Genomic DNA, 57,054 nt, shown 5'->3' with positions numbered 1-57,054 from the left:
GCGGCAGCGCGGGGCAGAAGACATCGGCCACCTCGGGGCGGTCGAGCAGCCACTGCGCCACGGCCAGCGCGCTGGTCTGGTGCTGGGCCAGGCGTGCACCGAGCGAACGGATGCCGCGCTGCACCAGGTAGGCGTCGTCGGGGCTGACGGTCATGCCGAAGGCATCGGCCATGGTGGCCAGCGGCTGCCACGCGGCCTCGGTGGTGCACACTGTCCCCATCATCACGTCGGAATGGCCGCCCAGGTACTTGGTGGCCGCCATCAGCGAGATGTCGGCGCCGAGCGTCAGGGGGCGGTACAGCAGGCCCGAGCCCCAGGTATTGTCCGCCGCCACCAGCGCACCATGCGCGTGGGCGCGGGCCGCCAGCGCGGGCAGGTCGCACATCTCATAGACCAGCGAACCGGGCGCCTCGACATAGACCAGCCGCGTCTCCGGGCGCAGCTTCGCGTCCAGGTCGGCGCCGTTGGCGGCATAGAAGTCGGCCGCAATGCCGTGCTGGCGCAGGAAGCCGTTGGCCAGGTTGCGCACCGGCTCGTAGACGCAATCGGGCAGCAGCACGTGCTGGCCGGGGCGCACGTAGGCCAGGATCGTCATCGCCGCGGCGGCCAGGCCCGACGGAAACAGTCGCGTGCGATAGCCACCTTCCAGCGTGGTCACCATGTCTTCGAGCGCGAAGTTGGTGGGGTTGCCGCGCGCGCCGTATGTGAACAGCCGCTCGGTGTCGCGCCGGGCGCGCATCTCGCGCTGCTGCGCGACTGACTCGAACAGCACGGTGCTGGCGCGCACCACGGGCGGATTGACCGGCTGTCCGCCGGGCACGGCCGCGGTGCGTCCGGCATGGGCAAGGCGGGTGGGGATCGCTTTCGTCATTGGCTGGCCTGTGGGTTGGCGCATGTTGTGTGAGGGGGTCGCAAGGCGCGTGCCTGCACCGGTCGATCAGTCCACGTGCGCGCCGGACAGCTTGACGATCTGCGACCAGCGGGCAATGTCCTGCTTCATCTGCGCGGCAAATGCCTCGGAGCTGTTGGCCACCACGTCGCTGCCGCCTTCGTTGATGGTCTTCACCACCTCGGGCATCTGCAGCACCTGCACGATGGCGCGGTTCAGCAGCGCAACGCGTTCCGGCGACGTGCCAGCCGGTACGAAGAAGCCGTACCAGTCCTCGAAGCGTGCATTGCGATAGCCCAGCTCTTCAAGAGTCGGCACCTTGGTGAATACCCCGAGACGGCGCGGGCTGGTGACGGCCAGCGCACGCATGCGGCCGGTCTGGATGAAACTGGACACCGACGACGTGGACGTGATCAGCACGTCCACCTGCCCGCCAAGCAGGTCGTTGATGGCCGGACCCGCGCCCTTGTAGGGCACATGCTGGAGCGAAACCTGGCTGTCCTTGTCAAGCACCACGCCCACCAGGTGCGACAGCGTGCCGTTGCCGGGCGTGGCGAACGTGATCCGGTTCGGCTGCGCCTTGGCCTGCGCGGCCAGTTCCTCGAAGGTCTTCCACGGGGCGTTGGCCGATACCACGATGGCCAGCGGCGCCGCGTTGATCTGCGTGACCGGGATGAACTGCTTGACCGGATCGAAGCCAGGCGCGCGGTACAGCGTTGGGTTGACGGCCATGATCGACACCTGCGAGGTCAGCACCGTATAGCCGTCGGGCTTGGCCTCGGCCACGTAGCGCGTGCCGATGTTGCCGCCCGCGCCGCCCCGGTTGTCGGTCACGGCGCTCTGGCCCAGTACCTGCGACAGCCGCGTGGCCACCACGCGGGTCACGGCATCGTTGCCGCCGCCGGCCGGGAACGGCGAGACGATCCGCAGCGGCTGCGACGGAAATCCGTTGACGGGTGCCATGGGCTGCTGCGCCGTGGCGGCGGCGGACAGCGTGACGGTGCATACGGCAACCAGGTACTGCGCAAGACGTGACGACAGGCGGGATGACATCGGACGGGACATGGGGGCGACCTCGTTCTTCTATGGCAGGTGGAAAGTGAATGGCGCGGGTGGCAATCAGCCGGCAGGCGGGAAGCGGAACGTGGCCAGTTCCTGCGCGTCGAGCTGGGCGATCAGGCCCGTTTCCCAGGCCAGGTACTGGCGCGCGGCGGCCTTGTTGCCGTCGTGGCGGTCATGGACGAAAAACAGGTAGTCGATGCAGCGCGCGTCGGGCAGCGTGTCGGCGCCCTGGCGCACCGCATGGCCGGCATCGCGCCAGGCGGCAAAGCCGCCCTGCAGCCGGCGCAGATCGCGGAAGCCCAGCGCGCGCAGATCGGCCACGGCCAGCTCGGCGGGATCGTCGCCATCGGCATCGCCGATCAGCACCAGCGTGGTGTCGTGCGGCACGCCGCGCAGGTCCTGCGCCAGGCGGGACCGGATGGACCAGCGCGCCCCGGCGACATGCCCGGCGCGGTAGGCCATGCTGCCGCGCAGGTCCAGCGCCAGCATCGACTGGTCGGCCAGGCCCGCTGCCAGCTGCGCGGCGGATGTGCCCGGCAGTGCGGTCACTTCATGGGTCGGACCCTGGGCGGCGCGTACGCCGGCGGCCTGGCCGGCCTGCAGGCCGCCTTCGAGCACCACGGCGTCATGGCCCATCTGGCGCAGCCAGCTGGCCACCACCGGGGCGCGCACACCTTCGGCATCGAACAGCACCAGCCGGGCGCGGCGGATGCCGACGTACTGGTCGGTGGCCTGGATCAACTGGCCGCCGGGCGTGTGCTGTGCGCCGGGCAGCGTCTGGGCGGCGAATTCCTCGGCGGTGCGCACGTCGCACAGGAATGTGGTGCGCGTCGTGTCAGCCAGCCATGCCTGGGCCTGGGCGGCGTCGATGTGGGGGACGTCGAAGCGTTGCGTCAGCGCCTGGGCGGCGCGGCGGGCCGCGTCGATGTCCTGCGGCAGGCCATTGTCCGGATAACGCGCGGTGCCGCCGTGTTCGAGCGGGAAATCATTCAGGTACCAGCCCTGCGTGCCGTTTTCGAGCGCGTAGACAGGATTGGCGACGCCAAAGTTGATCAAGGACTGGGCGCCGATGATGCTGCGCGTGCGGCCCGCGCAGTTGATGACGATCGGGGTGGTGCTGTCGGGCACCAGGTCGCGCAGGCGATAGGCCAGCTCGCCGTTGGGGCAGCAGATCGCGCCCGGAATGTTCATCTTGCGGAATTCGCTGGCCGGGCGTCCGTCGAGCACGACCGGCGCCTGGGGGCCTGCCTGCATCGCGGCCAGTTCCTGTGCGGTCACGCGCGGCGTGTGGTAGTGGTGCTCGGCCAGTTCGCCGAAGGTCTTGGACGGAACATTGACGCCCGCAAACAGCGTATAGCCGGCGGCGCGCCAGGCCGGCATGCCGCCGTCGAGCACGAAAAGGTTCGTATAATCGAGCGATGCCAGCGCCGCCGCGGCAGCCTGCGCCACGCCATCGCCGTCATCGGCCAGCACGATGCGGGCATCGGTACGCGGGGCCAGCCGGCCGACATCGAGTTCCAGCCGGCTGTAGGGCATCGGCACGGCATAGAACGGATGGCCCTCGCCATACTGGCCGTGCTCGCGGACGTCGAACAGCGCGATTTCGTCGGCATCGTGCAGCCAGCCCTTCAGGGTGACGGCATCGACGGCGGTGTAGGTGGGCTGTGTCATGAATGTTGGGCAAAAAGGGGGCCGTCCTCGCCGCAGGAGCGAGGAGTCGGCTTCGATTCAGGAGTTGTCGGGGCGCGCTCGGCGGCCCCGGTCAGGTGTGGCTTAGCGGCGGGTCTGGACGCCCATGTTCATGATCTGGCAGCGTCCGGTCTCGAGGTCGAACGTCAGCCGGTCGGTCAGCGTTTCGAGCGCGCGCCCGTACATGTGCAGGTGACGGATGACGGCATCGCCACGGATTTCCACCGAATGGATGTCGTCGGGCAGCAGGGCGATGCCGTGGCGCGGGCCCACTTCCACGGTGTGCGAATGTTCCAGCGTGCCCACGCCGGCCTGGCTGCCGTCGTCGGTGCGCACGTAGACGTCGTTGACCTCTATGCCGCTCACGCCGGCCACGCAGGCCCAGGTGGTGTGGTTGTGCGGTGGAATACGCTTGCCGGGCCGCATGACGTTCAGGTACAGCGCGTAGGTCTGGTCCGGGTCTTCGGCAATCAGGTAGCGGGCCTGACGCTCGTTGGCCTCGGGCGGCGGATAGTCGGCTTCATTCCACAGTTCGGTGCGGGCGGCCAGGTCTTCCACCAGGGGCAGCACTTCAGCCAGGCTGGCGCGGGTCACGCCGCCCTTGTCTACAATGTTTCTAATGGATTCGATGGTGTCGCCAACGGCGGACTGGCGCTGTGCTGCGAGGGACATGGTGCGATCAATCCTTGCAATCTCTGTTTTTCGGGGGTAGAACGGTGCTTCGTGTTTCACTGTAATGAACACCCGTTCTGAAAACCACTTAATGCGCGACGAAAATCCATTAGCGCCGCTAATGAATGCGAAACCTTGACCTCGACCTGCTGCGCACGCTGGTAGCCATTGCCGATCACGATACGTTCGGGGCTGCCGCCGAGGCCGTGCAGCGTACCCAGTCGGCGGTGACCCAGCAGATGCAGCGGCTGGAAGAGCAACTCGATCTGCCGCTGTTCGAGCGGCAGGGCCGCAGCAAGCAGTTCACGCGGCATGGCAAGAAGCTGCTCGAGTATGCGCGGCAGCTCCTCAGCACCAACGACGAGGCGCTGCGGGTGTTGCGCGAGGGGGACCTTACGGGTTCGCTGCGCATTGGTGCGCCGCACGATGTGGCCGACACCATCCTGCCGGTGCTGCTGTCGCATATTGCGCGGTCGTCGCCGGCCTTGCGGCTGGAGATCCATGTCGGCCGCAGCCCCTTTCTGATGGAGTCGCTGCGGCGCGGTGAAATCGACCTGACCGTTTCCACGCGCGAGGACAGCGCGCTCGAAGGTATCGTGCTGCGTACCACGCCCACCATCTGGGTCTGTGCGGCCGATTTTGTCTATGAGCGTGGCACGGCGGTGCCGCTGATCCTCGCCGACGAGCCAAGCCTGTTCCGCAAGCTGTCGCTGGAATCGCTGACGCAGGCCGGCGTGCCGTGGCGCATCGCCTATCTGGCCCCGAGCCTGATCGGCATCAAGGCGGCGTTGCGCGCCGGCCTGGGTATCACGGCGCGCAGCATCGACCTGCTGCAGGCCGACATGCGCATCCTTGGCGAAAGCGATGGCCTGCCACGGCTGCCCGATGTCACGTACTACCTGTGGGCGCGTCCCAATGCGGTCAATCCTGTGGCGCGACATGTCTTCTCGATGCTCAAAACGGCCTTGCAGCGCGGCCTGGCCAGCGCCTGATGCTGGCCGCTGCCGCGAATTCCCAAAGGGCAAAGACGAGATCGTAGGGCGCGCGCAACACTGCGCCAACGAAGAAGATCGTGTATGGATATGCGAGGGCACCTTTCCGTCGGCTTTCAGGGCGGCATTGACGCCCGTCAGGGTAAGCCACAGGCCATGGGAGCCTAATCCGAGAGCCCGTTCCAATGCATCGTTGATGCCGGAGCGGTTCAAAGAAATTCGGAGTCCTCCCATGAAGCTCAGACAATTCCTACCAACACTGCTGTGGATCACGGCATCGATTGCCGCCGGCGTGGCGTCCGCCACGTCGCAGCCGGCCGAACCCGTACAGCCCATCGAACCCGCGAAGATCAAGGACCCGGCCCGCGTGGCCCTGGGCGCAAAGCTCTGGTTCGATCCGCGCCTGTCGCGCTCGGGCTTCATCTCGTGCAATTCGTGCCACAACCTCAGCATGGGGGGCTCGGACAACCTGAAGACGTCGATTGGCGACAAATGGAACAAGGGGCTGCTCAATTCGCCCACCGTCCTCAATTCGAGCCTGAACTTCGTACAGTTCTGGGACGGCCGCGCCAAGGACCTGCAGGAGCAGGCGCACGGGCCGATTGCCAATCCGATCGAGATGGCTTTTACGCATGACCTGGCCGTCGACACCGTGAAGTCCATTCCCGAATACCGGGCCGAGTTTCGCAAGGTGTTCCCATCCGGCAAGCTGACGATGAACGAGATCACGCTGGCCATCGCCGCGTTCGAAGAGACGCTGGTCACGCCGAATGCCCGCTTCGACAAATGGCTGAAAGGCAACAAGACGGCCATCGACGCGCAGGAACTGCGCGGCTACCAGCTGTTCAAGTCGTCCGGCTGCGTGGCCTGCCACAACGGTCCGAACCTTGGCGGCGGGTCGTTCCAGAAGATGGGCCTGATCGAGCCGTACAAGACGAAAAACCCGTCCGAAGGCCGGGCCGGCGTGACGGGGAAGGACGCCGACCGCTTCAGCTTCAAGGTGCCCACGCTGCGCAACGTGGCATTGACCTATCCGTACTTCCACGACGGCGAGGCGGCGACGCTGACCGAGGCGGTGGACGTGATGGGGCGTCTGCAACTCGGCCGCAAGTTCACGGCCGAGGAAAACGCCGATATTGTGGCCTTCCTGCATACGCTAACGGGCGATCAGCCGCGCCTGACGCTGCCCATCCTGCCGCCTTCGAACGACAAGACGCCGAAGCCGCGTCCGTTCGAATAACGGGTCAGTCGCTGCCGCCGTGCCGTGCCGTGTGCGGGGCAGCGACGAAAGCCAACTGAAAGCCCATGGAAAGCTGCCGGAAAGAAATGCGATCCATGGACAACCTGCCCGGCATTCCGTTCGGCGGAATAGCTGGAATTCACTGTTGCGAGAAACGCGTATTGCGGCGCGTCAAATATCCCCTATCTTTGCACCACTGTCGTTCAGATTTTGACCAGGAGGTGCTGAGATGAACAACACGACCCTCGACGCAGGACTTCAGTCCTTCCGCACGCAGGCCAATGACGATGCCGTCACGGCCATCCATCATCAGGACATTGTTGCCGCGTTCACCGCCCAGCCGGCGGCTTCGCCGGTTGCCGTGCTGCACATGCTCTATCCGCGTACGGACGCCCGCACGCATCGCAGTCTCGATCATCTGGTCGGCGCGCTGCACAACCACGGGCTGCACGAGGTGGCCACGCTGGTGGAACGCGAGGCGCACTATCTGGTCTTCAAGGACCCCGTGCAGGCGTGGCGTGCACTGCATGAAATCCGTCACGATTCGCTGGCCATCGGCGTCCATCTCTACTATCGCGGCGCGACCGGCGACGCGGCAGAGCGGGCACTCGACAGCGACGCGCACCGCCTGCACTAAGACTGCGACGGCCATGCCCGCATCCGGCGATGCGGGCTTTTTTGCGTGCAACGAGGCATCCCTGGCCATCGCAGCCACGGGAGCGGGCATGGTTGCGATACAGTAGGGGCCGTTCATTCGTCCTCCAAAGAGCGTCCCCATGTCCGATTTCGTAGTCGACCGTGTGCTGCTGACCAATGACGATGGCATCGAGGCGCCCGGCCTTGCCGTGCTGGAGCAGGTGGCGGCCACGCTGGCCCGTGAGGTGTGGATCGTCGCCCCGGATCACGACCAGAGCGGCACGTCGCACTCGATCAGCCTGCACGCGCCGCTGCGCGTGACCGGACATGGGCCGCGCCGCTTCGGCGTCAGCGGCACGCCGGGTGACTGCGTGGTGATGGCGGCGCGCCATCTCATGCGCGACGCGCCGCCCGATCTGGTGCTGTCCGGCATCAACCGGGGCGGCAACCTCGGGCTGGAAACCGTGTTCTCCGGCACGGTGGGCGCCGCCATGACTGGCATGCTGCTCGGCATCCGTTCCATCGCGCTGAGCCAGGTGTTCACCGATCGCGATGCGGTGAAATGGCAGACGTCGCGCGCGCTGGCGCCGGATGTGATCCGCCGCCTGCTGGCGACAGGCTGGTCGGACGGGGCGTGCCTGAACGTGAATTTTCCCGATGTGGAAGCGGAGCAGGCCGGCCCGCTGGTGGTGTCGCGCCAGGGCATGGGGCTCGTCAAGGCCATCGACGTGCGCGCGCATGTGGACCCGCGCGGCATTCCGTACCACTGGCTCCAGTTCTCGCGTGGCCCCCGGCCCGATGTGGACGATGCCGAAGCGATGGTGGTGGGGCGGGGCGCGGTGTCGGTCACGCCGCTGCGCTTCGAGCGCACCGACGACGAAGCGGCCGCGCAACTGGCCACGCAACTGGCCGCCGCCCTCGGTTAGCACCTGGCGTCAGCGTCGCACCAGCAGCGCCACGGGCAGCGTGGCGAATACGTCCCTGGCGCGCAGCCATCCCGCGTGCGATGTCACGGCATGACCGGTCAGGATGTCGGTCCAGCCGTCGCCGTTACTGATGCCGCTACCGACGCCGCTACCGCTCGCGCCGCCGCCATCACCCGTATGCAGGCCCGTATCGTGCCAGCAATGCGGTGGGATACGCGGCAGGGCCGGGTCCACATGGCGCGCGGCGAGCCGGGTCACGGCCACCACGGCTTCCACGTTGCCGCACTGTCGTGCGAACGCCAGCACGGACCCGGCCAGATCGCCGCTCACGGACACCGCACGGTAGCAGCCCCGGTCGAACAGCGCCGGGTTATCGCGTCGAAAAGCCAGCACGCTGCGGATCAGTTGCTGCTTGATGCGGCCGTCGCGCCAGTGCGCAAGCCAGTGCGACCAGCCCGCGCGGCATTCCAGTTGCGCTTGCAGCCGCGCGTAATCGGGTGCGCGCCGGTTGTCGGGATCGACCAGGCTGAAGTCCCAGGTTTCATTGCCCTGGTAGCGGTCCGGCACCCCGGGCGCGGTCAGCTGCAATAGCGTCTGCGCCAGGCTGTTCAGCGCCGCAGCCGTGCCGATGCGCGCCGCGAAGGCGCCGATGCTCTCCAGCACACTGTCCGGCCCGCCGATGGCCATGGCGGGCAGAAACGCCTCGCATGCGTTCTCGTACTCGCTGTCGGGATGGGTCCAGCTGCCGTGACGCTTGGCCTCGCGAATCGCCTTGCGTTGCCAGGCCAGGATGCGGTCGACGAAGGCGCGCTGGCTTTCCTCGGACGCCAGCGCGCGGGGATCGGCCGGCCACGCGCCCACCAGCGTCTGGTACAGCATCAGGCGGTCGATACCGTCGGGGCCCCGGGGCGATGCCGCCAGCAGCGGCGCCAGATGCGTCTCCCAGCCGGCCACGGCTTCGGCCCATGCCTCGGGCAACTCGCTCAGCACCGCCAGCCGCATCCGCGCATCCTCGCCGCGCTTATGGTCATGGGTGGATACGGCCAGCATGGCGTGCGGCCATGTTTCGGCGCGCACCTGCATCCGCTGGTGAAAGCGTTCGGCTGCAATGGCCAGCGTGCCCGGATCGCTGCCCACCTCGTTGCGGGACAACAGCCGCCCATAGCGGTAGAACGCGGTGTCCTCGGTGGATTTGGCAGCCAGCGCCGGCATCAGTTGCTGGAGTTTGGTGCGAAGCTGCCCGGCGGCGGTGTCGAGCGGGGCGTCGGCGCGCAAGGCGGCCACGATGAAGTCCAGGGCGGCCGATTCGTCCGGCGCCAGGTGGCGGCGCGCGGCTTCGGCGGCTGCCGACACCATGTCGTCGTCGAACGAGCGGTCCCGGTCATCGTCGCCGGGCACGTAGTAGCTGCGGTACACCGGGATGGCCGTCATGAACGCCGACAGCGCATGCTGCAGCGCGTGCGGCGACAGGTCGCGCGTGGCGACGTCGCTGCGTGCCCGCGCAAGCAGCCGCGCGCAGAGCGACGCGACCTCCGTGACCAGGTGGCGGGCCAGTACGCGATGCCGTCCGGCATGGACCTGTTCGGCAAACGAGCGGTCGTCGCCGCTGATCTGCAGCCAGAGCATGTTCAGCGGGGCCACGCCGTGCAGGTCGTGGAGCACCGCGCCCACCTCGTCCATGAAGTCGTAGCCGGTGGTGCCATCCACCTGCCAGTCGCGCGGCAACGGTTCGCGCTCGCCCAGGATCTTCTCGACGACCAGCCAGGGATGCGCGCGCGCCAGCGCGGCAGGCCGGCCGGGCCGCAGGGCGTCCAGGCGCGCGCGTACGCGGCGGCAGTAGCCGGCCGGGTCGGCCAGGCCATCCACATGATCGATGCGCAGCCCGTCGATCCAGCCCTCGCGGTACAGCCGGAACGGCAGCGCGTGCGTGGCCTCGAACACGTCCTCGCACTCCTGGCGCACGCCTACCAGTTCCGTGATCTCGAAGAAGCGGCGCCAGTTCAGCATGGCGGCCCCGGTGCGCCACCACGCCAGCCGGTAGGGCTGGCGCTCCAGCAGCGCGTGCAGTGTGTGCGCGTCGGTGGGCAAGGTTGACCCATCCGGCATCGACAGCGGCAGATCGTGGTCACCGTAGCGCAGCGTCGGCTGGCCATCGCTGCCGCGTTCCACGATCAGCGCGCCCGACTCCAGCGCCTGCCAGTACGGGTCGCCCAGAACCGGCAGCAGCACCTTGCCACGCAGCGCTGGGTCGGGCGATTGCCAGTCGATATCGAAGTAGTGGGCAAACGGGCTGCGTTCGCCCTGCGCCAGCACATCGCGCCACCATGCGTTGTGCGTGGCGTCGGCGGCCATGTGGTTGGGCACGATGTCCAGCACGATGCCCAGGCCGGCATCGCGCGCCTGGCCGGCCAGCGCCACAAAGCCGTCTTCGCCACCGAGCGCCGTGCTGATGCGCGTGCAGTCGGTGACGTCGTAGCCGTGCGTGGACCCCGGCCGCGCTTCGGTGATCGGGGACAGATACAGGTGGCTGATGCCGAGCCCGGCGTAGTAGGGGACCAGCGTAGCGGCATCGGCAAAGGTGAAGCCGGCATGCAGTTGCAGCCGCGCCGTGGCGCGGGGCACGCCGGCATGATCGAGGTCGGCGTGATGCACGTCGGCGGGTGTGGTCATGGCGGTGTCAGGCGGGATGCAGGCAGGTGACGCAGCAGCGTTCGGTCAGGATGCCGGCGTTGAGCGATGCAATGGCGCCTGCCTGGCTGGCATGCAGCATCCGGCCGCCGGCGCAGTCGGCTTCCACGGGCTCGGCGCCAAGGTTGAGCCAGATCGACAGCTGGCTGCCGTCGCCCAGGCGCCAGCGCGCCACCAGCGCGCGGTCGGCCAGTGGCGTGACGCCAATCGGCTGGCAATGGCGCAACCTCGGCACGATCTCGTTGCGGCGGATCGACAGCAGTTCGCCGTAGTAGTGGTTCCACGCGCGGCAATCGCCGTCGGTATCGTCGCAGACCGGACGCGAGGCATCGAACGTCTCCGGCGCGTTCGGGTCGGGGATGCGCGCGGCATGGGCGTCGTCGCGGAAGGCAGACGACGCGGCGAATTCCCGCCGCCTGCCGTCGCGCACCGCCTGGGCCAGTTCCGGCGGATGATCGGTGAAGTAGAGGAAGGGCGTGCGCGCGCCATGCTCCTCGCCCATGAACACCAGCGGAATCTGCGGGCAGAGCAGTTGCAGCGCCACCGCCGCGCGCAGGGCGTCGGGGTCCGCCAGCGTGGTCAGGCGTTCGCCGAACGCACGATTGCCGGTCTGGTCGTGGTTCTGCAGGAACATCACGAAGGCGGTGGGAGGCAGCCCGGCGCTGGGCTGCCCGCGCCGGACCTCGCGGCCCTGCAGCGGGCCATTCTCGTCGCCGCTGCGGTGCGGCGACACTTCGCCCTGCCACGCGAAACCTTCGCCCAGCACCCGTGCCAGGTGATGCAGCGCGGGCGTGCCGATGTCTTTTGCGGCCGTGGCGCCGGGCAGTGCCGACTGATACTCGCGGTAGTACCCGTCATGCTCGCCCGTCAGCAGCACGTGCAGCGCGTGATGGGCGTCGTCGTTCCACTGCGCGTCGTAACCGGCCTGTATCAGCGCCACGTCGTTGTGATCGTTCTCCAGCACCAGATGCACGTGCCGGTCCGGCAGGCATGCGCGCAGTTCCTGCGCCAGCTGGGGTAGCCAGCCCTCATCCTCGATGGCATGCACGGCGTCGAGCCGCAGCCCGTCGAAGCGGAACGATTCCAGCCAGTAGCGCGCGTTCTCGCCAAAGAAGCGGCGGACCTCCGCGCGACGGAAGTCGATGGCCGGCCCCCACGGGGTTTGCCGGTCCGTGCGGAAAAAGGGGCTGGCGTACTGGTGCAGGTAGTTGCCCTCGGGCCCGAAGTGGTTGTACACCACGTCGAGCAGTACCATCATGCCGAGCCCATGGGCGGCGTCGATCAGCGCGCGCAGTTCGTCGGGCGAACCATAGCTGTGCTCGGGAGCAAACGGCAGCACGCCGTCGTAGCCCCAGTTGCGGGCGCCGGGAAACTCCGACAGCGGCATCAGTTCGATGGCGGTGAAGCCCAGCGCCGCCAGGCGGTGCAATTCGGACATCACGCCGGTGTAGCCGCCGCACAGGCCCACGTGAAGCTCGTAGATCACCGCTTCATGCCACGGCCGCCCGCGCCATTCCGTATGCTGCCAGGCGTAGGCCGCGCCGGCCTCCGGCAGGCACAGCACGCTGGCGCCATGCACGTCATCGGCCTGCAGGCGCGAAGCCGGGTCGGGCACGATGGTGCCATCGTCGAGCCGGAACCAGTAACGCACGCCGTGGCAGCAGGGCACCACCGCCTCGAACCAGCCGCGTTTGCCTTCCGTCATCACCACGGGGGCCATGCCAGCGACTTCGAGCCGTATCGCATGGCCCTGCGCGGCGGCGTCTGGCGCCCACAGCCGGAAGCGCACGCGGCCGTCTGCCAGGCGCACCGGGCCGAACCAGTAGCCCTCGGCGGCTTCGTCGCCGCAGGGCAGCAGCCTGGCATCGGCGCCCAGGGTTTGCCAGTTCCGGCGGACCGGCGCGCCGTCACGGGGCGGCGGGGATGGCGTAGCAGTCATCATCTGAGGCTACCTTCGTGCAGGCACATCGCACGTCCAGTTAGGTGGTGGCACGCCGGACGCGGCTCAGGCGGGCGTCGCGGCCGCCCCGGCGTCGGACGGCGAAAGCGCCGGTGCGTCAGAAACTGCCACCGGACGGCGGCCACCGCGCGCCGGCTGTACCGTCGGCGCCGCTGCCACGGCTTCCACGTCCACGACCACCGGCACGTGAGCCAGCGCCGGTGCCAGCGCGCCATACATGGCGAGGTACTGGCGCGCGGGGCCTTCCCAGCCGAAGTCGGTTTGCATGCCGGTACGCTGCAGGGTGCGCCAGTGGCGCTGGCGACCATACCATCCTAGTCCACGGGTCATGGCTGCGCACATCGCCTCAACGGATTCGCCGTCGAAAACAATGCCGTTCGCGCGGGCGGCCGGTGCGGTGCCGTCGCCCACGTCGCGCACGGTGTCGGCCAGGCCACCCACGCGCGACACGATCGGCACGGTGCCATAGCGCATGGCATAGACCGGCGTCAGGCCGAAGGGCTCGAAGCGGCTGCCGTGCAACAGCATGTCGGCGCCCGCGTGCAGCAGGTGCGCATCTTCCTCGCGATAGCCGATGGCCACGCCCACGCGCTGCGGATGGCGCTGGGCCAGTGCGCAAAATGCGGCTTCGAGCCTGGGATCGCCGCAGCCCAGGATCACGAACTGCGCGTCGGTGTGTGTGGCCAGTGCCAGGGCGATCGCGTCGAGCGCCACATCGGCCATCTTCTGGTGCGTCAGGCGGCTGCCCATGGCGATCAACGGGCGGTCGGCATCCACCGGCAGCCCGTGGCGCAACTGCAGGGCGGCCTTGCAGGCGCGCTTGCCCGCCAGGTTGCGCGCGTCGTAGCACTGCGGCAGCAGGCGGTCGGTACGGGGTGACCAGGTGTCGGTATCGACACCGTTCGGAATGGCGCCCAGCACGGCCGCGCGATGCGCCAGCAGGCCGTCCAGCCCATGGCCGAAGTGGGGCGTCAGGATTTCGCGCGCATAGGTATGACTGACCGTGGTGATGCGGTCGGCATAGCGGATGCCGGCTTTCAGGAAGTTGATCTTGCCCCAGAACTCGATGCCATCGGGTGTCAGCGATTCCGGCGGCAGGCCCAGCGGCCCCGCCGCGGCCATGGGAAACACGCCCTGGAAGGCCAGGTTGTGAATCGTGCAGACGGTGGGCGTGTGCAGGCCGCGCGCACGCATCAGCAGCGGCGTCAGCGCCGCGTGCCAGTCGTGCGCATGGACCAGGCTCGGCACCGGCAGCGGCGTCTCGCCCGCCGCGATGGCCGTGGCGGCATGCGCCAGCGCGGCAAATCGCTGGGCGTTGTCGCAGAAGTCGCGGCCGGTGGCGTCAACGTACAGCGATCCCGGCCGGTCGTAGAGCGACTGGCAGTCGAGGAACACCACGCGCACGCCGCTATCCGGCATCTGGCCCTGCAGCAGGCGCGCAGGGCTGTGTCCCGGCGGCAGGGCCATCGGCAGGTGGATCGCGCCAAGGCTGCGCACGTCGCGCGCCGCCGCAATGGCGCGCGGGTAACCGGGCATCAGGATCGTGACATCGGTGCCGCGCTGCAGCAGCGCACGGGCAAGTCCGCCTACCACGTCGGCCAGCCCGCCAGTCTTGGCCAGGGGCTGGGCTTCTGCCGCCACAAACAGGGTGTTCGCGTTCAAGGAAAGACTCCCGCTGGTTTGCCGTTCTGCTGGGATGGGTGGATGCTCCGTGCGGCGCCGCACACAGGGGCCGCAGGACGCAGGGGAACAGCAATGCGAACTTTGTGCCAGCCCCGGCGCAGGCTGGCGTGCCGCGTGACGCCTGAGGCGGCTGGACTGGCGGGACGGGCGCGGCGCAATGCCGATGTATAAGGTGCCGCCACTTTTGTAGAAAGTGCAGCAAGCGGGCCAGACGTCCACCAATCTGCAATCGGTGGATCGGCCCGAGTGGAATGGGGCGGCAGCGCTACCGCGTAGGCTGCCCCCTGTGACGCCGCGCGACTATTGGCAGCGTTCGCTGAAGCCGGCGATGGCATCGCCGGCGCGGCGCTGCCCCTGCACCTGGCCGCTTGACCGCCGCAGCAGGCACACGGGCACCGGATCGACATGCCAGACCCGCTCGCAATACTCGCGGATGGCCCTGTCCGACGAGAACCGGCCGGAGCGCGCCGTGGACAGTACCGACATGCGCTGCCAGCGCGCCGGGTCCGCATAGGCGGCGGAAACATCGCGCTGGCACTGCAGGTACGACGCGAAGTCGGCCATCAGCATGTACGGGTCGTGCTGCAGCAGCCCGTCGAACAGCGGGCGGAACACGGCCGCGTCGCCCTTGGAAAAGAACCCGTGCTGAATCAGGTCCACCACGGCACGCAGTTCGGGGCTCGATTCGTAATACGTGGACGGATGGTAGCCGGCCGCCCGCAGCGCATAGACTTCGGACGCGTTGAGCCCGAACGGGAAGAAGTTGTCCGCGCCAATGGCGTCGCGCAGTTCGATATTGGCCCCGTCCATGGTGCCGATGGTGATGGCCCCGTTCATGGCGAACTTCATGTTGCCGGTGCCCGACGCCTCCTTGCCGGCCAGCGAGATCTGTTCGGACAGGTCCGCCGCGGGGTAGATCTTCTGGCCGTAGGTCACGTTGAAGTTTGGCAGGAAAACCACCTTGAGCCGGTCGCGCACCTGCGGGTCGCGGTTGACCACCTCCGCCACCGACGTGACAAAGCGGATCATCAGCTTGGCATAGTGATAGCCCGGCGCGGCCTTGCCCGCAAACAGGAAGGTGCGCGGCGGGATCTCGGCATGGGGATCGGACTTGATCTGGTGATACAGCGCGATGATGTGCAGCACGGCCAGGTGCTGGCGCTTGTATTCGTGGATGCGCTTGACCATCACATCGAACATCGACGCCGGGTCTACCGTCACGCCCGTGGTGTCGCGGATCAGCTGCGCCAGGTCGCGCTTGTTGTCGCGGCGCACGGCCTGCCACTGGGCCCGGAAGCCGGCGTCGCCGGCGTACGGCTCCAGCGCCTGCAACTGGTCCAGATCCTTGATCCAGCCGTCGCCGATGGCATCGCTGACCAGCCGGGTCAGCCGCGGGTTGGACAGCGCCAACCAGCGCCGGGGTGTGACGCCGTTGGTGATGCTCGTGAATTTCTCCGGCCACATCGCGTAAAAGTCCTGCAGCACGTCCTCGCGCATCAGGCGCGAGTGCAGGTCGGCCACGCCGTTGATGGCGTGGCTGCCCACGCAGGCCAGCCCGGCCATGCGCACGTAGCGGCCGCCCTGCTCGTTCACCAGAGACAGCCGCGCAAGCCGCGATTCGTCGCCATAGAAGCGGATGCGCACTTCGTCCAGGAAGCGCGCGTTGATCTCGTAGATGATTTCCAGGTGGCGCGGCAGCACGCGCCGGAACAGTTCCAGCGGCCACTGTTCCAGTGCCTCGGGCAGCAACGTGTGGTTGGTGTAGGCAAATGCGTTGCGGGTGATGTACCAGGCATCGTCCCAGGTCAGGCCGTGATCGTCCACCAGCAGGCGCATCAGCTCGGCGATGCCCACGGCGGGGTGGGTGTCGTTGAGCTGCACGGCGAACTTCTCGTGGAAGCGGGACACCGGAATGCCGTGCGAGGCCAGCAGGCGCAGCATGTCCTGCAGCGAGCACGCCACGAAGAAGTACTGCTGCTCCAGCCGCAGTTCCTTGCCCTGCTGGGTTTCGTCGTTCGGGTACAGCACCTTGGTCAGGTTTTCCGACGTCACCTTCTTGCTGACGGCGCCCAGGTAGTCGCCCCGATTGAAAGTATGGAAGTCGAACGACTCGGTGGCTTCGGCGCGCCACAGGCGCAGGGTGTTCACGGTGTTGACCCGGTAGCCCAGGATGGGCGAATCGAATGGCACGCCCACCACGGTCTTTTCGGGCACCCAGCGCACGCGGTAGCGGCCCCGGTCGTCGGTGTAGTGCTCGGTGTGACCGCCCAGCCGCACCTGCACCGCCCATTCGGATCGCTGGATCTCCCACGGATTGCCGTGGCGTAGCCAGGTGTCGGTGGTTTCCACCTGTTGTCCGTCGATGATGTTCTGGTGGAAGATGCCGTATTCGTAGCGGATGCCGTAGCCAAGCGCGGGAATTTCCAGCGTGGCCAACGAATCCATGAAGCAGGCGGCCAGCCGGCCGAGGCCGCCGTTGCCCAGCCCCGGTTCTTCCTCGTGCGACAGGATGTCGTCCAGATCGAGGTCCAGCGTGGTCATGGCCGCGCGCACCTCGTCGACGATGCCCAGGTTGACGAGGTTGTTGCCCAGATGCGGGCCCATCAGGAATTCGGCCGACAGGTAGGCCACCGTGCGCGACGGCTGCGTCTGGTAAGTCTCGGCGGTGCTGATCCAGCGTTGCACGAGCCGGTCGCGCACGGTGTGCGCCAGCGCCTGGTAGAGATCGTTGCCGCTGGCATGGCCGGGCAGCTTGCCCTGGGTATAGAACACATGGTCCAGAAAGGCGCGCCGGATGGTGGCGCTGGACATCGCGGTGCGCGTGTCGTCCGGGTTCTCTTGCGCAGTCGTGCTCTGGGTGCCGCGGGTTGCATCGGCGGGGGCCGGCCGCAGCCGGGATGCATCGGTCATCACTTGACTCCTGAACAGATCAACGTGGATCGAGACTTGGTGCTGGTTTCAGGCTACAAAAGAAATGAGGGGGCACCGGGGAATCATTAGTGCCGGTGCTGGTATGGAAACTGCAGCGCAATGAGCCTTCCCATCCTGCGAACCACTGCGAGACGCGCCATGGCTACCCACATCCCGCATGACCCCGTGCGTCGGCCGGACCGCCGGCCCGACCAGAGCCCCGATCACAACAAGGAAAAAGGGGATCAGCCCGCGCGCAACCTGCCGGACAAGCATCCGCCGCCGCCGTCGGTGAGCAGGTCGGCGCGCGAACACGGCTAGCGTTTTTGGCATCCGCTTGTAGTTTTTACAAGCAACGCAGACATGCCGGCCCGCCGGGCCGGCGCGCTGGATGCGGTGACTGCCTCCAAGAAGGGCAGCGGCAACAAGAGAAGAGGGAGCGTACCCATGACCCTGCCGGGTTGCGCATTGCTCAATGCGCTCGATGCGGTCGACGACACCGCGATCTTCGCGCTGGCGGCGGACGGTCGTGTCAGTGCGTGGACCGAGGCCGCGCGGCGCGTGCTGCTGTACACCGCCGACGAGGCAGCCGGTGCGCCGCTGTCGCGTTTTCATCCCGCCACGCAGGACGATCCGGACGACGGGGCCAGCGCCGACCAGCTGCTGGCGACAGCCCGGACGACCGGACGCGCCGAATCCAAGGGCTGGCGCCTGCGCCGCGACGGCAGCGTGTTCTATGCCAGCACGGTGATCGTGGCCCTGCCGGGGCCCGACGGAGGACGCAATGGCGGACCCGAGGCCTTTGGCGTGGTCTACCGCGACATCACGGTCCAGTACGCGGCCGAGGAGCACGCGCGTGCGGTCGAGGCGCGCTGGCACCAACTGCTCGATACGATGGACGACTGTGCCATCTGCGAGCTTGACCCCGAAGGGCAGATCCGAAGCTGGAACGCCGGCGCCCAGGCGCTGTTCGGGTACACCGCGCAGGAGGCCGTGGGGCAGCCGCTGTCGCTGGTGCACCCCCGGGCCGACATGGCGCCGGACACGGTTTCCGATGTGCCATCCGGCCCCCGGCCGGCCGCCAGCACCCCGGGCTTGCTCGATGTCGTGCGGGGCAGCGGCGCATGGTCTGGCGATCAGCGCCTGCAGCGGCATGACGGCACGCTGGTGCAGTGCCATGTCCGCCAGGTATTGCTGCGCGATGCCGCGCAGGGCGTGTCGGGCGTACTGTGGATCGCGCGCGATGTGACCGACGCGGCCCGCCTGGCCGATCTCGATAACGCGGGACGCCGTGTACAGGCGTTCCTTGCCATCCTGGCCCACGAACTGCGCAACCCACTGGCCCCGATCCGCAACGCGGTCGATGTGATCCGGCTGACGCCGGTGGCCGACTCCCGCATCCGCCATTGCGCGGAAATCATCGGCCGGCAACTGCAGTTGCTGACGCGGCTGGTCAGCGACCTGATGGATGTGGGACGCGTGACGTCGGGCAAGCTCAAGGTGCAGCCAGTGCCCCTGCTGTACAACGAGGTGGTTTCCACCGCCATCGAGGCGATGCGCCCCGCGCTGGAGGGTGCCAGCCAGAAGTTCGACGTGTTGCTGCCCGCCGATCCGGTCTTCGTGAACGGCGATGCGGCGCGGCTGGAGCAGGTGCTGTCGAACCTGCTCAGCAACGCCACCAAGTACACGGCGCGCGGCGGCACGGTGACGGTGCGGGTGCGCGCGGACGGCGGCAACGTGGTGACCACGATCAGCGATACCGGGCGCGGCATCGCGCCGGAGGCGCTGGACCGCATCTTCAACCTGTTCGCCCAGGAAGGCGACGAGACCGCGCGCTCCGGGCTGGGTATCGGCCTGGCCCTGGCACGGGCCGTGATCGAGGCGCATGGCGGCGCCATCCAGGCCAGCAGCGCGGGCGAGGGCCATGGCAGCACGTTCACCGTCATGCTGCCCGAGGTGCAGATGGACGGTGCCAGCGTGCCGCGTCCGGGAACGGCTCAGTGTGCGGGCCAGCGCATCCTGATCGTCGATGACAGCGCCGATTCCGCCGACAGCATGGCCGAACTGCTGACCGTGCTCGGCCATCACGCCCAGCCGGTCTACACGGGCATGCGCGCGGTGGAAGCGGCGCGCAGCTTCGCGCCCGACGTGGTGCTGCTGGATCTGGAGATGCCCGACATGAGCGGCTACGAGGTGCTGGATGCGCTGCGCCAGAGCGGTTTGGGGCCGCGCGTGTTTGCCTTGACCGGGCGCAGTTCGCCCGACGACCGGCGCCGCACCGAAGCGGCCGGCTTCGACGCGCACCTGGTCAAGCCGCTGACCGTGGAGGCGCTCTGTCGGGCGCTGACGGACCCGCACGCGCCCTGACGCGTCACGCATCGCTGTCTCCGCTGTCTTCGCCCCCGCTGCCTGCTGGCGCGTCGCCGTCGCGCAGTGCCGCCACCCGCCGCTCCACCGCGGGGCGCGTGAATAGGTCGCGCGGATCGGCGTCCAGTCGCCGTTGCCAGTTTGGATGGCCGGAGACCGTCCCCGGCAGGTTCGGCTGTTCACGCAGCGCCAGCAGGTCTTCCACCGGCACCAGCCGCAGCGGGGTAGCAGTGCGATGCAGCCAGCGCAGCACGGTTTCCACGGGCGCGGTGTCGGCGGGCGGCTCGGCCCCGTGTGCCACGCCTGCGTCGCGCATGGCTTGCCACAGGGCGCTGCGCTCGGCAGCGCGCAGCGCCATCAGGCCGGCTTCGGTCTCGTCGGCGGCCAGCTGGTCCAGCCGGGCGCGCCAGGCAATGTCGCGGCCCGCCCACCAGCCCGCGATGGTCGGCAGGTCGTGCGTGGTTGTGGTGGCGACTGCCAGCACGGGCCAGCGATCGGGCGGCAGGAATGCGGGGCAGGCCGGCCAGGCTGCGGCAGGGGGTTCGCCGGGTGGCGAGTGGGGCGTTTCAGGCCGGGCATCAGCGGCGCCCTCGTCGTCTGCCGCATCGGCCTCGTCCGCCTCGTCCGCCTCTCGGACGAACCACAGCACGTCGATGCCCAGCACGCCACGCGCGGCCAGTGCGGTATCAAGCGTCTCCGGCACCGTGCCAAGGTTCTCGCCGATGATGATCGCGCGGTGCCGCCAGGACTCGATGGCCACCAGGCGCAGCAGGTCGTCGAGCGGATAGGTCAGATACGCGCCAGCGCTGGCGGGCGCCCCTTCGGGCACCAGCCACATGCGCGCCAGACCCAGCACATGGTCGATGCGCAGGCCGCCCGCGTGGGCCAGATTGGCCCGCAGCATCTCGATGAAGGCGGCATAGCCGTTGCGGCGCAGGCCGCGCGGCGAGAATACGGCCACGCCCCAGTCCTGCCCCAGCGGGTTGTACAGGTCCGGCGGGGCGCCGGCGTGGAAGCCGTTGAGGATCTCGGCCTGCCGCGTCCACGCGTGGCTGCCGCCGGGGTCGGTGCCGACGGCAAGGTCTGCAATCACGCCAATCGCCATGCCGGCCGCGCGCGCACGCTGCTGCGCGTCGTTCAGGCCATCGGCGGCCAGCCATTGCAGGAAGGCGTGATAGCCGATGGCGTCGGCGGCGCTTGTCGCGATGGCAGCGGCTGCCGCGCCATCGGGGTGGCGTAGCGACGCCGGCCAGCGTCGCCAGTCGGCGGCGTCGCGGGCGGCGTCACCGTCGGCTGCGGCGGCCAGCCGCTCGGCCTGGATGGTTTCGAACGTCGCGTGCGCCAGCAATGCCTTGCCGCCGCGCGCGCGAAAAGCGGCTAATGCCTGCTTCTGCACAGCGGAAAGCAAGGTGTCGTGATGCTGCCAGAGCCAGTGCAGCAAGCGCAGCCGCACCTGGGCAACGGCCGGCCAGTCGATCTCGGTGCGCCGCTCGGCTTCGGCCAGTGCCGCGCCGATGCCGAGGGTTGCCACCGCGTGGTCCACGGCGGCCTGGCCAAAGATGCGCGCGGGGTCGGCGTAGAGCGGATTGAAAAAGATGCGGCTGGACGGCGAGTACGGGCTGAAACGCTCGGGCAGTGCCGGAAATCCCGCATGCAACGGATTGATGGCGATGGCGTCGGCACCGGCGCCTGCCGCCGCTTCCGCAGTCAGCGACAGCGTGGTCAGGTCGCCAATGCCGCCATCGGCGCCACGCCGTAGCCCGTACAGCTGGACCGACAGCCCCCAGGGTTTGCTTGCCAGCACCGGGCGCGGCGACGCCGCGAGCGCATCGGCCACGCTGAAGCAGCGCGGCGGCGCCACCGCCAGCGTGGTCGACACATCGCCCAGCAGTAGGTGGTGGTAGCCCCATTGCGAGACCGGCGCGATTTGCAGCGTGCCGTCGCCGGTGCGCCGGGCGATGCCCTCGATCGTCGTGCCGTCCTCGCATTCCAGGCGATAAGGCCGCTCCGGCGACGGGTGTGCCCATGGCACGACCACGGGCCTGCCCTGGTCCGCGGTGATCAGCGGCGGCAGCGCGTGCGCCGCGTCGTCGGCAGCCAGCCGGGCGCGCGATGCCTCGCACTCGCCGGCCGTGCCGCAGGGCAGGTCCAGCGCGGTCAGCACCGTGCGCAGGGCTTCCGGCGACAGCGTCTGCGGCTGGTTCCACGCGTCGCGCCAACGCACCTGCAGCCCCGCGCGTTCAGCCAGCCGTTGCAGCGCGTCGTCGTGACTCATCGCGAGGGATCCTCGTCCTTGGGCACCGCGGCGGACAGCAGCGCCAGGCCGCGCGCCGGCACCTTGTACGCGGGACGGCCTTCGTCGTCGAGCGCCACGGGTTCGTCTTCCAGGTCCGGCGCTGTGCTGTCGAACAGCAGATGCCAGTCCTCGCCCGGCGCCGGCATGCGAAAGACCACGTCCTCGTGGCTGGCATTCAGGCACAGCACGATGACCTCCACCTCTTCCTCTGGGCAGTGCGTGGCGCGGCGCAGCGCCAGCGTACGGTCTTCGGGATTGGCCCATTGCTCGCTGGTCAGTTCGTTGCCGTCCGGTCCGAACCAGGCAATATCGGCCAGGCCCGGCGCTGGCTGCGAGCGGCCATGGACGAAGCGGTTCTCGGTCAGTACCGGCAACCGGCGGCGCAGCGCCAGCAGGCGGCTGACCAGCTGGCGCATCGGCGCATTCGAAGGATGGGCGGCATCGTCCCAGTTCAGCCACGACAGCTCGTTGTCCTGGCAGTAGGCGTTGTTGTTGCCCTGCTGGCTGCGTCCCCATTCGTCGCCGGCCGTGATCATCGGCGTGCCTTGCGACAGGAGCAGCGTGGCCATGATGGCGCGTGCCACCCGGGCGCGCGTTTCCAGCACGGCCTCGTCGTCGGTGGGGCCTTCGATGCTGCCGTCCGGGCTCCAGTTGGCGCTGGCGTTGTCGTCGTTGCCGTCGCGGTTGTCCTCGTGGTTGGCCTCGTTGTGCTTGTGCGCATAGCTGACCACGTCGGCCAGCGTGAAGCCGTCGTGCGCGGTGATGAAGTTGACGCTGGCCCACGGCTTGCGGTGGCGGCGGTCGAACAGGTCGGCCGAGCCGGTCAGCCGCGCCGCCAGTTCGCCGCGCTGGCCCGCGTCGCCGCGCCAGAAGCGGCGCACGTTGTCGCGGAACTTGTCGTTCCATTCGGCAAAGCCGGGTGGGTGGTTGCCCACCTGGTAGCCGCCGGGGCCCAGGTCCCAGGGTTCGGAGATCAGCTTCACGCGCGACAGCACCGGGTCTTGCAGGATGGCATCGAAGAAGCCCGACCCCGGGTCGAAGCCGTTGCTTTCGCGGCCCAGCGTGCTGCCCAGGTCGAAGCGGAAGCCGTCCACGTGGAACACTTCCGTCCAGTAGCGCAGCGAGTCCATGACCATCTGCAGCACGCGCGGATGCGACAGGTTCAGCGTGTTGCCGCAGCCGGTGTCGTTGATGTAATGGCGCTCGTCGCCGGGAATCAGCCGGTAGTAGCTGGCATTGTCCAGCCCGCGCCACGACATCGTGGGCCCCAGTTCGTTGCCCTCGCATGTGTGGTTGTAGACCACGTCCAGAATCACTTCGATGCCGGCCGCGTGCAGGCGCCGGATCGCGATCTTCACTTCATGGTGCTGGCGCCCGGACAGGTAGAGCGGCTCGGGAGCAAAGAATGCCAGCGTGTTGTAGCCCCAGTAGTTGCGCAGGCCGCGCTCGATCAGGAAGCGATCCTGCAGGAACGCGTGGACGGGCAGCAGTTCGATCGCCGTGACGCCCAGCTTGAGCAGGTGCTCGATGAAGCGCGGATCGGCCAGCGCGGCAAAGGTGCCGCGGTATTGCGGCAGCACGTCCTCGCGCAGCATCGACACGCCGCGCACATGCACCTCGTAGATCGAGGTCGTGGCCCACGGCTGTTGGGGCGGCCGGTCATCGCCCCAGTTGAAGCTCTCGTCGATGACGACGGCCTTGGGCATCGTCGGCGCGCTGTCGCGGCGGTCGGGCGTGAGGTCGGCGCGCGGGCTGTTGAGGCGGTAGCCAAACAGCGCATCGGACCATCGCACCGGCCCGCTCAGCGCACGGGCGTAGGGGTCAAGCAGCAGCTTGTGCGGGTTGAAGCGGTGGCCGCGCGTGGGTTCGTAGGGCCCGAAGGCGCGGAAGCCGTATTGCAGGCCCGGCTGCGCGTGCGGCAGGTAGCCATGCCAGATTTCGTCGGTACATTCGGGCAGCGCCAGGCGCTGCACTTCCTTGCGCCCGTTTGCCGAGAACAGGCACAGGTCGATGCGGCTGGCGTTCGCGGAGAACACCGCGAAATTGACGCCGAGTCCGTCCCAGTGGGCGCCAAGCGGATACGGCTTGCCGGGCAGCAGGCGATCAACGGTAAGGCTCGCCATGCGTAAAGCTCCTCGTTGTTCTGGTTCTGGTTTTGGTTGTCGGTTGTCGTCATGGCCCGCCGCGCGGGCAGCGTGCGCTCCGGTGTCACCCGGCATGCTCCGGCGCATACCGCAGGATCAGCGTGGCCAGTGGCGGCAGGGTCAGCGAGAACGACGCGGGCTGGCCGTGCGATGGTGTTGCGTCGGCCTGCACGCGCCCGCCATTGCCCAGGTTGCTGCCGCCGTAGATTTCGGCGTCGGTGTTCAGGCATTCCTCCCATGTCCCGGCGAACGGCACACCCAGGCGGTAGCCGTGGCGGGGCACCGGCGTCATGTTGACGACGGCCAGCACCACGTCCTGGCTGTCGGGCGCGGCGCGCCGCAGATACGCGAACACGCTGTTCTGGTGGTCGTCGCCCACGATCCACTGGAAGCCTTCAGGCCGATGGTCCATCGCGTGCAGCGCCGGCAGGTCGCGGTACAGGCGGTTCAGGTCGCGCACCAGCGAATGCACGCCGCGATGCGCGGGCTGGTCGAGCAGCGCCCAGTCCAGCTCTTCGTCATGGTTCCATTCGCGCCACTGCGCGAACTCGCCGCCCATGAACAGCAGCTTCTTGCCGGGGTGCGTCCACATGAAGCCGTAGTACGCGCGCAGGTTGGCAAAGCGCTGCCAGTCGTCCCCGGGCGCCTTGCCGATCATCGATCCCTTGCCATGCACCACCTCGTCGTGGGACAGCGGCAGCACGAACGCCTCCGACCACGCGTAGACCATGCCGAACGTCATGTCGCCGTGGTGCCAGGGGCGATGGATGGGCTCGTGGCCAAGGTAGCGCAGCGTGTCGTGCATCCAGCCCATGTTCCACTTGAAATTGAAGCCCAGTCCGCCCGATTCCACACTGGCCGTGACACCGGGCCAGGCGGTGGATTCCTCGGCGATGGTCAGCGCGCCGGGGCAGCGTTCGTGCACCACGGTGTTCATCTCGCGCAGGAAGGCCACCGATTCCAGGTTCTCGCGGCCGCCAAAACGGTTTGGTACCCACTGGCCCGACTTGCGGCTGTAGTCGCGATAGAGCATCGACGCCACCGCGTCCACGCGCAGCGCGTCGGCATGGAAATGTTCGAGCCAGTGGACGGCATTGGCCAGCAGGAAGCCGCGCACTTCGTTGCGGCCCAGGTTGTAGATCAGCGTGTTCCAGTCCTGGTGATAGCCTTCGCGGGGGTCCTGGTGTTCATACAGTGCCGTGCCGTCGAACATCGCCAGCCCGTGCGGGTCGGTCGGAAAGTGCGCCGGCACCCAGTCCAGGATCACGCCGATGCCGGCCTGGTGGCAGCGGTCGATGAACGACGCGAACTGTTCGGGCGATCCCAGCCGCGCCGTGGGCGCGAACAGCGACAGCGGCTGGTAGCCCCACGAGCCCCCGAACGGGTGCTCCGTGATGGGTAGCAGCTCGATATGCGTGAAGCCGAGGTCGCGCACATACGGGACCAGCCGCTCGGCCAGGATTTCCCAGCCCCGGCCGCTGTCGTTGGCGGCGCGCTGCCAGGACATCACGTGCAGTTCGTAGACCGACATCGGCGCGGCGTGGGGGTCGGTGCGGGCGCGCTGCTCCATCCACGCCGCATCGTTCCAGCGGAACGGCGGCGCGGCATGCCCGGCGCACGCCACCACCGACGCGGTGGCCGGCGGCAGTTCGGTGGCTTGCGCCACCGGATCGGCCTTGTCGGGCAGCACTTCGCCATGCGGGCCGGTCATGTCGTACTTGTACCGGCTGCCCGGCCCGACGCCCATGCCCTGCGGGACGAACAGTTCCCAGATGCCCGCGCCGTGGCGCAGGCGCATGGGATGCCGCGCCGCGTTCCAGCCATTGAAGTCGCCAATCACGGACACGCGCCGCGCATTCGGCGCCCACACGGCAAACCGCACCCCCGGCTCACCGTCGATCGTCAGGCATTGCGCGCCCAGGCACTTGCCAAGTTCCAGGTGACGGCCCTCGTTGAACAGGTGCAGGTCGAGTTCACCCAGCAGCAGCCCGAAGGCATACGGGTCCGCGCCGAACTGCTCGCTGCCGTCCGGCCAGCGGATGCGCAACCGGTAGTCGGGGGCGGCCGGTTGCCGACCTTCGAAGCCGGGCAGGCGACCGGCAAACACGCCGTCGGCGTGCAGCCGGACCATGTCGGCCAGGAATTCGCCATCGGCGCGGGTCAGCTGGACGGCTGCCGCGCCGGGCACGATGGTGCGCACCACCACGCCGTGTTCGTCGCGGTGGGGGCCCAGTACGCCGAACGGATCGGCCAGGCGCGCCTCGCGCAACGCATCGATGACCGGCCCGGGCAGCGTCGGCGCCGGCAATTCCAGCGCGGCGGCATCATTCCTGGTCATGGTCGTCTCCCAGCAGCTTGCGGACCAGGCGTGCCAGGCCACTGGTCGGCAGGTCGATCCAGGCCACGCGGTTGGCCGCCTCGTAACCCACTTCATAGGCAGCGCGCTCCAGCAGGAACAGGTGCAGCAGCGGTTGCAGCTGGCCGGCGGCGGCCCAGGGCTGGGGCGCTGCAGACATGGCCTGCTGGTAGCAGTTCAGGAACGCGTCGCCGGCGGTGTGGCGGAAGCGGTCCAGCAGCGCGGCACGGCGATCGGCCTGTGCCGGCGGCAGCGCGGCGTGCGTGCGCTCCTGGCGGTCGGTGCCGACCGTGGCGGCGGCGTAGTCGATGGACCGCAGCAGCCCGGCCACGTCGCGCAGCGGCGATGTCTTGCGCCGGCGGAACGCCAGCGGCTGGCGCGGCTCGCCTTCGAAGTCCACCAGGTAGGTGTCGTTCTGGGCGATCAGCACCTGGCCCAGGTGGAAGTCGCCGTGAATGCGGGTCTGCAGGCTGTCGGGCGCGGCGGCGGCCAGGCGCGACACCAGATGCGGCAGCTTGCCGCGCGCGGACAGCAGGGTGTCGATGTCCCCGGCGAACGCGCCTGTGGCATTGGCGCGGCGCGCTTCCAACAGGCTTAGTGCCTCTTCCAGCGAGCGCAGCGCTTCCTCTGCCCATTCGGTAGCCTGCGCCTCGGTGGCGGGTACCGGCGCGAATGCGTCTTCATCGGTCGGCTGCGCCAGTACCGCATGCAGTTCGGCCAGGCGCCTGCCCAGCGTGCCGACCATGGTGGCGTAGCCGGCCATGGCTTCGCCGAACTCGTCCTCGTTGCCGGTTTCGGCCGCCGGCAGGGCATCGTCGATCGACCGGCCCAGATAGTCCAGCGTCCAGTCCCAACCATCGCCCTGGTTGAGGATGTAGCCCTGCAGCAGCATCAGCGTGTGCGGCGTGCCATCGGCGCCGGTGCGCACGACTTCGCCCAGCAGCGGTGCCGAATGGGTGTAGCCGTGGCTGGTCAGGTAGCGCGTCATCTCGGCTTCGGGGTGGATGCCCCCGGCCACGCGCCGCACCAGCTTCAGTACGCCCGTGTTGCCGAACGCCAGTGAACTGTTCGATTGTTCGGCCGACATCCACTGCACTGGCTCGTCTTCGAGCGGGGCCTCGGACAGACCCGGTTCGGCCAGATAGCGGATGGTGCCGTGCGGGGTTTCGGCGCTGACGTTGTCCCGCAGCGACTGCACCACGGCGCGGGCGTAGGATTCCACCACGAAGCCGTCGGTGGCCACGCCCACGCGGGCGCCGCGCCGGATGCGGGCCATCGACAGGCCCGTCATCAGTTGCGACATGCCATCGGTATTTTCGCGGTCCCACAGCAGGGCCACCGGCAACTGATAGCACTCGGTGCGGCCCGGCAGCGATACCTCGACCTCGCAGTGCCAGACCTCCTCGCTGTTGCCCACGCGGGCCACGGGCCACGCATAGGCCACGTTCACGCGCTCGATGCGTTCGCCCTTGGATGCGAACCAGCGGCGCCGCGCCAGGTAGTTCGGCAGGACCTCGGTGGTCAGCACGCGGCGCGCCGCGTCGGTCAGTTCGGAACGTCCGCCAAGATTTTGCAGCACCAGCGTGACCTGATCCATCATCTGCTCCGGTGCGTTGACGTGCCACGCCGGCGGCTGCGCGTCCTCGCTCAGCACGAACCAGTAGAAGCCATACGGCGGCAGCGTCAGCAGGTAAGTCAGCTGGCCGATGGCGGGGAAGGGCGTGGCGCCGAGCATTTCGACGGGCACGCGGCCATTGAACTGCGACAGGTCGAGTTCCACGGCCTGCGGCGCGCGCGACAGGTTGGCCACGCACAGGATGTGCTCGCCATCGTATTCGCGCAGGTACGCCAGGATCTTGCGATTGCCCGGAAACAGAAAGCGCAACGTGCCCCGGCCGAAGGCGCGGTGCTGACGGCGCAGCGCCAGCATGCGGCGCATCCAGTTCAGCAGCGAATGCGGGTCGCGCGTTTGCGCTTCGACATTGACGGCCTCGTAGCCGTACAGCGGGCCCTGCAACGGCGGCAACACCAGGCGCTCGGGGTCGGCGTGCGAGAAGCCGCCGTTGCGGTCCGGCGACCACTGCATCGGCGTGCGTACGCCGTCGCGGTCGCCCAGGTGGATGTTGTCCCCCATGCCGATTTCGTCGCCGTAGTAGATCACGGGCGTGCCCGGCATCGAGAACAGCAGGCTGTTCATCAGTTCGATGCGGCGGCGGTCGCGTTCCATCAGCGGCGCCAGCCGCCGGCGGATGCCAAGGTTGATGCGGGCGCGGCGATCCGAAGCGTAGACCTCCCACAGGTAGTCGCGCTCGCTGCTGGTTACCATTTCCAGCGTCAGTTCGTCGTGGTTGCGCAGGAAGATCGCCCACTGGCAGTTCGGCGGCACCTCGGGGGTCTGCCGCATGATGTCGGTGATCGGGAAGCGGTCCTCGCGCGCAATGGCCATGTACATGCGCGGCATCAGCGGGAAGTGGAACGACATGTGGCATTCGTCCCCCTGGATGCCGCCGTCCGGACTGGCGGCGCCGGTGGTGTCGGCGGTGCCGCCGCCGCTCGCCCCGCCAAAATACTGCTGGGCGTCCTCGGGCCACATGTTGGCCTCGGCCAGCAGCATGCGGCCCGGATACCGCTCATCGAGATGGCGGCGGATCTTGCGGATCACCGCGTGCGTCTCGGGCAGGTTCTCGTTGCTGGTGCCCTCGCGTTCCACCAGGTAAGGCACCGCGTCAAGGCGCAGGCCGTCGATGCCGATGTCGAGCCAGAACCGCATGACCGACAGCACTTCGTTGAGCACCTGCGGATTGTCGAAGTTCAGGTCCGGCTGATGCGAGTAGAAGCGGTGCCAGAAATACGCGCCGGCCTCGGCGTCCCAGCTCCAGTTGGACTTCTCGGTATCGCAGAAGATGATGCGAGTGCCGGCGTATTTCTGGTCGTTGTCGGACCACACGTAATAGTTGCGGGCGGCGGACCCGGGCTTGGCCCGGCGCGCGCGCTGGAACCACGGGTGCTGGTCGGACGTGTGGTTGATGACCAGTTCCGTGACCACGCGCAGGCCGCGTGCATGCGCCGCGGACACGAACCGCCTGGCCTCGGCCAGCGTGCCGTAGTCGGGGTGGACGTTGCGGTAGTCGGCAATGTCGTAGCCGTCGTCGCGGCGTGGCGACGGGTAGAACGGTAGCAGCCAGATCGTGTCGACGCCCAGGCTGACCAGGTAGTCCAGCTTGGCATGCAGCCCGGCAAAGTCGCCCACGCCGTCGCCATTGGCGTCGTAGAACGACTTGATGTGCAACTGATAGATCACCGCGTCCTTGTACCAGAGCGGGTCGGCATTGAGCATTGCGGCGTTGGCGCCCTCGGAGAGTCGCTTCATGCCGTGTCTCCCGGTTGTTGTTGAGGCCTGACGTGCCAGAGCGCGAACGGCAGTTCGTGCGGATTCAGGCGGATGTGCTGGCGCTTGCCGTGCCACGTGAAGCGCGTGCCGAACATCTGGTCCTCGGCGTCGAGCGCGGCGTTGTCCGGCAGGCCCCATTCCCATAGCGGCAGTTCGATGTCGGTCTCGCGCGCGGCGTGCGGGTCCAGGCTGATGGCGGCCAGCAGCACGTCGTCGCCGAAGGCGCCGGCATGTTCCGCCCCGGTGGGCACGAAGCGTGCAAAGTACAGCACGGCGTCATCGCTGGCGTGATAGAAGCGCAGGCCCAGGTGGTTCTGCAGTGCCGGGTGGCTCGCGCGGATCTGGTTCAGCCGCGAGATTTCGGCCACGATGTTGCCCGGCGCCCGCCAGTCGCGCACGCGCAGTTCGTACTTCTCGGAGTCGAGGTATTCCTCGCGCTCCACGCCGTTCAGGATCAGCGGCGCGCTCTCGCAGACCTCGAAGCCGTTGTACATGCCCCAGAGGCCCGACAGCAGCGTGGCCAGCGCGGCGCGGATCAGGAACGCCGGGCGCTCGCCGCCATGCAGGAAGAACGGGTTGATATCGGGCGTGTTGACAAAGAAGTGCGGGCGGTAGAACTCGCGCAGCGGGCTTTGCGTCAGCTCGGTCATGTACTCGATCAGCTCGGCCTTGGTGTTGCGCCAGGTGAAGTACGTGTACGACTGTGAAAAGCCCAGCTTGGCCAGCCGCGCCATCATCTTCGGCCGCGTGAAGGCCTCGGCCAGGAACAGCGTGTCGGGGTGCTTTGCCCGCACGTCCGCGATCATCCATTCCCAGAACGGCAGCGGCTTGGTGTGCGGATTGTCCACGCGGAAAATGCGCACGCCCTGATCGGCCCAGAACATCACCACGTCGCGCAGTGCCTGCCAGAGCTGCTCGCCGGCCGGTGGCGCCGCATAGAAATCGACGTTGACGATGTCCTCGTACTTCTTGGGCGGATTCTCGGCATAGCGCAGCGTGCCGTCAGGCCGATGGGAAAACCACTCGGGGTGCTCGCGCAGCCAGGGATGGTCAGGCGAACACTGGATGGCGAAGTCGAGCGCCAGTTCGATGCCCATGTCGCTGGCGGCCCGGCGCAGGCGCTGGAAGTCCTCCAGCGTGCCAAGCTGCGGATGGATGGCGTCGTGGCCGCCCTCGGCGCTGCCAATGGCGTACGGGCTGCCCACGTCGCCGGGCTCGGCCTTCAGGCTGTTGTTCTTACCCTTGCGGTGCGCCTGCCCGATGGGGTGGATCGGCGGAAAGTACAGCACGTCGAAGCCCATCGCGCGAATGGCGGGCAGGCGGCGGATCACGTCGTCGAACGTGCCGTGCCGATTCACGTCGCCGCTCTCGGAGCGCGGGAACAGTTCGTACCAGCTGGCAAAGCGGCCGGCCAGGCGGTCTGCCTCGACCGGCATGGTGGTTGGATAGCGGCTGGCGAACGGACGGCCCGCCGGGGTTTCCATCGCCGCGCGCATGGCGGCCTCGGTCCGCGGCGAGAGCAGGATCTCCAGGCGCAGGGCGTCGTCGGCCGCCGCCGACAGGTCGGCCAGGATCGCGCCGGCATCGGCGATGGCGCCGGCTTCCGGCGTGCCGAGCGTGGCGGCCACCAGGCGCGCGCCTTCCTCGATTTCCAGCTTGATATTGACGCCGGCCTTGCGCTTCTTGCCGACTTCGTCGAGCCAGCTGGCGAAGGTATCGCGCCAGGCTTCGACCGTGAATTCATGGCGACCCATGGCCACCACCGGGAAACTGCCGCGCCAGCGGTCGTTGACGATGTGGACCATCGGCGCCCTGTGCCACGCCTGTTCGCCGGGGCCGCGCCACAGCACCACGGCGGCCAGCTTGTCGTGACCGTCCATCCAGATATCGGCGCTGACTTCCACGCGCTCGCCCACGGTGCGGCGCACGGCAAAGCGGCCGTTGTCGGTGGCCGGCGACAGGTTCTCGATGGCCACGCGTGGCGCTTCCATGGCGGCGGCCAGCGCGCGGTCGGCCGACCGGCCCGCTGATTTACGCGTGCCGTTGCGCGTATCCTTGCGCCCGTTCGTCACGATCACGGGCGCGGGCACGGCCTCGAACAGGCGGATATCGGCCGGCGGCAGCGTGATCGTGCTGCACGGGCTGAGGTTGTCCAGACCGTCTTCCAGCGTGCCCCCGGGGCCGCCGTTCACCGGTGTCAGGGTAGCCGCCGGCTGCGGCAGGCCGCTCAGCACCCGATCGACGCCAAACGACGCCGGCTGCACGGGGCAGGGGTTCAGCACCACGGTCAGCGCCGGTTTGCCGGCTGCGCCGTTGGCAAGGTGGCGCGGCACACGGGCCAGCACGGTCAGCGGGGCATCGGGCCCGCTGACCTGTCGCACCGCCACGGCGGGTTCGTCATCGCGGGCGGCGAGCCAGGCGTTGGCCTGCATCAGTTCATGGGTCAGGTCGTAAGGCGCGTCGACGATATCGTCGGGATGGCCGTCGGCCTGCGCGCCGGGTGACGCGTCGAGCGCCGCGCCCGGCGCTCCATGCGCGGCAGCGGCGCCGGTCTCGTAACCAGCTGGCACCAACCATCCGTCGCCGATGGCGGCGGCCGTCCACAACGCCCGCCGGGCAGCCAGGACGTCTACGCCGTCAGGGGCCAGCGCGGGCGCGGCCAGCACACGTCCAAAGCGGCGCAGGCGCGCGATTTCCTCGGTCAGCCACGCGCTGCGATAGTCCCACCATGGCAGTGACGAAAACGCGCCGTCGAACGGCGCGGCGGCCAGGTCATCGAGTTGCTGGGGTGTGCAGCCGGGGGTCCAGGCCAGGAAAAGGGGCTTGAGGCCATTGCCGGTTGGGGTGTCGCGTTGCAGCGCCTCTATCAGTTGGGCCCAGTGCCGACCCGACACACGCGATGGTGCCCTGCAGCAGAAGCCGGCGGCGCCTGCGGCCAGGGCATCGCCGAGCTGGGCGGTCCACCAGGCCAGCAACTGTCCCGCCGTGGCTTCGTCGAACCAGCGCACGCGAACGCCAGGCAGGTGGTTGTCGGTGGCATCCGGGCTGCCGGCGGGGCGGGCATGATCGATCCAGCCGTCATGCATGGCCGCCGTGTCGCTGGGAAGGCGGTCCAGCGCAAGGTCGAGCAGTGGCGCCAGGCCGTGCTGGCGGCACGCGTCGAACGCCGCTTTCAAGACGTCGGGGCGGGAATGGGAAGCTGACCAGCCGGCCAGCAGGATATGGTCGAATCCGAGCCTGGCGGTGCGCACCAGGGTGTCGTTGTCCAGGGCTCGCGATTCCGTCAGGTTGAGTTGGCAAATGCGCACGTCACACGTCCTCTGGCCGTGGGCGCCCCATAGGACAAGCGGGCGCGCGTCATGTCAATTCCATAAGGACATGCAGAGGACGTGCCAGCCAGACGCCCGGCGCCGGTATCGCGCGGGAAGTGCGGCGCAGCAAGGGTTGGAACGGATGACGCCAACGCCGCTGCCCTGTCGGCAATGTAAGAAGTACAGGGTCGAAATGGCGGGGACGCAGGAATGCCCTGATAGGAATGCATGCATTCAGGACACCCGAACGGGGGCTGAAGCGTGTGCGCGGATTTGCCGGACGCCAGGCGGCCAGTCGGGGAGAAGGTGGACAGGTCGGACGCGGAAGCCCGGCGATCAGCTCGCGCGATACACGTCGAGACGGTTGTACAGCGTCTTGAGGCTGATGCCCAGTGCCTTGGCGGCCTGGCGCTTGTCGCCGTCGTACTTGGCCAGGGTGGCCAGGATGATCTCGCGCTGGGTATCCGCCAGCGTGGTTCCCACGCGCACGCTGACCACGCCGTCCACGGTGGTGGGGCGGGGCGGCTGGCTGGCCAGGCCCGGGTTGCCGATCTCGACCTGACGGTCGGCAAGGATGTAGGCGCGGTAGATGGAGTTCTTCAGCTCACGCACATTGCCGGGCCAGTCGTAGCGCACCAGCCGTTCCAGCGAGCCGGGAGAGAAAGACTTTTCCGTCTGCTCCATCGCGTTGAACTCGTCCAGGAAATGGCGCGCCAGCGGAATGATGTCCTCGGGACGCTCGCGCAACGGCGGAATATGCAGCGGGAACACGGCCAGCCGGTACAGCAGATCCTCGCGCAGCTGGCCCCCGCGCACCGCGTCCATGGGGTCGCGGTTGGTGGCGGCCAGGATGCGCACGTCGCTGATCATCGGCGCATCGCCGCCCACGCGGTGAAACGAGCGGCTTTCCAGCACGCGCAGCAGCTTGATCTGCATCTCCAGCGGCATTTCGGTAACTTCGTCCAGGAACAGCGTGCCGCCCTGGGCCTGCTCGAAGTAGCCCGCCTTCTGTTCCAGCGCGCCGGTGAACCCGCCTTTCTCGTGGCCGAACAACTCCGATTCGATCAGCGTGGGCGCGATGGCGCCGCAATTGACGGCCACGAACGGGCCCGACCTGCGGCTGCTGCGTTCATGCACGGCGCGCGCCACCACCTCCTTGCCGCTGCCGCTTTCCCCTACTGCAAGCATCGTGACGTCGGTGGCCGCCACCCGGTTCAGCTGGCCGATCAGCCGCTGCATGGCTGGCGAAGTACTTTCCCACAGCAGCGAAACCTGCGCGGGTGCGGCGCGGCGTCCCGCCGGGCGCGGCGGCGCGGCGGGACGGCCGGAAGGAAGCGTGGCGGTGGTTGACACGGGCGTAGAGGGAGCCTGCGGTCCGGCGCGGAAAAACGTTGGGGCGGCCGGTGCGCGCAGGCGCGTCGCAATGGTGGAAGATGTCTATCATGCTATCTGTTCACGCGCCGGGTGGCTACAGCCTGAAACGCTGTTGCGGCAAGGTCCCACAGGCGTGTCAGACGGACACCGGCATCGTGGCCAGGGGACTGTCGTTACACTTCAGCCTATCCTCAGGCGTGTGCTGTCCGCATTCGCCCTGGCCAACCAGCCGCCACCTGCAGGCCCATGACAAACAGACGCCGGTCATACGACGCCACCCGACCTTCCTATGCCACATATCCTGATCGTTGACGACGACGAAAACGCCTGTGCGGCGCTGGCAGAGATCGTCGCGATCGAAGGCTTTTCCTCGGCCAGTGCCAACAGCCTGCGCGAAGCGCGACTGCAGATCGGCTGGCGCATGCCCGATGCCATCCTGGCCGATCTTCGGTTGCCGGACGGCAACGGCATGGAATTGTTCGACGAAGTCGGCTCCGCCGGGGTGGAAGTGATCCTGACCACCGGCTATGCCAGCGTGGAATCGGCCGTCGAGGCGTTGCGCCTGGGTGCCACCGACTACCTGGTCAAGCCGATCAATGTCACGCGGCTGCAGACCGTGCTCAAGCGCATTGCCACCACCAGCGAACTCCGTGCCGAAGTGCATTCGCTGCGTGGCGAACTGCGCCGCTACGGGCGCTTTGGGCGCCTGCTGGGCAGCTCGGAGGCCATGCAGACCGTCTACGACCAGCTCAGCAAGGTGGGGCCCACCGAGGCGACCGTGCTGCTGATCGGCGAAAGCGGCACGGGCAAGGAACTGGCCGCCCAGACCGTGCACGAACTGTCGGCGCGCCGCCGCCAGCCGTTCCTGGCCGTCAACTGCGGGGCGATCTCGCCCACGCTGATCGAGACCGAGATGTTCGGCCACGAACGCGGCAGCTTCACGGGGGCGGACCGCCAGCACAAGGGCTATTTCGAACGCGCCGACGGTGGCACGCTGTTCCTCGACGAAATCACCGAGATGCCGCTGGAGCTGCAGGTGAAACTGCTGCGCGTGCTGGAAACCGGCTCGTTCATGCGCGTGGGGACCAACCGCGAGACCCACGCCGACGTCCGCGTGCTGGCCGCCACCAACCGCAACCCCGAGGAAGCCGTGGCCGAAGGCAAGCTGCGCGCCGACCTGTATCACCGGCTCAATGTGTTCCCGATCGAACTGCCACCGCTGCGCGCCCGGGGCGACGACGTGGTGCAGATCGCCAACACGATGCTGGAGCAACTGAACGCGGAGCAGGGCACGCAGCGCCGGTTCTCGTCCGCCGTGCTGGAAAGCCTGCGCATGCATTCGTGGCCCGGCAACGTGCGCGAGCTGCGCAATTTCGTGCAGCGCGCATACATCATGGCCGACCAGGACGTCATCACCGAGGTCCAGATTCCGCTGCAGGTGGCGGCTGCGCCCAGCACCGGCACGGCCGTGGTGTCGGTGCCGGTGGGCATGTCGCTGGCCGAGGCCGACCGCCAGCTGATCTTCGCCACGCTGGAGCAATGTGCCGGCGTGAAGAAGCATGCAGCGGAAATTCTGGGCATCAGTTTGAAGACTTTGTACAACCGGCTGGAGGACTATGCGGCCAAGGGCGAACTGCCGGAATGGCTGCGGGCAGCACGTGGCGGCGACGCCAGCCCGCCTGCCGCCTCATGAGCGGTGTCGGACAGGGCTGCTGCGAACGCATGCGGCGTGGCGCGCAAGACAGGCTGACGGTGTCAGTGCATGGTTCTTGCGTGGTGTGAAACCCATGAGGGTTTCCGAATTGATTGCCGATCCGATGGTTGAACATGACTGACGCTCCGCGCATTCCCCCCGCTGCCGTGCCGCCTTCGGCCGGTGGCGGTGCCCCAGACGACGCCCCGGCCGCCGTGCGCAGCATCGGCGAGGTGAGCGCGCTGATCGAGCAGGCCGCGCACGACCTGCGGTCGTCGCTCAATGCGATCCAGAGCTGGAGCTATGTGCTGGACCGCTCGATCGATTCGCTGGCGGCCCCGGCGCAGCGTGCGCTGGATGGCATGCGCTCTGGCATGCAGCAGCAGCTGGCGCTGATCGAGGAAATGGAAGAAGGGGTGCGGCTGCTGGCCGACGATCGTGGCCCGTCGTGGGAAGAAACCGATCTGCGCGTGCTGGCGGGGCTGGCCATCGAGGACAAACGGGCCGCCGCCGAGGCGCGCGGGGTCATCCTGGCGGCCCTGGACGCCCAGGACAACACGGGCGCCGGCTTTACGGTGCCGGGCGACGCCCTGCGCATCGGGCCGCTGCTCCGGCATCTGCTGGTCCATTGCATCTGGCGCGCTGCGGCAGGCGGATCGGTACGGGTGTACCTGAGCGCCGAACCCGACTTCGTCAAGTTCCGCATTACCGAAAGCCCGCCCGTGGAACGCTCGCGGGGCGAGGGCAGGCTTGCCGCGTTGAGCGATTTCTTCGGCAGGCGCTCGCAGGCCGGCGGCGGGCATTCCCCGCGTCAGAGTACCGCGCTGCTGCTGACCCGCCGCATGGTGGAGCTGCAAGGTGCCGCGCTGACGGCCGAGAACTGCGGCGACACCGAAAACGTCACGGTCTGCATTGCCGTGCGCTTTCCCCGCGTGAAGACGGCCAGTCCGGCCTGAGCACTTTTTACCGCATGGCGCACAATCTGCAGCGCCACCGCGAGCCCCTCCTTTCACTTTTTCCGGCCGGTTCCGGACATGACGCGCCGCTGCGCGCACCCCGCCACGGCGGCGCGCGCGGTGTGCGGCGCTGGCCCGGCGTTTGCATCGCTCAGAGACGGAGCCCCGCATACAAGGGACCCGAATTCGATTCCGAACAGGAGAGATGCCATGTCACATGCCCATGCTTCGAAGGGTTCGCACAAGCCTTCGGCCAAGCCGTCGAACAAGCCGTCTACCCAGTCGGCGGACAAGGCCGGGGCCGGCAAGTCTGACAAGTCCGGCAAGACCTACCAGGCTGCCGTGGATGAATCGCTCGACATGACCTTCCCGGCCAGTGACCCGATTTCGCCCGGGGCTGCCGAACACGCCGAGCGCCAGACCGCGACGCGCCGCGACGACGTGGACTGGAAGCTCAAGAAGGGCAGCGAACACCAGCCCGCCGGCGAAAAGGCCGCGGCGCATCGCACCGGCGTCAGCGATCGCGGCGACAAGAAGCGTTGAGTGGGGATGGGGCCAGGAACTGCCAAGGGCGATTTCCTCGCCCGTGCGGTCGTGATGTGATCGCTGCCCCACCCTCGCACTGCAACATGCCTTTGAACGGAGCCTCAGGATGTCTACGATCATCGCAGGACGATTCGAAACGTTTGCCCGGGCCGAGACTGCTGCATCACGTTTGATGGCCAAGGGCGTCAGGCAGGACGATCTGACCATGTTCTATGTGAATCCGCCAGGTCAGCACGGCACCTTCCCCATAGGGGGAGACGAGGCCGTGGACCCCGGTGCGCGCAAGGCTGGCCCCGGTGCCGGGCGAGGCATCGCGATCGGTGCCGTGCTGGGCTTTGCGGTCGGGATCTGTCTGGTGGCCGCCGCCCGCGCCTGGTTCGGCGCCGCGTCAGTGCAGCCGTGGGTGCTGGTGCTGGTCATGGCGTTTGCCACGGGCGTGGGTGCCTATGCCGGGTCGCTGATGGGAGCGCTGGCCGGCACCGAGCGCGGAACGGGCCCGGTACGGCACGCCGGCGTGCTGCTGGCTGCCCATGTCAGTGATGCCAACACGGCTCTGGTGGCCAGCGAACTGCGCCGTGGCGGCGCGCGCGATGTCGAGCGTGCGGAAGGCCAGTGGCGCGACGGCCGCTGGGAGGACTTCGACCCGCTGGCCCCGCCGGTGCCGGCGAGCCGCTAACCGGACGGACTGGGCACCGCCCGACGTCTTTTGACTTTGCAGTGCTTTGCCGTTCAACTGTCCACACCTGGAGGAACCGCTCATGAAGCCCATGGACCCGCAGACCCCGCCCGCCGGTGCGCCGCCGCGCGGCGCGTCTATCATTGGCGACGTTGACCAGACCACGGCCGGATGCGGGCCGTTCGTGATGGCGTCCGACACGCTCGAGGGCAACAAGGTGGTCGATCCGTCCGGCGAGGAAATCGGCACCATCGACCACATCATGCTCGACGTGCTCGGCGGCCGTATCGCCTATGCGGTGCTGGCGATGGGCGGCTTTCTGGGTATCGGCGAAAAGCTCCACGCGCTGCCATGGTCGGCGCTGACGCTGGACACGCGTCGCAAGTGCTTTGTGCTCGGCATTGAAAAGGAGCGCATCAAGGCCGCGCCGGGCTTCGACAAGGAGCACTGGCCCACCATGGCGAATTCGCAGTGGGCCACCAGCATCCACGAGTACTACGGCATTTCGCCGTACTGGGAAAAGGACCGGTACGACCCGTGGGCCTGAGCGGCCTGGGCTAGCCGGAGTGCCGGCAGGCGCGGCGTTCAGCCGGCGCCTGGCTGGCTCGTGCGGCCCCGTTCCCCTTTCCGGGGGGCGGGGCCGCATCCGTTGCTAGACCTTGTGATTGATCTGCCCAGGCGGCTTCTCTGCCGGGTCGGCGCGCATGCCCGTGGCCTGCGCCGGCTGCCCGGGGGCTTCGCGCGGCGGCGGCACCCGCGTCGTCAACCGGTTCGATACGCCTAGGATGCCCGGCGGCGTCGATGCAGCCTTTTCGATGCGCTGGGCGATGTCGATGTCCTCGACCTGGCCCGTGATGGTCACGCGGCGTTCCACTACATGTACCGCCACGCCGTCCGGCATGTCACCGCCGCAAAATTCCGCGATACAGGTACCGACACGCTCGCGCAGCAGTTCGTCTTCGTCGTCGGGGCTGGTTCGGCGGGGTGCTTCGCTTTCCGTTTGCATGATGGCGGTCCTCGTCTGGTAAGTGATGGCGCGCGGCGGTAAGGCCGCGTCCGGCATGCCGGTGAGACGCAATCGCCATGCCCACCGGGGCACCCGGGTATCCGGATCGTTGCTTGTAAAAACGACATGTCACGGTGCCGGATGACATCCTTGTAGGACGCCACCGACTGAAACTGCGTTGGGGTGCTCCCTACAATGTAGACAGTCCTGCCTTGCCACGGGAGCGTTTCATGCCACATCAGCCCACGCGTCGCCGTCTGTTTCACTTGTTCGACCGCTTTGCCGGTGCCGCCACCCGCCAGGCCGGCTCGCCGGTGGCCTTCGCGCTCGCCGTCTTCGTCGTCCTGGCCTGGGCCGTCACCGGTCCGCTCTTCGGCTATTCCGAAACCTGGCAGCTCGTGATCAACACGGGTACCACCATCGTCACCTTTCTGATGGTGTTCCTGATCCAGCAGAGCCAGAACAAGGACGCCATGGCGGTTCACCTGAAGCTCAACGAACTGCTGGCGTCGCATCGCGAGGCCAGCAACCACCTGGTGTCCATCGAGGACCTTGACGAGGAAGAACTGCGCCAGCTGGTGACGTTCTATCGCCATCTGGCCGAACTGGCCGACGAGGAGGGCGGCGTCAAGTGCAGCCATTCCATCGACGAAGCCAACGTGAATCACGCCGAAAAGTCCCGCGTGCGGCACGCCCGCCGCAAACCGGTTGATGACGCCCAGGCGTCTGCCGCGGCGTAGCCACAGGCAACCGGCTACACCCGCATCTGAAACGCTGAAACGTTCAACACGCGGCCTGGCCGCAGAGGAGCCCGACTTGGCAACCCCGACTCCCGATGCAGCAGCGACTTCGGTGGCCATGGAGGCCGCGCCGGCCCCCGATCCGCAGCCACGCGACGTACGCGTGGTGGTGTACGGCCGCGCCGATTGCGATGACCCGGGCAGCCACCAGGGCGCCACGCTCAAGGGCATTGCCCAGCGGGTGGCCAGGCTTGCCGGCTTCACGTTCGCCGGCAGCTACGACGCGGCCACGCACCGACCCGCGGATGGCCGGCTCTATTTCGTGCCAGCCGATACGCTGACCGGCGTCGACAGCGCGCGCCAGCTTGGCATCGCCGGGGCGGACGACCTGCTGGGCGGTGTGGTGCCGCATGCGTTCATCGCGACCAAGGCGATCTCGCACGGGCGGGTTGCGCCCGACGCTGCCGTCCCCGCCGGGTGGAGCGACACGTTCGCCGCGCGCATACACGCGCACGTGCTGCCCGGCTTCACGGCATTCTCGATCGACGACGCCAGCCGTGGCGCACGGGCGATGCTTCGCGATGGCAAGGTCCGCATCAAGGAACCGTGCGGGATTGGCGGCCTTGGCCAGCAGGTGGTGGCGACCGAGGCGGAGCTGGACCAGGCGCTGCAGGCGCTGGACGCGGAGCGCGTGAAGCGCGAAGGGCTGGTGCTGGAGCGCAATCTGGACGACGTGATCACGTTCAGCGTGGGGCAGATACAGATCGGCGACCTGTGCGCCAGCTACTGCGGCACGCAGGACCTGACGCCCGACAATACCGGCCGGAAGGTCTATGGCGGGTCCACGCTGCGCGTGGTCCGTGGCACGCTCGAAGATCTGCTGACGCATCCGCTCGAAGTCCACCAGCGCGACGCCGTGCAGGCCGCGTTGGCCTATCACGCGGCGGCCATCGAGTGCTTTCCCGGTTCGGTGATGTCGCGCTGCAACTACGATGTGGCGTTCGGCACCGACAACGGCAGGCCCCGGCTGGGCGTGCTGGAACAGTCGTGGCGCGTGGGCGGCGCCACGGGCGCGGAACTGGCGGCGCTGGCCGCGTTCCGTGACGATCCGCAATGCGTGCGCGCGACGGCGTGTACACGCGAGATCTACGGCAAGGACGCCACCGTGCCCGACGATGCAGACGTCTATTTTCAGGGAGAAGACCGCAGTGTCGGGGCACTGACCAAATACGCAAGACTGGAGTCCACATCCGATGGCCACGCATGAAGAATCGATACAGATCCATACCGAAGGGGGGATGATCGCGGGCACCGTGATCTCGCCCGCCACCAAGCTGCCCGGCGTGCTGTTCGTGCATGGCTGGGGTGGCAGCCAGCAGCAGTACCTGGCCCGCGCCCGCGAGGTGGCCGGCCTGGGCGCGGTCTGCATGACCTTCGACCTGACCGGACACGCCGGCACGTCTTCGCAATACGAGACGGTCAGCCGCATGCGCAACCTGGCCGATGTGCTGGCCGCCTACGACATGCTGGTGCGGCATCCCGAGGTGGACCGCAACGCCATTGCGGTGGTGGGCAGCAGCTACGGCGGCTACCTGGCCGCGGTGCTGTGCGAACTCAGGCCCGTGCGCTGGCTCGCGTTTCGTGCCCCGGCGCTGTACATGGACGAAGGCTGGGAGTCGCCCAAACGGCAACTGCACCGCGACCAGGACCTGGTGGCCTACCGTCGCAAGGTGGTGGCCGCCGACACCAATCGCGCGCTGCGCGCCTGCACGAACTTCAAGGGCGATGTGCTGGTGGTGGCCTCGCAGCACGACAATATCGTGCCGCACACGGCGGTGCTGAGCTACGTGGATGCCTGTATCCAGGCCAGTTCGATCACCTACCGCGTGCTCAAGGGCGCCGACCACGGACTGACCAGCGAGGATAGCCAGCGTGCCTATACCAAGCTGCTGCTGGGCTGGCTGCGCGAGATGGTGACCGAGGCACGCACCGGGCCCGCTGTGGCTGCGCGGCCGTCCAAGGCATCGACCGCGCCGAAGACCCCGCATCACGACGACGGGCTGGAGCCCGCGCGCAACGATGACGGCGGCGAGGACAAGGCGCGCGAGGCAATGCTGGCCGGCGGGGACGACGACGAGAACGACCCCCAGGTCATCGCCGCGCAGCCGCCGGCAGGGCGCGGCGCCTGACCGCGGATCAGCGGCGGGCGGTCACGCGCCGGTCCATCGCGCGCGCCTGGTTCAGGTGGTCGCGCAGCGCCGGCAGCAGGCGGGCGGCAAAGGCGCGCAGGGCGGGGTCCTTGCCGCGCGTGGCCTGGTTCTGGAACAGCAGCACGGCCTGCTCGTGCGCGTCGATGCCAATGGTCCGGATATAGGCCTGGTCGAATTCATCATCCTTGAGCGATTTCAGCCGGGTCAACTCCGGCGCCTCCGGCACGCGATCCTGCGGCGTAATGCCCTTGTCGGCGGCGATGCGGCGCAATGTGCCCAGGGCCTCCTTGTGCGCTTTCAACATCTGCTGCGCGAATGCGTGGACCTTCGGATCCTTCGACACTTCGAGCGCCATTTCACTGGCCGCGATCTCCATGTGGCTGGTCATCTGCGCTTCATCCACAAAGCGCAGGTCGTCGGTGGACAGCGACACGGCGGGCGGCTTGGCCGGTGTGGGCGGGGTCGGCGCCAGCGGTGTACCGGGGGCGGACTGTGCGGCGGGGGGTGCGGCGAGCGCCGGCGACATTGCTGCGGCGCCGCACACGGCGATGACGGCGGCAGCCACATGGCGTGGCCATCGCCGGGGTGTGTGTTCTGGTCTGCGATGTTCGGGCATGACGGGGCTCCTTCATTTGCCTTTCGGCGAGATGGATGGGCGGCATGTACGCGATCCAGTCGCGCAAGAAGCATTCCCGTTCGGCGATGAAATTTGCAAAGCAGGCTGGCTGCGCCATTTTCGATCGGTAAAAAATGCAAGCGTGTGGGGCGTCACCTCGTTCGGCAGCCCATCGTGCGATGGCATGCCTCATGCGTAGGCGCATGCACATGAGCCCGACCACCGTCGCCAAGCCCGACACACAGACCCCTTCGCTCGACGCAGCCTTGCGCAAGGCGGGGCTGCATCATGTCGACGACAGCCAGCCGGGCATCTCCCGGCGGCGTACGGGCAAGGGCTTCACGTATGTCCTGCCTGACGGCAAACGCGTGGACGCCGTCACGCAGGCGCGCATCGATGCGCTGGCGATCCCGCCCGCCTACGAATCGGTCTGGATCTGCCTGGACCCAGACGGCCACCTGCAGGCCACGGGCCGCGACGCGCGCGGCCGCAAGCAGTATCTGTATCACCCCGACTGGGCCGCGCTGCGCGACGCCGACAAGTACGCCCGGCTGATGGCCTTCGGGCAGGCGCTGCCCCATCTGCGCCGCCGCGTGGCCCGCGACCTCGCGCGCAATGGCATGCCGCGCGAGAAGGTGCTGGCCGCCGTGGTGACGCTGCTGGACGCCACGCTGGTGCGCGTGGGAACGCCGCGCTACGCAGCCCAGAACCGCACCTACGGGCTGACCACGCTCAAGCGGAAGCACGTGGCCGTGCAAGGCAGCCGCCTGCGCTTTCAGTTCACCGGCAAGAGCGGCGTCACGCATGACGTGTCGGTCAACGACGCGCGGCTGGCGCGGGTGGTGCGCAATTGCGCGGACCTGCCGGGCCAGCAGTTGTTCAAGTACAAGGACAGCGATGGCGAGGTACGCGAGATCGGCTCGTCCGATGTCAATGCCTATCTGCACGAGGTGACGGGCGGCGAGTTCACGGCCAAGGACTTCCGCACCTGGGGGGGCAGCGTGCATGCGCTGGCGCTGCTGCGCAAGACCCGCGCCGATACCGAGGCGGCACGCAAGAAGGCGATGGTGGAGGTGATTCGCAGCGTGGCGCAGCGGCTGCGCAACACGGTGGCGGTCTGCCGCAAATGCTATGTGCATCCGGACGTGCTGGCTGCATTCATGGCCGATGCATTGCAGGCTTTACCGGCACCGCGTACAGCGGCGCGCCTCCGTACCGACGAGGCGCGGTTGCTGGCGTTGCTGGAAAGTACCGCCACGCTCGCGGGAACGGCGCGCAGGGCGGCGTAGCCCGGGGGCAAGGGGGCGCGCGGCCGCACGGCTTCAACCGGCACGGCAATTGCATTGATTCCTTGTACCGACAACAAGCAGAACACGCATAGCAATCGAGGCGCAAGGTGGAACACGCAGTCATCGGTTACCTCGGGGCTGACAGCAGCAGCCCGGCAACCTTTCTCACGGAAACGCGTCAGTCGCTTTCCACTGCTGGAAATTCCCTCACATCCGATGTCGCCAATGTCGCCAACGTTGCCGGCGACCACAGCGCAGCCGGCTCCGGCCGTATGGCGCGGCGGATCTCGCCAGCCCGGCTCGCCGCGAAGGCGCAGCATGGCAAAGGCGCCTCGGCGCGCGCGCCGCGCGGCAAAGACCTGCGCCAGGCACGCGTGCTGATGCAGGCGTTGTGCGAGATGCGACTGGTGCTGGGCAAGGACGGCGAGGCGCTTTCGCCCGCCGCGCTCGACGGCCGGCATACCGCGACCATGGCGCTGTGGCAGAACCGTACGCGATCGCTGTACACGCAGCCCGATGTGGAACGCAGCATCGAGGCGCGCCTGGACGCAGGCTTTCGCCACGCTCGCCGGGGCAACCCGCGCGAGGCGGCAGGCGAGTTCAAGCGCGCCTACCTGCTGCTGTGCTGCGTGCTCACGCTGGCACGCGACAATGCGCGGGCGCAGGCACGGGTCGGCGCGGGGCGCAGGGCGGCCGAATGACGTCTGGCGTCTGCCGACCGCCTTCCGGCGACCGCGGACCGATCGGCATCACGCCTTGCCACGCGTCTTCTTGCAGGGGCCGAGATAGCCGGGAAGGTCGCGCGCCTTCGGGCTCGTCGCGAGCTGCAGACCCTTGGCAAGGGCGGCCGCAAAGGTGTGGTGGGTATCCAGCGGGCCCTTGATGTGATTGCGGAAGAAGTCGGCCCAGCGAAAGTCGGAATAGGCGGTCTTGACCTTGCGATAGCCGCCGGCCAGCTGGACGAATGCTTCCAGGCTGCGGTATGGGTCGTCGCGCATGCTGTGGACGTCGACCGGCAATTCACTGATCGGCCGGCGCCGCCCGCGTTCATCGTAAGGGTGGACCATGTGGTCGTCGGTCATCCGCTTCCAGAACTTGCGGATCGACAGGTGGCTCAAGTCGTTGCGCACAAGGGCCGGCACCATGTCGATGCCCATGTCCTGCCATGCGCGCACCCAGTGGTGATGATCGACGATATACAGCGTTTGCTCGGGGCCGATCACGACATGCACGCGATGCTGGTCCAGAAAGGCCGGCAAGTCGGCATGGTCCAGCCGGCGGGTGACATGCATCTTCTGCGCGACGTGGTACGCGCCCACGGTGATCTGCGTGGGACGCAGATAAGCGATGGGCACCATCAGTGCCGCATCCTTGCCAAGCCGCCTCTTGCGTTTTGCCATGGGTATCGGGCCTCCGGAGCAGGAACTGGCCGGGAAGCAGCAAGGTTTGTGCCGTGCCCCTCAGGCTCGACCGTGCGTCCCTTCGGCAATCGTTGCCACGCCTTGTAACCGTTACGCATCTCCGGGGGCGCCAGGCGCGCCGACGCGTTCGCCGGAGGTCCGCCCGACGCGGGCTGCGAATGGGCCGCCAAGGTCCGGCGACGCGGCACGGAATTTGCGCCACATGTTTGCATTGATCATCCCACCGGAAGCGCCCATGTCCACCCCAAGCAAACTCCCGCCACAGCATCAGGACCGCCAGCCCGGCCTGGAAAACGAAATGGTGCCCAAGCCCGACAGCGGCGCCGACGACTATGTCGGCAGTGGGCGCCTGAAGGGCAAGGTGGCGCTGGTAACCGGCGGCGACAGCGGCATCGGCCGTGCCATCGCCGTGGCATTTGCCCGCGAGGGCGCCGATGTTGCCTTCGCCTACCTTGACGAGCAGGACGATGCGCGGGAGACCGAGAGGCTGGTCACCGAGGCCGGGCAGCGCGCACTGGCCATCGCCGGCGATATCGGCGAGGTGGAACACGCAGACAAGGTGGTGGCAGACACGCTAAAGACGTTCGGCCGGCTCGATGTACTGGTCAACAATGCGGCAGAGCAGCATCCCCAGGAATCGCTGGAAGACGTCAGCGCCGCCCAACTGGAGCGCACGTTCCGGACCAACGTGTTCGCGATGTTTCATGTGACGCGTGCGGCGCTGCCGCACCTGGGGCAGGGCAGCGTGATCCTCAACACGACATCGGTCACCGCGTATCGCGGCAGTGCGCATCTGCTGGACTACTCTGCTACCAAGGGCGCCATCGTGGCCTTTACGCGCTCGCTGGCGCTGCAGGTGGTGGAGCGCGGCATCCGCGTCAACGGCGTGGCGCCGGGCCCGATCTGGACGCCACTGATTCCATCGACCTTTACCGCCGAGGAAGTGGCCGAGTTTGGCAAGAAAACGCCAATGGGTCGTCCGGGGCAGCCATTCGAAGTGGCGGCGGGCTACGTATTCCTGGCGTCCGATGCGGCAAGCTATATCACCGGACAGATCCTCCATATCAACGGCGGCGAAGTCGTCAACGCCTGAACACAGGGAGAAACTTCATGTCTTCGATTGTTGCCGGGCGCTTCGCGTCCATCCCCGATGCCGAGCAGGCAGCGCAGAAGCTGTATGCGCGCGGCTTTTCCGTGTGGGACGTGTCGATCATGTCCGTGGACCCGGGCGGCGCCCGCCCGCCGGGCGTCTTGCTGGCGGCCCGCGCCAAGGGCGAGCGCCGTGACGAGGCGCTGGACGTGCTGCGTGAAGCCGGGGCCTGCGACTGCGAGGAGGCCAAGGGCAAGTGGGAAGGCGGCCAGTGGGCCGATTTCGATCCCGCACGCGCGCCCGCACTGCTGGACGCGGCCGAGGGCGAATGCTGGCCGATCCCGGGTCAGGGCGCAGCCAAGGGGGCCGATGGCGATGCGCGGACCGCGCACGCCGCGCCGGTGGCGCAGGAAGCCGTGGCCGAGGACAGCACGGGCAACGAGGACCCGGGCAGCGAACTCGAACACTACGTCGACCGCCAGGTCGCCAGTCATAACTGACCCTGAAAGACGCGCCGATGGTGACGCATGCCACGGCCGAGCTCGACACGCTCCGGCCCACCCAGATCACGCTGGGAATCTATCAGGTGCACGAGAAGATGGACGTTTCGGCCCGGCCGCGCAGCAACGCGGCGCAGAAGCGTTTCCTGGAAGCGCACCGCATCCAGACCATCGCCGGTCCGGGCGGCGCGCTATATATCGCCGACCACCATCATTGGGCCCGCGCGTGGCTCGAACTTGGCTGGCGCGAGGCACCCGTGGCCATCATCGACGATCTGAGCCACCTGGCGCCGGGCAAGTTCTGGAAGCGGATGCGCGAACTGGGCCATCTGCATCCTTACGACGAACACGGCGAACACCTGTCGTCCAAGGACCTGCCGCCCACGGTCATGGGCATGCGCGACGACCCGTATCGCAGCCTGGCGGCGTTTACGCGTAATGCGGGCGCCTACCGCAAGCCGGGCAACGCTTATGGCGATTTTCAGTGGGCGGGGTTTTTTCGCCGGCACGTGGCAGAAGACATGGAAAGCATTCCAGGCTTCGCACGCGCGATGATCCAGGCCATCCAGCTCGCGCGAAGCAGCAAGGCCAGGCGCCTGCCGGGCTTTGTGGGCAAGTGCCAGCGGACGGGGTGAGGGCAGACGGAAGACGTGAAAACGCCGCGAGGGGAACGCCCCCTTGTCCTGCGGAAGGAGGCGCCCGCCCGCGGCGTGTGCCGGAGGCCGGCCAGGCCTAGCTCTTGGTCTTGTGCGTGGGCTTGCCCTTTTGCTTGGTACTTGCCATCTTCTTCAGTTCCCCTTCGCTCATCGACTTGGCCATCGACTTCGATGCCCCCTTGAGCGAACTGGCCTTGCGCTCGCCGCGCTTTGCTGACAAGGCGGCTCCGGCCGCCATCTGCTGTGCCTTGGATTTGGCTGGCATGTCGATCTCCTTCGGTTCGCGGTGAATGCCCCCGGATCGGCTAGATCCGGCCCAACACAACCAGGAGCACGACAATGATGACGATCAGCCCCAGGCCGCCGCTTGGCCCGTAGCCCCAGCCGGAACTGTACGGCCACGTTGGCAATGCGCCAATCAATAGCAGGACGAGGACGATCAGAAGAATGGTGCCGATACCCATAGTGCGCTCCTTTGTTGTGGTGCTACCGACGCTGCGGCTTTGGGGCCGCCGCGCGGCTGTCCCTGTTATTTGCAGGTTAGGACAGCACCACTCGCGCCAGAGGCGGGCAGGGGCTGATATGGGTGTAGGAATAAGACGACGCCTGCGGCCCATGCCTGCGAGGCGCCATCTGGCCGGCCGGCGCGGCCGCTGGCTCAGAACGCCGCGCGGTAGATGGCGAACGCGTCGGTCTCGGTGACTTCGCGCGGATTGTTGACGAGCAGGCGCGTTTGCAGCATGGCATCGCTGGCCAGCCGGTTCAGGTCCGGCTCCTTGACGCCCACCTCGCGCAGCGTCCGTGGAATGCCGGTGGCCTCGACCAGGCTCTCGATGTGGGCAATCAGGGCGGCCGTCTTGGTCTCGTCGCTGCCGGTGGTGCCGGGCAGCACGACGTCGCACAGTTCGCCATACCGTTTGCATGCCGCAGGCGCGTTGAACTTCATCACGTGCGGCAGCACCAGCGCGTTGGACAGGCCGTGCGCCACGTGGAAGATGCCGCCAATCGGATAGGCCAGCGCATGCACGGCCGCGACCGGAGCATTGGCGAACGACTGGCCTGCAAACATCGCGCCCAGCAGCATGGCCTCGCGGGCAGCCAGGTCGTGGCCGTTGTCGCAGGCGCGCATCAGGTTCTGCGACAGCAGTTCCAGCGCCCGCACGGCCAGCATGTCGGAGACCGGGTTCTTCAGATGCGCACTGGTGTAGGCCTCGATGGCATGGACCATCGCGTCGATGCCGGTTGCCGCCGTGGCGCCGCGCGGCAGGCCCAGCGTCAGTTCCGCATCGAGAATGGCCAGGTCGGCAAACAGCTGCGGCGCCACCACCCCCATCTTGGTGGTCTCGCCCGTGGTGACGATCGACACGGCCGTGACTTCGGACCCCGTGCCCGCCGTGGTGGGCATCTGCACCAGCGGCAGCCGCGTGCCGGTGACCTTCTTCACGCCATACATGTCCTTGATGGACTGGGTGGCCGGCAGCAGCACCGCAATCAGCTTGGCTACGTCCATCGAGGAGCCGCCGCCCAGGCCAAGTACCACTTCGGCATCGGCCTGCCGGGCCCGTTCGGTGGCTTCCAGCACGACATGCTCGGGCGGATCGGCGACAACGTCGTCGATCACGGTCACTTGCCAGTCATGCTTGCCCAGGTCTTCCAGTGCCGGCGTCAGCAGCCCGCTCCTGGCCAGGAAGCCATCGGTGATCACGCACAGGCGCCGCGCCTGCGGAAACGCCTCGCGCAGCAGCGCGCCCAGGCGGCGCGCCGCGCCGGATTCGACGACGACCGTCGGGACGGTCTGGAAGCGGAACGGGTTCATGATGTCTCCGGGGGTATGAGTCTTTTGGGGTGCCTCCCTCTCCCGCCAGCGGGTGAGGCGAGCCACACGTGGCAACCTTACACCTGCAGGCAAAGATACTTGATCTCGAGGTATTCCTCGATGCCGTGGCGCGAGCCTTCGCGGCCGACGCCCGACTGCTTGATGCCGCCGAACGGCGCCACCTCGTTCGAGATCAGGCCGGTGTTGAGACCCACCATGCCGTACTCCAGCGCCTCGCCGGTACGCCACGCGCGGGCGATGTCGCGCGTGTACAGGTAGGCCGCCAGGCCGAACTCGGTGTCATTGGCGGCGGCCACCGCCTCGGCGTCGGTCTTGAAACGGAACAGCGGCGCCACCGGCCCGAAGATTTCCTCGCGCGCCACGCGCATGTCTGCCGTGGCGCCCGTGATCACGGTGGGCGTGTAGAACGTGCCGCCCAGCTTGTGCTTGCCGCCGCCGGTCAGCACGCGGGCGCCCTTGGACGTGGCGTCGTCCATCAGCGACACCACCTTGTCGATGGCGGCGTCCTCGATCAGCGGGCCGATGACCACGCCGTCTTCCAGGCCATTGCCCACGCGCAGCTGGCTGGTGCGCTCGGCGAACTTGGCGGCGAAGGCATCGTAGATGCCGTCCTGGATATAGAAGCGGTTGGCGCAGACGCAGGTCTGGCCGCCATTGCGATACTTGGCCGCGATGGCGCCTTCGACGGCGGCATCGACATCGGCGTCGTCAAACACGATGAACGGCGCGTTGCCGCCCAGTTCCAGCGACAGGCGCTTGACCGTGGGCGCGGACTGCGCCATCAGGATGCGGCCCACTTCGGTCGAGCCCGTGAACGACAGCTTGCGCACGATGGGGCTGGCCGTCAGCACGGCACCGATGGTTTTGGCGTCGCCGGTCACCACCTGCAGCACGCCGGCCGGCACGCCTGCGCGATGGGCCAGTTCGGCCAGCGCAAACGCCGACAGCGGCGTCAGTTCGGCGGGCTTGATGACGATGGCGCAGCCTGCAGCCAGGGCCGGCGCCGCCTTGCGCGTGATCATGGCGGCGGGGAAGTTCCAGGGCGTGATGGCGGCGCAGACGCCCACCGGCTGGCGTAGCGTGACCAGCCGCTTGTCGGCGGCGGGGCTGGCCAGCACCTCGCCGTCCACGCGCTTGGCTTGCTCGGCGAACCATTCGATAAAGCTGGCGGCGTAGGCGATCTCGCCCTTGGCTTCGGCCAGCGGCTTGCCTTGCTCGCGGGTCATCAGGTAGGCCAGATCGTCGGTATTGGCCACCATCAGGTCGAACCAGCGGCGCAGAATGCTGGCGCGTGCCTTGCCGGTCAGCGCGGCCCAGCTTTTCTGGGCCACTTCGGCGGCCGCGACCGCGCGCTGCGTTTCGGCGGTGCCCAGGTCGGCCACCTTGGCGATGACCTCGCCCGTGGCCGGATCGGTCACATCGAACGTGGCGCCCGAATCGGCAGACAGCCATTGGCCGTCCACATAGGCCTGCTGGCGAAACAGCGAAGGATCCTTGAGTTGCATGGCGAATTTCCCCGAAGTCGCGAATACAGGCCTGCCGATCAAATCGCTTGCCTGCGTTCAATAGATTGAACTATATTCCGTATGTCGAACGATGCCCCGATCATACGCCCATGCCGGGCAGACCGCCAGTAGGGCGCCCGCGTTCCGTATGGTGCAGGCGCGTGCCGTCTGCGCGCCCTGTCAGCGAGTTTTTCATCCATGCCCAAATCCGCCTACGCCACCGCCGCCGATCCCGATGCCCCCGGCAGCACTGCGAACCGGCCCACGTCGCCTGCCGTGGTACGGGCCGTGCAGGTGCTCGATGCCATCGCCGCGTCGTCCGATCCGTTGACGCTGGCCGATCTGACCCGGCTGACCCGGGCGCCCAAGAGTTCGCTGCATGGCATGTGCGACACGCTTGTGCAACTGCAACTGGTCAAGCGGCTGCCCGGCGGGGCGATGGCGCTGGGTCCGCACGTGATGACCTGGGCCAACGCGTTCCTGGCGCAGACGCAGATCACCGAGGAATTCCGCGCGCTGTGGGATCAGACCGACGCCTTCCACGACGCCACGGTCACGCTGTCGATGCTGGAAGGGGACGAAGTGGTCTACCTGGCCTGCCAGAACGGCGACCGCCCGCTGGGCGTGACGTTCCGCATCGGCATGCGCCTGCCGGCGCCATACACGGCCACGGGCAAGGCCATGCTCAGCACGCTGCCTGCCGCGGATGTGCAGCGGCTGTTCGCCGACGGCCTGCCGCCGCCGCTCACCCGGGCTAGCGTGGCCTCGACGGACGCGCTGGCCGCCGAACTGCAGCAGGTGCGGGCGATCGGCTATTCGGTCGACAACGGCCAGATGCGCGAGGGCATGACCTGTTTCGGCGCGCCCGTGTTCGACGCCCAGGCCGCCCGCGCCGCCGGCGCCATTGCCGTCAGCTATCTGACCAGCGAGATCGATACGGTCACGGGCGAGCGCATCGGCCAGCAGGTGCGCGCGCTGGCCGACCGGCTTTCGGCCAGGCTGGGCGCGCCGGCATCGGCGACGCACACCGTGGCGGCGCGTTGATCGTTCTCAACGTTTGCGTAGGGTCAAAGGCCCAATCTCGCTGAATCGCTAGCATCCGGGGGTTCCCCTTCCCGGATCATCACGCGATGACACAATCTTCGGCGACCCCCGTTCGCCGCCCTCAACTGGTAGCGCCGGCCGGATCGCTCGCGGCGCTGCGCATGGCCCTGCAGCATGGCGCCGACGCGGTCTACCTGGGCCTGCGCGATGCCACCAATGCCCGCAACTTCGGCGGCCTGAACTTCAGCGAGGACGATATCCGCACCGGCGTTGCCGAAGCGCGTGCGCGTGGCGCCGAGGTGCTGTTCGCCATCAACACGTTTGCCCAGATGGGCCATGTGGAGCGTTGGCACCATGCCGTGGACGCCGCTGCCGCGCTGGGGGCCGATGCCGTGATCATGGCCGACGCCGGGCTGATCGCCTACGCCGCGACGCGGCACCCGTCGCTGCGCATCCATCTTTCGGTACAGGGCTCGGCCACGCATGCCGACGCCATCGAATTGATGCGCGAGCAGTTCGGCATTCGTCGGGTAGTGCTGCCCCGGGTGCTGTCCGTGCCCCAGATTGCCCGGCTGGCCCGGCAGACCGATGTCGAACTGGAAGTCTTTGGCTTTGGCAGCCTGTGCGTGATGGCCGAGGGCCGCTGCCTGCTGTCCTCGTATGCCACGGGCGATTCCCCCAATAACAAGGGCGTCTGTTCGCCGGCCCATGCGGTGCGGTGGGACGAGCAGGACGGCACCATGCATGCGCGGCTGTCGGGCATCCTGATCGACAGCTATGCGCCGGGCGAGCCGGCAGGCTACCCCACGCTATGCAAGGGCCGCTTCACCGTGGAAGACGAGCGCGGCTACGTGCTGGAGGAACCGACCAGCCTCAATGCGGTGTCGTTGTTGCCGTCGCTGATCGATATCGGCATCGCGGCCATCAAGATCGAAGGCCGCCAGCGCAGCCCGCGCTATGTGGCCGATGTGGTGGGCGTGCTGCGCGCGGCCATCGACGACGCGTGCCGCGACCCGAAGCGGTTTGTCCCGCGCCAGGACTGGCAGGCCACGCTTGGCCGTCATGCCGAGGGCGACCAGGTGACGCAGGGCGCGTACGACCGGCCCTGGCGGTAATGCCATCCTCCCGGAGCGGCCCCGGCGCCGCCGGCCCGCTCCGCTTCCAGACCTGCCCATTTCCCGCCTCACATGGCAACCATGACCCTACTGAATCCCGAGCCGTTCCGCATCGCGCTCGGCCCGCTGTTGTACTACTGGCCACGCACGACGGTGCTGGAATTTTATGCATCGGTCGCCGACACGGCGGTCGACCGCGTTTATCTGGGCGAGGCGGTCTGCACGCGCCGGCACGAGATGCGCCTGGCAGACTGGATCGACATCGGGCAGATGTTGCGCGATGCCGGCAAGCAGGTGGTGCTCTCCACCCCGGTGCTGGTCGAGTCGGACAGCGATATCGCGGTGATGCGGCGGGTCTGCGCGCAGGAGGACTTCCTGGTGGAGGCCAACGACCTGGGCGCCGTGCATGGCATGCGCGGACGGCCCTTTATCGGCGGCCCGCATCTGAATGTCTATCACGCCGACACGCTGGCGTGGCTGGCCGGGCTGGGCGCGCAGGGCTGCGTGGTGCCGGTGGAGATGGATGGCACGACGATGACGGCGCTGGCGGCGGGCCGCCCGGCGGGGCTGGCGCTGGAAGCCATGGTCTGGGGGCGCATGCCGCTGGCGTTCTCGGCGCGGTGCTTTACCGCGCGGCATCACCGGCTGCGCAAGGACGCTTGCGATTTTCGCTGCATGGCGTATCCCGATGGCCTGGTGGCCAAAACCGGAGACGGCCAGGACTTTTTCACGCTCAACGGCATCCAGACCCAATCGGCGACCTGCCTCGATCTTTGCGCGCAGGTTTCGCAGATGGCGGCGGCCGGCATCGATGACGTGCGGGTCAGCCCGCACGCCACGGGCACGCGCGAAGTGATTGCCCATCTCGATGCCATCCGGCGCGGGGAACGCGCCGCATCGCCAAGCGCCGTGCTGCCGGCCGGCGCGGCCCCGAGCAATGGCTACTGGAGCGGCAAGCCGGGCATTCGCTGGCTGTCGGAGGAAGGGGCTGAGGCATGACGATTCTGCAATCGATGATGACGCGCGTGCATCGCCATATGCCCGCGCCGATGCGTGCGGCGCCGCTTGTCGTGGCCCTGGAGGCCATGCGCCGCGCGGGGTGGCTGGAACCGCCCGCGGCGCTGGATGGCCGCACGTTTTCGCTGACGGTGGATGACATGGGGCTGGAAGTGCGCTTCCAGTGCGTCAATGGACGGTTCCTGCCCGGTCCGTTCGACGGCCGGGAAACCGACCTGACGCTGCACGCGGCGGCGCTGAGCTACCTGCGGCTGATCAGCGGCGATGCCGACACCGATACGCTGTTCTTCCAGCGCCGCCTGTCGATCCGCGGCGATACGGCGCTCGGCCTCGAAGTCAAATACTGGCTCGATGCGGCGCCCCGGCCCGAATGGCTGGGCGCGCTGGCCCAGCGACTGTCGCTGCTGTTCCCCGAGCCGCGCGGCGCCTGAATCAGAACTCGGGCATGGCGCCACCGAAGCGGGTGCCGCGCTGCTTGTAGCACTGGCTGGCCCGCAGCACCGCGCACGGCGCGTCGGCCAGGCCGCCAACGGCGTCAAAGCGCGCCAGCGTGGTATGTAGTTCATTGGCGCTGCGGGCGTGAATCATCGCGAACAGGTTGTACTGCCACGCCGGCAGCCGCCGCGTGCGCCGGAAACACATCGTCACGTGCGGCACATGGGCAAGCCGCAGGCCGACCGCGTCCACCCGGGCATCGGGCACGTTCCAGACACACATCACGTTGTGGGTGTAGCCGAAGGGGCGGTGTCGCAGGATGGCGCCAAAGCGCCGGATCACGCCCGACTTTCGCCACCTGGCCAGCCGTGCCAGCGTTTCCGACAGGGCCAGTCCCGTACGCCGCGCCAGCGCGTGATACGGCTGCGGCGTCAGCGCCAGGCCCGATTCCAGCGCGGCGGCCAGCCGCCAGTCCGCCTCGTCCAGGTCGGGCCGTACCGGCGTATTCAACACCTGCGATGGCTGCAGCGGCGCACGGCGCGGGCTGCGCGTCACGCCCAGCGGCAGGCCCAGGTCGGTGCGGTATTCGCGTTCCAGGGGCAGGTCGATAGGCCGCTGGCCGATATCCATGGCAAGGCGGGACAGCACGCCATCGAGCATGGTGCGGTCGCGCGCACCGGCCACGAACCAGAGGTTGTAGCGATGGCCTTCGCGGGCATGGCTCTGGCTGATATCGGGATCGCTGTTGATGCGCTCGACCACGCGATCGATGCGTGCCGGCGGGATCGACAGCGCGGCGACGGTGCTGGCGCCGATGGTGTTGGGCGCGAAGACCGCGCCGATGCGGCTGACGCGTCCGTTGCCGACGTCGCGCGCCAGCAGGCTGAGCAAGGTGTGTTCCGAAAGGTCGAAGGCTGCGCCGGCGGCCTGGTAGGGCCGCGCGTGCAGCGGAAAGTCGTCCTGGATGCGGTTGTAGAGATCGTTTTCGTCGAACATGGCGTCGTACGCGGGGAGCGGGTTGTGCTGTCGGATCGGTGCGAGGGGAACGCACGGGGTCGATGCGCAGGCGCCATGTATTGCGACGAACCGGAGCACGCCCGCAGCATGCGGGCATGATCGTGAAGTTCGGTCGCGGCCTTGTTGACGGTTATCAAGCAGGATCGAGATGGTACGCCCCGGGTTTGCCTGAAGCGTTGCGCGCCATGCGCACGGCCACCAGGGCAATGCCCAGTGCCGCCAGCGGCGCGAGGGCCGCGATCCACGGCAGGGCCTGCAGTCCCGGCCCGTGATCCACCACCGTGCCGCCCAGCCAGGCGCCGAGTCCGTTGCCAAGGTTGAAGGCGGCGATGTTGAAGCTCGATGCCAGGTTCTGGCCGGCGCCCTGGGCGTGGCGCAGGACGCGCAACTGGAGCGGCGACACCGTGGAGAACGCCGCGATGCCCAGCACGCCGACAAAGACCACCATGGCCACGGCATGGTGCAGCGACAGCGTCATGCTGGCCAGCACCACCGTCAGCGCCAGCAGCGCGCCAAGCAGGGCGCCGGTGGGTCGCCGGTCGGCCATGCGCCCGCCCAGGATATTGCCGATGATCATGCCGCCGCCAAACAGCAGCAGGATCGGCGACACCGCGCTCTCGGCGAAGCCGGTGACGCGCGTCAACATCGGCTGGATGTAGGTGATCACGGCAAACGTGCCGAGCGCCTGCAGCACCGTCATCAGCAGACCCAGCAGCACCTGCGGGCGGCCGATGGTTTTCAGTTCGTCGACGAGCCGTACGGGCGCGGTGTCGTCGCGGCTGGATTGCACCAGCAGCGCGATCACCGTCAACGACACGAGGCCGATCGCCGTCATGGCCCAGAACGTCGAGCGCCAGCCGAACTGCAGGCCCAGCCACGCACCGGCCGGCATGCCGAGCAGCGTGGCGAGCGTCAGGCCGGAGAACATCACGGAAATGGCCGAAGCGCGACGGTTGGCCGGCACCAGGCCCGTGGCCACCACCGCGCCCACGCCGAAGAACGTGCCGTGCGTCAGCGATGTGACCACGCGGGCAATCATCAGCGTGGTGTAGTCGGGCGCCAGCGCGCAGGCCGCGTTGCCGACGGTGTAGATCATCAT

General features: G+C 68.0%; 46 protein-coding genes (2 of these 46 cut by a window edge). 23 read left to right on the top strand and 23 right to left on the bottom strand.

Going from position 1 to position 57,054, the window contains the following annotated elements; translation table 11 throughout:
- The 4 genes from metC to AC3FJ6_RS11370 form a co-directional block, all read right to left on the bottom strand.
- Nucleotides 1-871, bottom strand: the 5' portion of a protein-coding gene (gene metC, locus AC3FJ6_RS11385) for a cystathionine beta-lyase (protein ID WP_488771953.1). It extends 344 nt beyond the left edge of the window; 871 of the gene's 1,215 nt are visible here — the first part of the coding sequence; it begins with the start codon at nt 869-871; its stop codon lies off the left edge, out of view.
- Nucleotides 872-937: 66 nt separating this feature from the next.
- Nucleotides 938-1,954: a Bug family tripartite tricarboxylate transporter substrate binding protein gene (locus AC3FJ6_RS11380; RefSeq protein WP_400394522.1), complete on the bottom strand. Its 1,017-nt coding sequence runs from the start codon at nt 1,952-1,954 to the stop codon at nt 938-940.
- Between the two features lie 54 nt (nt 1,955-2,008).
- Nucleotides 2,009-3,622, bottom strand: a complete 1,614-nt coding sequence (locus AC3FJ6_RS11375) for a rhodanese-like domain-containing protein (RefSeq protein WP_488771952.1) — start codon at nt 3,620-3,622, stop codon at nt 2,009-2,011.
- Between the two features lie 102 nt (nt 3,623-3,724).
- On the bottom strand, nt 3,725-4,312 hold the full coding sequence (locus AC3FJ6_RS11370) for a cysteine dioxygenase family protein (protein ID WP_488771951.1): 588 nt from the start codon (nt 4,310-4,312) through the stop codon (nt 3,725-3,727).
- A gap of 125 nt (nt 4,313-4,437) precedes the next feature.
- Between AC3FJ6_RS11370 and AC3FJ6_RS11365 the strand changes: the two genes are divergently transcribed.
- From AC3FJ6_RS11365 to surE, 4 genes are all read left to right on the top strand, one after another.
- A complete protein-coding gene (locus AC3FJ6_RS11365; RefSeq protein ID WP_153945989.1) occupies nt 4,438-5,304 on the top strand; it encodes a LysR substrate-binding domain-containing protein in 867 nt (288 codons plus the stop codon).
- Nucleotides 5,305-5,536: 232 nt separating this feature from the next.
- On the top strand, nt 5,537-6,544 hold the full coding sequence (locus tag AC3FJ6_RS11360; RefSeq protein WP_488771950.1) for a cytochrome-c peroxidase: 1,008 nt from the start codon (nt 5,537-5,539) through the stop codon (nt 6,542-6,544).
- A 229-nt stretch (nt 6,545-6,773) separates the two neighbouring features.
- Complete coding sequence (locus tag AC3FJ6_RS11355; protein ID WP_488771949.1) at nt 6,774-7,181, top strand: hypothetical protein; 408 nt, start codon at nt 6,774-6,776, stop codon at nt 7,179-7,181.
- A gap of 139 nt (nt 7,182-7,320) precedes the next feature.
- Nucleotides 7,321-8,106: a 5'/3'-nucleotidase SurE gene (surE, locus tag AC3FJ6_RS11350; RefSeq protein ID WP_488771948.1), complete on the top strand. Its 786-nt coding sequence runs from the start codon at nt 7,321-7,323 to the stop codon at nt 8,104-8,106.
- 9 nt (nt 8,107-8,115) lie between these two features.
- Here the strand turns inward: surE and treY are convergent, their stop codons facing one another.
- From treY to AC3FJ6_RS11330, 4 genes are all read right to left on the bottom strand, one after another.
- Nucleotides 8,116-10,776 carry a malto-oligosyltrehalose synthase gene (treY, locus tag AC3FJ6_RS11345; protein WP_488771947.1) on the bottom strand — a complete coding sequence of 887 codons (2,661 nt, stop codon included), beginning with the start codon at nt 10,774-10,776 and terminating at the stop codon, nt 8,116-8,118.
- Nucleotides 10,777-10,783: 7 nt separating this feature from the next.
- Nucleotides 10,784-12,733 carry a malto-oligosyltrehalose trehalohydrolase gene (treZ, locus tag AC3FJ6_RS11340; protein WP_488772361.1) on the bottom strand — a complete coding sequence of 650 codons (1,950 nt, stop codon included), beginning with the start codon at nt 12,731-12,733 and terminating at the stop codon, nt 10,784-10,786.
- A 66-nt stretch (nt 12,734-12,799) separates the two neighbouring features.
- The gene (gene glgA, locus AC3FJ6_RS11335; protein WP_488771946.1) at nt 12,800-14,416 is read right to left on the bottom strand and encodes a glycogen synthase GlgA; all 1,617 of its coding nucleotides are present in this window, start codon (nt 14,414-14,416) and stop codon (nt 12,800-12,802) included.
- Between the two features lie 321 nt (nt 14,417-14,737).
- Nucleotides 14,738-17,248, bottom strand: coding sequence for a glycogen/starch/alpha-glucan phosphorylase (locus AC3FJ6_RS11330; RefSeq protein ID WP_488772360.1), 2,511 nt, complete (start codon nt 17,246-17,248; stop codon nt 14,738-14,740).
- Between the two features lie 258 nt (nt 17,249-17,506).
- On the opposite strand from AC3FJ6_RS11330, the gene AC3FJ6_RS11325 reads away from it, so the two are divergent.
- Both AC3FJ6_RS11325 and AC3FJ6_RS11320 read left to right on the top strand, forming a co-directional pair.
- Nucleotides 17,507-17,668 (top strand): hypothetical protein, encoded by a 162-nt coding sequence (locus tag AC3FJ6_RS11325; protein ID WP_153945994.1) that lies wholly within the window; start codon nt 17,507-17,509, stop codon nt 17,666-17,668.
- A gap of 126 nt (nt 17,669-17,794) precedes the next feature.
- Complete coding sequence (locus tag AC3FJ6_RS11320; protein ID WP_488771945.1) at nt 17,795-19,714, top strand: hybrid sensor histidine kinase/response regulator; 1,920 nt, start codon at nt 17,795-17,797, stop codon at nt 19,712-19,714.
- Nucleotides 19,715-19,718: 4 nt separating this feature from the next.
- Here the strand turns inward: AC3FJ6_RS11320 and malQ are convergent, their stop codons facing one another.
- The 6 genes from malQ to AC3FJ6_RS11290 all read right to left on the bottom strand — a co-directional run bounded on the left by malQ (nt 19,719) and on the right by AC3FJ6_RS11290 (nt 34,565).
- On the bottom strand, nt 19,719-21,989 hold the full coding sequence (gene malQ, locus AC3FJ6_RS11315) for a 4-alpha-glucanotransferase (RefSeq protein WP_488771944.1): 2,271 nt from the start codon (nt 21,987-21,989) through the stop codon (nt 19,719-19,721).
- Complete coding sequence (gene glgX / locus AC3FJ6_RS11310) at nt 21,986-24,133, bottom strand: glycogen debranching protein GlgX (RefSeq protein WP_488771943.1); 2,148 nt, start codon at nt 24,131-24,133, stop codon at nt 21,986-21,988. Before glgX ends, malQ begins: the two co-directional genes overlap by 4 nt.
- A gap of 85 nt (nt 24,134-24,218) precedes the next feature.
- Complete coding sequence (gene glgB / locus AC3FJ6_RS11305) at nt 24,219-26,492, bottom strand: 1,4-alpha-glucan branching protein GlgB (protein WP_488771942.1); 2,274 nt, start codon at nt 26,490-26,492, stop codon at nt 24,219-24,221.
- Nucleotides 26,479-29,880: a maltose alpha-D-glucosyltransferase gene (gene treS, locus AC3FJ6_RS11300; RefSeq protein ID WP_488771941.1), complete on the bottom strand. Its 3,402-nt coding sequence runs from the start codon at nt 29,878-29,880 to the stop codon at nt 26,479-26,481. The genes glgB and treS overlap by 14 nt, the downstream gene beginning before the upstream one ends.
- Nucleotides 29,877-33,209, bottom strand: coding sequence for an alpha-1,4-glucan--maltose-1-phosphate maltosyltransferase (locus AC3FJ6_RS11295; protein WP_488771940.1), 3,333 nt, complete (start codon nt 33,207-33,209; stop codon nt 29,877-29,879). The genes treS and AC3FJ6_RS11295 overlap by 4 nt, the downstream gene beginning before the upstream one ends.
- Nucleotides 33,210-33,548: 339 nt before the next feature.
- The gene (locus tag AC3FJ6_RS11290; RefSeq protein WP_249641026.1) at nt 33,549-34,565 is read right to left on the bottom strand and encodes a sigma-54 interaction domain-containing protein; all 1,017 of its coding nucleotides are present in this window, start codon (nt 34,563-34,565) and stop codon (nt 33,549-33,551) included.
- A 310-nt stretch (nt 34,566-34,875) separates the two neighbouring features.
- Between AC3FJ6_RS11290 and AC3FJ6_RS11285 the strand changes: the two genes are divergently transcribed.
- The 5 genes from AC3FJ6_RS11285 (at nt 34,876) to AC3FJ6_RS11265 (ending at nt 39,004) form a co-directional block, all read left to right on the top strand.
- Nucleotides 34,876-36,279, top strand: coding sequence for a sigma-54-dependent transcriptional regulator (locus AC3FJ6_RS11285; RefSeq protein ID WP_400397250.1), 1,404 nt, complete (start codon nt 34,876-34,878; stop codon nt 36,277-36,279).
- Nucleotides 36,280-36,413: 134 nt separating this feature from the next.
- Nucleotides 36,414-37,235, top strand: coding sequence for a sensor histidine kinase (locus tag AC3FJ6_RS11280; RefSeq protein WP_488771939.1), 822 nt, complete (start codon nt 36,414-36,416; stop codon nt 37,233-37,235).
- A gap of 210 nt (nt 37,236-37,445) precedes the next feature.
- Nucleotides 37,446-37,778, top strand: a complete 333-nt coding sequence (locus AC3FJ6_RS11275) for a hypothetical protein (protein WP_153946001.1) — start codon at nt 37,446-37,448, stop codon at nt 37,776-37,778.
- A gap of 109 nt (nt 37,779-37,887) precedes the next feature.
- Entirely contained in the window at nt 37,888-38,457 is a 570-nt protein-coding gene (locus AC3FJ6_RS11270; protein WP_488771938.1) for a hypothetical protein, read from the top strand.
- Nucleotides 38,458-38,539: 82 nt separating this feature from the next.
- A complete protein-coding gene (locus AC3FJ6_RS11265) occupies nt 38,540-39,004 on the top strand; it encodes a PRC-barrel domain-containing protein (RefSeq protein ID WP_153946003.1) in 465 nt (154 codons plus the stop codon).
- A gap of 105 nt (nt 39,005-39,109) precedes the next feature.
- Here AC3FJ6_RS11265 and AC3FJ6_RS11260 read toward each other — a convergent pair whose 3' ends face one another.
- Nucleotides 39,110-39,463: a BON domain-containing protein gene (locus tag AC3FJ6_RS11260; protein ID WP_488771937.1), complete on the bottom strand. Its 354-nt coding sequence runs from the start codon at nt 39,461-39,463 to the stop codon at nt 39,110-39,112.
- A 230-nt stretch (nt 39,464-39,693) separates the two neighbouring features.
- Here AC3FJ6_RS11260 and AC3FJ6_RS11255 point away from each other — a divergent pair, with 230 nt between their 5' ends.
- The 3 genes from AC3FJ6_RS11255 to AC3FJ6_RS11245 all read left to right on the top strand — a co-directional run bounded on the left by AC3FJ6_RS11255 (nt 39,694) and on the right by AC3FJ6_RS11245 (nt 42,392).
- On the top strand, nt 39,694-40,203 hold the full coding sequence (locus tag AC3FJ6_RS11255) for a low affinity iron permease family protein (RefSeq protein ID WP_487522248.1): 510 nt from the start codon (nt 39,694-39,696) through the stop codon (nt 40,201-40,203).
- A 76-nt stretch (nt 40,204-40,279) separates the two neighbouring features.
- Entirely contained in the window at nt 40,280-41,470 is a 1,191-nt protein-coding gene (locus tag AC3FJ6_RS11250; RefSeq protein WP_488771935.1) for a DUF3182 family protein, read from the top strand.
- Nucleotides 41,457-42,392, top strand: coding sequence for an alpha/beta hydrolase family protein (locus tag AC3FJ6_RS11245; protein ID WP_488771934.1), 936 nt, complete (start codon nt 41,457-41,459; stop codon nt 42,390-42,392). Before AC3FJ6_RS11250 ends, AC3FJ6_RS11245 begins: the two co-directional genes overlap by 14 nt.
- A 7-nt stretch (nt 42,393-42,399) precedes the next feature.
- Here AC3FJ6_RS11245 and AC3FJ6_RS11240 read toward each other — a convergent pair whose 3' ends face one another.
- The gene (locus AC3FJ6_RS11240; protein ID WP_488771932.1) at nt 42,400-42,939 is read right to left on the bottom strand and encodes a DUF4142 domain-containing protein; all 540 of its coding nucleotides are present in this window, start codon (nt 42,937-42,939) and stop codon (nt 42,400-42,402) included.
- Nucleotides 42,940-43,232: 293 nt separating this feature from the next.
- Here AC3FJ6_RS11240 and AC3FJ6_RS11235 point away from each other — a divergent pair, with 293 nt between their 5' ends.
- Both AC3FJ6_RS11235 and AC3FJ6_RS11230 read left to right on the top strand, forming a co-directional pair.
- Nucleotides 43,233-44,318, top strand: coding sequence for a DNA topoisomerase IB (locus AC3FJ6_RS11235; protein WP_488772358.1), 1,086 nt, complete (start codon nt 43,233-43,235; stop codon nt 44,316-44,318).
- Nucleotides 44,319-44,425: 107 nt separating this feature from the next.
- A complete protein-coding gene (locus tag AC3FJ6_RS11230; RefSeq protein ID WP_488771930.1) occupies nt 44,426-45,019 on the top strand; it encodes a hypothetical protein in 594 nt (197 codons plus the stop codon).
- A 48-nt stretch (nt 45,020-45,067) separates the two neighbouring features.
- On the opposite strand, the gene AC3FJ6_RS11225 is transcribed toward AC3FJ6_RS11230, so the two are convergent.
- Nucleotides 45,068-45,718, bottom strand: coding sequence for a ParB-like protein (locus AC3FJ6_RS11225; protein WP_488771929.1), 651 nt, complete (start codon nt 45,716-45,718; stop codon nt 45,068-45,070).
- A 256-nt stretch (nt 45,719-45,974) separates the two neighbouring features.
- On the opposite strand from AC3FJ6_RS11225, the gene AC3FJ6_RS11220 reads away from it, so the two are divergent.
- From AC3FJ6_RS11220 to AC3FJ6_RS11210, 3 genes are read left to right on the top strand one after another with little or no spacing between them, the layout of a single operon-like run.
- Nucleotides 45,975-46,832 carry an SDR family oxidoreductase gene (locus tag AC3FJ6_RS11220; protein ID WP_488771928.1) on the top strand — a complete coding sequence of 286 codons (858 nt, stop codon included), beginning with the start codon at nt 45,975-45,977 and terminating at the stop codon, nt 46,830-46,832.
- A gap of 17 nt (nt 46,833-46,849) precedes the next feature.
- Complete coding sequence (locus tag AC3FJ6_RS11215; RefSeq protein ID WP_488771927.1) at nt 46,850-47,329, top strand: hypothetical protein; 480 nt, start codon at nt 46,850-46,852, stop codon at nt 47,327-47,329.
- 17 nt (nt 47,330-47,346) lie between these two features.
- A complete protein-coding gene (locus AC3FJ6_RS11210) occupies nt 47,347-47,964 on the top strand; it encodes a ParB-like protein (protein ID WP_488771926.1) in 618 nt (205 codons plus the stop codon).
- Between the two features lie 97 nt (nt 47,965-48,061).
- Here the strand turns inward: AC3FJ6_RS11210 and AC3FJ6_RS11205 are convergent, their stop codons facing one another.
- From AC3FJ6_RS11205 to AC3FJ6_RS11190, 4 genes are all read right to left on the bottom strand, one after another.
- Nucleotides 48,062-48,250 (bottom strand): DUF3008 family protein, encoded by a 189-nt coding sequence (locus AC3FJ6_RS11205; protein WP_153946014.1) that lies wholly within the window; start codon nt 48,248-48,250, stop codon nt 48,062-48,064.
- A 40-nt stretch (nt 48,251-48,290) separates the two neighbouring features.
- Complete coding sequence (locus AC3FJ6_RS11200) at nt 48,291-48,449, bottom strand: DUF3309 family protein (RefSeq protein WP_092598422.1); 159 nt, start codon at nt 48,447-48,449, stop codon at nt 48,291-48,293.
- Nucleotides 48,450-48,643: 194 nt separating this feature from the next.
- Nucleotides 48,644-49,801 carry an iron-containing alcohol dehydrogenase gene (locus tag AC3FJ6_RS11195; protein ID WP_488771925.1) on the bottom strand — a complete coding sequence of 386 codons (1,158 nt, stop codon included), beginning with the start codon at nt 49,799-49,801 and terminating at the stop codon, nt 48,644-48,646.
- A 77-nt stretch (nt 49,802-49,878) separates the two neighbouring features.
- Nucleotides 49,879-51,327, bottom strand: coding sequence for an NAD-dependent succinate-semialdehyde dehydrogenase (locus AC3FJ6_RS11190; RefSeq protein WP_488771924.1), 1,449 nt, complete (start codon nt 51,325-51,327; stop codon nt 49,879-49,881).
- A gap of 198 nt (nt 51,328-51,525) precedes the next feature.
- Here AC3FJ6_RS11190 and AC3FJ6_RS11185 point away from each other — a divergent pair, with 198 nt between their 5' ends.
- The 4 genes from AC3FJ6_RS11185 to ubiT all read left to right on the top strand — a co-directional run bounded on the left by AC3FJ6_RS11185 (nt 51,526) and on the right by ubiT (nt 54,934).
- Nucleotides 51,526-52,371, top strand: coding sequence for an IclR family transcriptional regulator (locus tag AC3FJ6_RS11185; RefSeq protein ID WP_488771922.1), 846 nt, complete (start codon nt 51,526-51,528; stop codon nt 52,369-52,371).
- Nucleotides 52,372-52,457: 86 nt separating this feature from the next.
- Entirely contained in the window at nt 52,458-53,486 is a 1,029-nt protein-coding gene (gene ubiU, locus AC3FJ6_RS11180) for a ubiquinone anaerobic biosynthesis protein UbiU (protein ID WP_488771921.1), read from the top strand.
- Between the two features lie 81 nt (nt 53,487-53,567).
- A complete protein-coding gene (locus AC3FJ6_RS11175) occupies nt 53,568-54,485 on the top strand; it encodes a U32 family peptidase (protein ID WP_488771920.1) in 918 nt (305 codons plus the stop codon).
- Nucleotides 54,482-54,934, top strand: coding sequence for a ubiquinone anaerobic biosynthesis accessory factor UbiT (gene ubiT, locus AC3FJ6_RS11170; protein ID WP_488771919.1), 453 nt, complete (start codon nt 54,482-54,484; stop codon nt 54,932-54,934). Before AC3FJ6_RS11175 ends, ubiT begins: the two co-directional genes overlap by 4 nt.
- A gap of 1 nt (nt 54,935) precedes the next feature.
- Here the strand turns inward: ubiT and ahbB are convergent, their stop codons facing one another.
- Both ahbB and AC3FJ6_RS11160 read right to left on the bottom strand, forming a co-directional pair.
- Nucleotides 54,936-55,934 carry a siroheme decarboxylase subunit beta gene (ahbB, locus tag AC3FJ6_RS11165; RefSeq protein WP_488771918.1) on the bottom strand — a complete coding sequence of 333 codons (999 nt, stop codon included), beginning with the start codon at nt 55,932-55,934 and terminating at the stop codon, nt 54,936-54,938.
- A gap of 154 nt (nt 55,935-56,088) precedes the next feature.
- Nucleotides 56,089-57,054, bottom strand: partial view of an MFS transporter gene (locus AC3FJ6_RS11160; protein ID WP_488771917.1) — the 3' portion only. Its footprint extends 267 nt past the window's final position; only the last 966 of its 1,233 coding nucleotides appear in the window; its start codon lies beyond the right edge, outside the window; its stop codon occupies nt 56,089-56,091.

This window comes from Cupriavidus sp. 94F1, assembly GCF_057798875.1.
Note: the sequence above shows the minus strand (reverse complement) of the source record. Positions and strands in the feature narration are given on the sequence as shown.

Excerpts from the sequence above, each read along its gene's own strand:
- AC3FJ6_RS11185 (WP_488771922.1), top strand. The coding sequence starts at position 51,526 with ATGCCCAAATCCGCCTACGCCACCGCCGCCGATCCCGATGCCCCCGGC.
- glgX (WP_488771943.1), bottom strand. The coding sequence starts at position 24,133 with ATGGCGAGCCTTACCGTTGATCGCCTGCTGCCCGGCAAGCCGTATCCG.
- treZ (WP_488772361.1), bottom strand. The coding sequence starts at position 12,733 with ATGACTGCTACGCCATCCCCGCCGCCCCGTGACGGCGCGCCGGTCCGC.
- AC3FJ6_RS11380 (WP_400394522.1), bottom strand. The coding sequence starts at position 1,954 with ATGTCCCGTCCGATGTCATCCCGCCTGTCGTCACGTCTTGCGCAGTAC.
- AC3FJ6_RS11245 (WP_488771934.1), top strand. The coding sequence starts at position 41,457 with ATGGCCACGCATGAAGAATCGATACAGATCCATACCGAAGGGGGGATG.
- AC3FJ6_RS11375 (WP_488771952.1), bottom strand. The coding sequence starts at position 3,622 with ATGACACAGCCCACCTACACCGCCGTCGATGCCGTCACCCTGAAGGGC.
- AC3FJ6_RS11370 (WP_488771951.1), bottom strand. The coding sequence starts at position 4,312 with ATGTCCCTCGCAGCACAGCGCCAGTCCGCCGTTGGCGACACCATCGAA.
- AC3FJ6_RS11265 (WP_153946003.1), top strand. The coding sequence starts at position 38,540 with ATGAAGCCCATGGACCCGCAGACCCCGCCCGCCGGTGCGCCGCCGCGC.
- AC3FJ6_RS11190 (WP_488771924.1), bottom strand. The coding sequence starts at position 51,327 with ATGCAACTCAAGGATCCTTCGCTGTTTCGCCAGCAGGCCTATGTGGAC.
- AC3FJ6_RS11330 (WP_488772360.1), bottom strand. The coding sequence starts at position 17,248 with ATGTCCAGCGCCACCATCCGGCGCGCCTTTCTGGACCATGTGTTCTAT.
- AC3FJ6_RS11175 (WP_488771920.1), top strand. The coding sequence starts at position 53,568 with ATGACCCTACTGAATCCCGAGCCGTTCCGCATCGCGCTCGGCCCGCTG.
- AC3FJ6_RS11360 (WP_488771950.1), top strand. The coding sequence starts at position 5,537 with ATGAAGCTCAGACAATTCCTACCAACACTGCTGTGGATCACGGCATCG.
- ahbB (WP_488771918.1), bottom strand. The coding sequence starts at position 55,934 with ATGTTCGACGAAAACGATCTCTACAACCGCATCCAGGACGACTTTCCG.
- surE (WP_488771948.1), top strand. The coding sequence starts at position 7,321 with ATGTCCGATTTCGTAGTCGACCGTGTGCTGCTGACCAATGACGATGGC.
- AC3FJ6_RS11325 (WP_153945994.1), top strand. The coding sequence starts at position 17,507 with ATGGCTACCCACATCCCGCATGACCCCGTGCGTCGGCCGGACCGCCGG.
- ubiU (WP_488771921.1), top strand. The coding sequence starts at position 52,458 with ATGACACAATCTTCGGCGACCCCCGTTCGCCGCCCTCAACTGGTAGCG.
- AC3FJ6_RS11205 (WP_153946014.1), bottom strand. The coding sequence starts at position 48,250 with ATGCCAGCCAAATCCAAGGCACAGCAGATGGCGGCCGGAGCCGCCTTG.
- AC3FJ6_RS11195 (WP_488771925.1), bottom strand. The coding sequence starts at position 49,801 with ATGAACCCGTTCCGCTTCCAGACCGTCCCGACGGTCGTCGTCGAATCC.
- AC3FJ6_RS11280 (WP_488771939.1), top strand. The coding sequence starts at position 36,414 with ATGACTGACGCTCCGCGCATTCCCCCCGCTGCCGTGCCGCCTTCGGCC.
- treY (WP_488771947.1), bottom strand. The coding sequence starts at position 10,776 with ATGACCACACCCGCCGACGTGCATCACGCCGACCTCGATCATGCCGGC.
- malQ (WP_488771944.1), bottom strand. The coding sequence starts at position 21,989 with ATGAGTCACGACGACGCGCTGCAACGGCTGGCTGAACGCGCGGGGCTG.
- AC3FJ6_RS11225 (WP_488771929.1), bottom strand. The coding sequence starts at position 45,718 with ATGGCAAAACGCAAGAGGCGGCTTGGCAAGGATGCGGCACTGATGGTG.
- AC3FJ6_RS11270 (WP_488771938.1), top strand. The coding sequence starts at position 37,888 with ATGTCTACGATCATCGCAGGACGATTCGAAACGTTTGCCCGGGCCGAG.
- treS (WP_488771941.1), bottom strand. The coding sequence starts at position 29,880 with ATGAAGCGACTCTCCGAGGGCGCCAACGCCGCAATGCTCAATGCCGAC.
- AC3FJ6_RS11215 (WP_488771927.1), top strand. The coding sequence starts at position 46,850 with ATGTCTTCGATTGTTGCCGGGCGCTTCGCGTCCATCCCCGATGCCGAG.
- AC3FJ6_RS11255 (WP_487522248.1), top strand. The coding sequence starts at position 39,694 with ATGCCACATCAGCCCACGCGTCGCCGTCTGTTTCACTTGTTCGACCGC.
- AC3FJ6_RS11240 (WP_488771932.1), bottom strand. The coding sequence starts at position 42,939 with ATGTCGCCGGCGCTCGCCGCACCCCCCGCCGCACAGTCCGCCCCCGGT.
- ubiT (WP_488771919.1), top strand. The coding sequence starts at position 54,482 with ATGACGATTCTGCAATCGATGATGACGCGCGTGCATCGCCATATGCCC.
- AC3FJ6_RS11320 (WP_488771945.1), top strand. The coding sequence starts at position 17,795 with ATGACCCTGCCGGGTTGCGCATTGCTCAATGCGCTCGATGCGGTCGAC.
- AC3FJ6_RS11220 (WP_488771928.1), top strand. The coding sequence starts at position 45,975 with ATGTCCACCCCAAGCAAACTCCCGCCACAGCATCAGGACCGCCAGCCC.
- glgB (WP_488771942.1), bottom strand. The coding sequence starts at position 26,492 with ATGACCAGGAATGATGCCGCCGCGCTGGAATTGCCGGCGCCGACGCTG.
- AC3FJ6_RS11210 (WP_488771926.1), top strand. The coding sequence starts at position 47,347 with ATGGTGACGCATGCCACGGCCGAGCTCGACACGCTCCGGCCCACCCAG.
- AC3FJ6_RS11275 (WP_153946001.1), top strand. The coding sequence starts at position 37,446 with ATGTCACATGCCCATGCTTCGAAGGGTTCGCACAAGCCTTCGGCCAAG.
- AC3FJ6_RS11355 (WP_488771949.1), top strand. The coding sequence starts at position 6,774 with ATGAACAACACGACCCTCGACGCAGGACTTCAGTCCTTCCGCACGCAG.
- AC3FJ6_RS11260 (WP_488771937.1), bottom strand. The coding sequence starts at position 39,463 with ATGCAAACGGAAAGCGAAGCACCCCGCCGAACCAGCCCCGACGACGAA.
- AC3FJ6_RS11235 (WP_488772358.1), top strand. The coding sequence starts at position 43,233 with ATGCACATGAGCCCGACCACCGTCGCCAAGCCCGACACACAGACCCCT.
- AC3FJ6_RS11200 (WP_092598422.1), bottom strand. The coding sequence starts at position 48,449 with ATGGGTATCGGCACCATTCTTCTGATCGTCCTCGTCCTGCTATTGATT.
- AC3FJ6_RS11285 (WP_400397250.1), top strand. The coding sequence starts at position 34,876 with ATGCCACATATCCTGATCGTTGACGACGACGAAAACGCCTGTGCGGCG.
- AC3FJ6_RS11365 (WP_153945989.1), top strand. The coding sequence starts at position 4,438 with ATGCGAAACCTTGACCTCGACCTGCTGCGCACGCTGGTAGCCATTGCC.